At 64.6% G+C, this 55,451-nt stretch carries 56 protein-coding genes (2 of these 56 cut by a window edge); 34 read left to right on the top strand and 22 right to left on the bottom strand.

Annotation, left to right across the window (positions count from 1 at the left end):
* The 6 genes from AB3G31_RS00495 to AB3G31_RS00520 all read right to left on the bottom strand — a co-directional run.
* A protein-coding gene (locus AB3G31_RS00495) for a GntR family transcriptional regulator (RefSeq protein WP_367848289.1) crosses the window boundary here: on the bottom strand, positions 1-277 show its 5' portion. 431 nt of this gene lie to the left of the window's left edge; the window shows 277 of its 708 coding nt (coding positions 1-277); its start codon is at positions 275-277; the stop codon falls past the left edge of the window.
* The gene (locus AB3G31_RS00500) at positions 277-1,149 is read right to left on the bottom strand and encodes an ABC transporter permease (RefSeq protein WP_367848290.1); all 873 of its coding nucleotides are present in this window, start codon (positions 1,147-1,149) and stop codon (positions 277-279) included. Before AB3G31_RS00500 ends, AB3G31_RS00495 begins: the two co-directional genes overlap by 1 nt.
* Position 1,150: 1 nt before the next feature.
* Positions 1,151-2,062, bottom strand: a complete 912-nt coding sequence (locus AB3G31_RS00505) for an ABC transporter permease (protein WP_367848292.1) — start codon at positions 2,060-2,062, stop codon at positions 1,151-1,153.
* Between the two features lie 212 nt (positions 2,063-2,274).
* Entirely contained in the window at positions 2,275-3,558 is a 1,284-nt protein-coding gene (locus tag AB3G31_RS00510) for a PotD/PotF family extracellular solute-binding protein (protein WP_367848293.1), read from the bottom strand.
* Between the two features lie 32 nt (positions 3,559-3,590).
* Positions 3,591-4,667, bottom strand: coding sequence for an ABC transporter ATP-binding protein (locus tag AB3G31_RS00515; protein WP_367848294.1), 1,077 nt, complete (start codon positions 4,665-4,667; stop codon positions 3,591-3,593).
* A 129-nt stretch (positions 4,668-4,796) separates the two neighbouring features.
* On the bottom strand, positions 4,797-5,447 hold the full coding sequence (locus AB3G31_RS00520) for a DsbA family oxidoreductase (RefSeq protein WP_367848295.1): 651 nt from the start codon (positions 5,445-5,447) through the stop codon (positions 4,797-4,799).
* 750 nt (positions 5,448-6,197) lie between these two features.
* On the opposite strand from AB3G31_RS00520, the gene AB3G31_RS00525 reads away from it, so the two are divergent.
* The gene (locus tag AB3G31_RS00525; protein WP_367848296.1) at positions 6,198-7,466 is read left to right on the top strand and encodes a carbohydrate porin; all 1,269 of its coding nucleotides are present in this window, start codon (positions 6,198-6,200) and stop codon (positions 7,464-7,466) included.
* A gap of 95 nt (positions 7,467-7,561) precedes the next feature.
* A complete protein-coding gene (locus AB3G31_RS00530) occupies positions 7,562-8,386 on the top strand; it encodes an SHOCT domain-containing protein (RefSeq protein WP_367848297.1) in 825 nt (274 codons plus the stop codon).
* Here the strand turns inward: AB3G31_RS00530 and AB3G31_RS00535 are convergent.
* The 4 genes from AB3G31_RS00535 to AB3G31_RS00550 all read right to left on the bottom strand — a co-directional run bounded on the left by AB3G31_RS00535 (position 8,334) and on the right by AB3G31_RS00550 (position 11,618).
* Positions 8,334-8,660, bottom strand: coding sequence for a YkgJ family cysteine cluster protein (locus tag AB3G31_RS00535; RefSeq protein ID WP_367848298.1), 327 nt, complete (start codon positions 8,658-8,660; stop codon positions 8,334-8,336). The genes AB3G31_RS00530 and AB3G31_RS00535 overlap by 53 nt on opposite strands.
* Before the next feature lie 57 nt (positions 8,661-8,717).
* Positions 8,718-9,296, bottom strand: coding sequence for an NADPH-dependent FMN reductase (locus tag AB3G31_RS00540; RefSeq protein ID WP_367848299.1), 579 nt, complete (start codon positions 9,294-9,296; stop codon positions 8,718-8,720).
* Entirely contained in the window at positions 9,293-10,597 is a 1,305-nt protein-coding gene (locus tag AB3G31_RS00545) for a HipA domain-containing protein (protein ID WP_367848300.1), read from the bottom strand. The genes AB3G31_RS00540 and AB3G31_RS00545 overlap by 4 nt, the downstream gene beginning before the upstream one ends.
* A gap of 85 nt (positions 10,598-10,682) precedes the next feature.
* On the bottom strand, positions 10,683-11,618 hold the full coding sequence (locus AB3G31_RS00550) for a helix-turn-helix domain-containing protein (RefSeq protein ID WP_367848301.1): 936 nt from the start codon (positions 11,616-11,618) through the stop codon (positions 10,683-10,685).
* A 95-nt stretch (positions 11,619-11,713) separates the two neighbouring features.
* Here AB3G31_RS00550 and AB3G31_RS00555 point away from each other — a divergent pair, with 95 nt between their 5' ends.
* The 3 genes from AB3G31_RS00555 to AB3G31_RS00565 all read left to right on the top strand — a co-directional run bounded on the left by AB3G31_RS00555 (position 11,714) and on the right by AB3G31_RS00565 (position 14,685).
* Positions 11,714-12,517, top strand: a complete 804-nt coding sequence (locus tag AB3G31_RS00555) for a ThuA domain-containing protein (protein WP_367848302.1) — start codon at positions 11,714-11,716, stop codon at positions 12,515-12,517.
* Complete coding sequence (locus AB3G31_RS00560; RefSeq protein ID WP_367848303.1) at positions 12,514-13,569, top strand: Gfo/Idh/MocA family protein; 1,056 nt, start codon at positions 12,514-12,516, stop codon at positions 13,567-13,569. Before AB3G31_RS00555 ends, AB3G31_RS00560 begins: the two co-directional genes overlap by 4 nt.
* 66 nt (positions 13,570-13,635) lie before the next feature.
* On the top strand, positions 13,636-14,685 hold the full coding sequence (locus AB3G31_RS00565; RefSeq protein WP_367848304.1) for an NAD(P)-dependent alcohol dehydrogenase: 1,050 nt from the start codon (positions 13,636-13,638) through the stop codon (positions 14,683-14,685).
* 77 nt (positions 14,686-14,762) lie between these two features.
* On the opposite strand, the gene AB3G31_RS00570 is transcribed toward AB3G31_RS00565, so the two are convergent.
* The 3 genes from AB3G31_RS00570 to AB3G31_RS00580 form a co-directional block, all read right to left on the bottom strand.
* Entirely contained in the window at positions 14,763-15,764 is a 1,002-nt protein-coding gene (locus AB3G31_RS00570; protein ID WP_367848305.1) for a transporter, read from the bottom strand.
* A gap of 207 nt (positions 15,765-15,971) precedes the next feature.
* Entirely contained in the window at positions 15,972-16,904 is a 933-nt protein-coding gene (locus AB3G31_RS00575) for a DUF808 domain-containing protein (protein WP_367848306.1), read from the bottom strand.
* Between the two features lie 140 nt (positions 16,905-17,044).
* Complete coding sequence (locus tag AB3G31_RS00580; RefSeq protein ID WP_367848307.1) at positions 17,045-17,374, bottom strand: hypothetical protein; 330 nt, start codon at positions 17,372-17,374, stop codon at positions 17,045-17,047.
* A 160-nt stretch (positions 17,375-17,534) separates the two neighbouring features.
* Between AB3G31_RS00580 and mnmG the strand changes: the two genes are divergently transcribed.
* The 8 genes from mnmG to AB3G31_RS00620 all read left to right on the top strand — a co-directional run bounded on the left by mnmG (position 17,535) and on the right by AB3G31_RS00620 (position 24,830).
* Positions 17,535-19,508, top strand: coding sequence for a tRNA uridine-5-carboxymethylaminomethyl(34) synthesis enzyme MnmG (gene mnmG, locus AB3G31_RS00585; protein WP_367848308.1), 1,974 nt, complete (start codon positions 17,535-17,537; stop codon positions 19,506-19,508).
* Positions 19,505-20,158: a 16S rRNA (guanine(527)-N(7))-methyltransferase RsmG gene (rsmG, locus tag AB3G31_RS00590; RefSeq protein WP_367848309.1), complete on the top strand. Its 654-nt coding sequence runs from the start codon at positions 19,505-19,507 to the stop codon at positions 20,156-20,158. The genes mnmG and rsmG overlap by 4 nt, the downstream gene beginning before the upstream one ends.
* A 30-nt stretch (positions 20,159-20,188) precedes the next feature.
* Complete coding sequence (locus AB3G31_RS00595) at positions 20,189-20,803, top strand: LysE family transporter (protein WP_367848310.1); 615 nt, start codon at positions 20,189-20,191, stop codon at positions 20,801-20,803.
* A 14-nt stretch (positions 20,804-20,817) separates the two neighbouring features.
* Entirely contained in the window at positions 20,818-21,585 is a 768-nt protein-coding gene (locus AB3G31_RS00600) for a ParA family protein (RefSeq protein WP_367848311.1), read from the top strand.
* Positions 21,586-21,664: 79 nt separating this feature from the next.
* The gene (locus AB3G31_RS00605) at positions 21,665-22,183 is read left to right on the top strand and encodes an RBBP9/YdeN family alpha/beta hydrolase (protein WP_367848312.1); all 519 of its coding nucleotides are present in this window, start codon (positions 21,665-21,667) and stop codon (positions 22,181-22,183) included.
* A gap of 13 nt (positions 22,184-22,196) precedes the next feature.
* Positions 22,197-23,117: a ParB/RepB/Spo0J family partition protein gene (locus tag AB3G31_RS00610; RefSeq protein WP_367848313.1), complete on the top strand. Its 921-nt coding sequence runs from the start codon at positions 22,197-22,199 to the stop codon at positions 23,115-23,117.
* A gap of 4 nt (positions 23,118-23,121) precedes the next feature.
* Positions 23,122-23,835 (top strand): trans-aconitate 2-methyltransferase, encoded by a 714-nt coding sequence (locus AB3G31_RS00615; RefSeq protein ID WP_367848314.1) that lies wholly within the window; start codon positions 23,122-23,124, stop codon positions 23,833-23,835.
* Positions 23,836-23,930: 95 nt separating this feature from the next.
* A complete protein-coding gene (locus tag AB3G31_RS00620) occupies positions 23,931-24,830 on the top strand; it encodes a CsgG/HfaB family protein (RefSeq protein ID WP_367848315.1) in 900 nt (299 codons plus the stop codon).
* Here the strand turns inward: AB3G31_RS00620 and AB3G31_RS00625 are convergent, their stop codons facing one another.
* The 3 genes from AB3G31_RS00625 to AB3G31_RS00635 all read right to left on the bottom strand — a co-directional run bounded on the left by AB3G31_RS00625 (position 24,831) and on the right by AB3G31_RS00635 (position 27,884).
* Entirely contained in the window at positions 24,831-25,004 is a 174-nt protein-coding gene (locus AB3G31_RS00625; protein WP_367848316.1) for a hypothetical protein, read from the bottom strand.
* A gap of 21 nt (positions 25,005-25,025) precedes the next feature.
* Positions 25,026-26,324 (bottom strand): hypothetical protein, encoded by a 1,299-nt coding sequence (locus tag AB3G31_RS00630; RefSeq protein WP_367848317.1) that lies wholly within the window; start codon positions 26,322-26,324, stop codon positions 25,026-25,028.
* A 153-nt stretch (positions 26,325-26,477) separates the two neighbouring features.
* The gene (locus tag AB3G31_RS00635; protein ID WP_367848318.1) at positions 26,478-27,884 is read right to left on the bottom strand and encodes an FAD-binding oxidoreductase; all 1,407 of its coding nucleotides are present in this window, start codon (positions 27,882-27,884) and stop codon (positions 26,478-26,480) included.
* Between the two features lie 65 nt (positions 27,885-27,949).
* Here AB3G31_RS00635 and AB3G31_RS00640 point away from each other — a divergent pair, with 65 nt between their 5' ends.
* From AB3G31_RS00640 to AB3G31_RS00650, 3 genes are all read left to right on the top strand, one after another.
* A complete protein-coding gene (locus AB3G31_RS00640) occupies positions 27,950-28,510 on the top strand; it encodes a cob(I)yrinic acid a,c-diamide adenosyltransferase (RefSeq protein WP_367848319.1) in 561 nt (186 codons plus the stop codon).
* Between the two features lie 109 nt (positions 28,511-28,619).
* On the top strand, positions 28,620-28,787 hold the full coding sequence (locus AB3G31_RS00645) for a hypothetical protein (RefSeq protein WP_367848320.1): 168 nt from the start codon (positions 28,620-28,622) through the stop codon (positions 28,785-28,787).
* Positions 28,788-28,826: 39 nt separating this feature from the next.
* On the top strand, positions 28,827-29,195 hold the full coding sequence (locus tag AB3G31_RS00650) for a Uma2 family endonuclease (protein WP_367850270.1): 369 nt from the start codon (positions 28,827-28,829) through the stop codon (positions 29,193-29,195).
* Here the strand turns inward: AB3G31_RS00650 and AB3G31_RS00655 are convergent.
* The gene (locus tag AB3G31_RS00655; protein WP_367848321.1) at positions 29,192-30,115 is read right to left on the bottom strand and encodes a LysR family transcriptional regulator; all 924 of its coding nucleotides are present in this window, start codon (positions 30,113-30,115) and stop codon (positions 29,192-29,194) included. The genes AB3G31_RS00650 and AB3G31_RS00655 overlap by 4 nt on opposite strands.
* 91 nt (positions 30,116-30,206) lie before the next feature.
* On the opposite strand from AB3G31_RS00655, the gene AB3G31_RS00660 reads away from it, so the two are divergent.
* Complete coding sequence (locus tag AB3G31_RS00660) at positions 30,207-31,556, top strand: aspartate aminotransferase family protein (RefSeq protein WP_367848322.1); 1,350 nt, start codon at positions 30,207-30,209, stop codon at positions 31,554-31,556.
* Between the two features lie 70 nt (positions 31,557-31,626).
* On the opposite strand, the gene AB3G31_RS00665 is transcribed toward AB3G31_RS00660, so the two are convergent.
* Positions 31,627-32,691: a LacI family DNA-binding transcriptional regulator gene (locus tag AB3G31_RS00665; protein ID WP_367848323.1), complete on the bottom strand. Its 1,065-nt coding sequence runs from the start codon at positions 32,689-32,691 to the stop codon at positions 31,627-31,629.
* Between the two features lie 147 nt (positions 32,692-32,838).
* Here AB3G31_RS00665 and AB3G31_RS00670 point away from each other — a divergent pair, with 147 nt between their 5' ends.
* From AB3G31_RS00670 to AB3G31_RS00700, 7 genes are all read left to right on the top strand, one after another.
* A complete protein-coding gene (locus AB3G31_RS00670; RefSeq protein ID WP_367848324.1) occupies positions 32,839-34,353 on the top strand; it encodes a sugar ABC transporter ATP-binding protein in 1,515 nt (504 codons plus the stop codon).
* On the top strand, positions 34,350-35,357 hold the full coding sequence (locus AB3G31_RS00675) for an ABC transporter permease (protein WP_367848325.1): 1,008 nt from the start codon (positions 34,350-34,352) through the stop codon (positions 35,355-35,357). Before AB3G31_RS00670 ends, AB3G31_RS00675 begins: the two co-directional genes overlap by 4 nt.
* 142 nt (positions 35,358-35,499) lie before the next feature.
* On the top strand, positions 35,500-36,420 hold the full coding sequence (locus AB3G31_RS00680) for a sugar ABC transporter substrate-binding protein (RefSeq protein WP_367848326.1): 921 nt from the start codon (positions 35,500-35,502) through the stop codon (positions 36,418-36,420).
* Positions 36,421-36,475: 55 nt separating this feature from the next.
* Positions 36,476-37,489, top strand: coding sequence for a Gfo/Idh/MocA family protein (locus AB3G31_RS00685; RefSeq protein WP_367848327.1), 1,014 nt, complete (start codon positions 36,476-36,478; stop codon positions 37,487-37,489).
* Between the two features lie 18 nt (positions 37,490-37,507).
* The gene (locus AB3G31_RS00690; RefSeq protein ID WP_367848328.1) at positions 37,508-38,449 is read left to right on the top strand and encodes a sugar phosphate isomerase/epimerase family protein; all 942 of its coding nucleotides are present in this window, start codon (positions 37,508-37,510) and stop codon (positions 38,447-38,449) included.
* A gap of 24 nt (positions 38,450-38,473) precedes the next feature.
* The gene (locus tag AB3G31_RS00695) at positions 38,474-39,364 is read left to right on the top strand and encodes a sugar phosphate isomerase/epimerase family protein (protein ID WP_367848329.1); all 891 of its coding nucleotides are present in this window, start codon (positions 38,474-38,476) and stop codon (positions 39,362-39,364) included.
* Complete coding sequence (locus AB3G31_RS00700; protein WP_367848330.1) at positions 39,361-39,615, top strand: MurR/RpiR family transcriptional regulator; 255 nt, start codon at positions 39,361-39,363, stop codon at positions 39,613-39,615. The genes AB3G31_RS00695 and AB3G31_RS00700 overlap by 4 nt, the downstream gene beginning before the upstream one ends.
* A gap of 46 nt (positions 39,616-39,661) precedes the next feature.
* Here AB3G31_RS00700 and AB3G31_RS00705 read toward each other — a convergent pair whose 3' ends face one another.
* A complete protein-coding gene (locus tag AB3G31_RS00705; protein WP_367848331.1) occupies positions 39,662-40,411 on the bottom strand; it encodes a TetR/AcrR family transcriptional regulator in 750 nt (249 codons plus the stop codon).
* Between the two features lie 152 nt (positions 40,412-40,563).
* Between AB3G31_RS00705 and AB3G31_RS00710 the strand changes: the two genes are divergently transcribed.
* The 6 genes from AB3G31_RS00710 (at position 40,564) to AB3G31_RS00735 (ending at position 49,830) form a co-directional block, all read left to right on the top strand.
* On the top strand, positions 40,564-41,400 hold the full coding sequence (locus AB3G31_RS00710; protein WP_367848332.1) for a fumarylacetoacetate hydrolase family protein: 837 nt from the start codon (positions 40,564-40,566) through the stop codon (positions 41,398-41,400).
* A gap of 80 nt (positions 41,401-41,480) precedes the next feature.
* Entirely contained in the window at positions 41,481-42,398 is a 918-nt protein-coding gene (locus tag AB3G31_RS00715; RefSeq protein ID WP_367848333.1) for a VOC family protein, read from the top strand.
* A 17-nt stretch (positions 42,399-42,415) separates the two neighbouring features.
* Complete coding sequence (locus AB3G31_RS00720; RefSeq protein WP_367848334.1) at positions 42,416-43,996, top strand: bifunctional 3-(3-hydroxy-phenyl)propionate/3-hydroxycinnamic acid hydroxylase; 1,581 nt, start codon at positions 42,416-42,418, stop codon at positions 43,994-43,996.
* Positions 43,997-44,008: 12 nt separating this feature from the next.
* Entirely contained in the window at positions 44,009-45,256 is a 1,248-nt protein-coding gene (locus AB3G31_RS00725; protein WP_367848335.1) for an MFS transporter, read from the top strand.
* 12 nt (positions 45,257-45,268) lie between these two features.
* A complete protein-coding gene (locus AB3G31_RS00730; protein ID WP_367848336.1) occupies positions 45,269-46,339 on the top strand; it encodes an amidohydrolase family protein in 1,071 nt (356 codons plus the stop codon).
* Positions 46,340-46,524: 185 nt separating this feature from the next.
* Complete coding sequence (locus AB3G31_RS00735; protein ID WP_367848337.1) at positions 46,525-49,830, top strand: ATP-binding protein; 3,306 nt, start codon at positions 46,525-46,527, stop codon at positions 49,828-49,830.
* A 216-nt stretch (positions 49,831-50,046) separates the two neighbouring features.
* Here AB3G31_RS00735 and AB3G31_RS00740 read toward each other — a convergent pair whose 3' ends face one another.
* On the bottom strand, positions 50,047-50,949 hold the full coding sequence (locus AB3G31_RS00740) for a DMT family transporter (RefSeq protein WP_367848338.1): 903 nt from the start codon (positions 50,947-50,949) through the stop codon (positions 50,047-50,049).
* A gap of 74 nt (positions 50,950-51,023) precedes the next feature.
* Between AB3G31_RS00740 and AB3G31_RS00745 the strand changes: the two genes are divergently transcribed.
* Together AB3G31_RS00745 and AB3G31_RS00750 are read left to right on the top strand one after the other, a co-directional pair.
* Positions 51,024-51,449 carry a hotdog fold thioesterase gene (locus AB3G31_RS00745; RefSeq protein WP_367848339.1) on the top strand — a complete coding sequence of 142 codons (426 nt, stop codon included), beginning with the start codon at positions 51,024-51,026 and terminating at the stop codon, positions 51,447-51,449.
* Positions 51,450-51,651: 202 nt separating this feature from the next.
* Positions 51,652-51,999 (top strand): HPF/RaiA family ribosome-associated protein, encoded by a 348-nt coding sequence (locus AB3G31_RS00750; protein ID WP_367848340.1) that lies wholly within the window; start codon positions 51,652-51,654, stop codon positions 51,997-51,999.
* 4 nt (positions 52,000-52,003) lie between these two features.
* On the opposite strand, the gene AB3G31_RS00755 is transcribed toward AB3G31_RS00750, so the two are convergent.
* Together AB3G31_RS00755 and AB3G31_RS00760 are read right to left on the bottom strand one after the other, a co-directional pair.
* Entirely contained in the window at positions 52,004-52,795 is a 792-nt protein-coding gene (locus AB3G31_RS00755) for a transglutaminase domain-containing protein (RefSeq protein WP_367848341.1), read from the bottom strand.
* A 74-nt stretch (positions 52,796-52,869) separates the two neighbouring features.
* Positions 52,870-53,790 (bottom strand): LysR family transcriptional regulator, encoded by a 921-nt coding sequence (locus AB3G31_RS00760; RefSeq protein WP_367848342.1) that lies wholly within the window; start codon positions 53,788-53,790, stop codon positions 52,870-52,872.
* A gap of 96 nt (positions 53,791-53,886) precedes the next feature.
* Between AB3G31_RS00760 and AB3G31_RS00765 the strand changes: the two genes are divergently transcribed.
* Positions 53,887-55,089, top strand: coding sequence for an MFS transporter (locus AB3G31_RS00765; RefSeq protein ID WP_367848343.1), 1,203 nt, complete (start codon positions 53,887-53,889; stop codon positions 55,087-55,089).
* A 67-nt stretch (positions 55,090-55,156) separates the two neighbouring features.
* A protein-coding gene (locus AB3G31_RS00770; RefSeq protein ID WP_367848344.1) for an MFS transporter crosses the window boundary here: on the top strand, positions 55,157-55,451 show its 5' end (the start). It continues 881 nt past the right edge of the window; the window shows 295 of its 1,176 coding nt (coding positions 1-295); it begins with the start codon at positions 55,157-55,159; the stop codon falls past the right edge of the window.

A 55,451-nucleotide genomic window follows, 5' to 3' on the forward strand; every position in this document is an offset into this window, starting at 1 on the left:
GCGGCTCCACCAGGCGACGGGCCTCGAAGACCTCACGCGCCTCTTGCTCGGTGGGCTGGGCCACGCAGGCACCGCGATTGGGCACCATGGTGACGATCTGTTCGTTGGCCAGGCGCACCAGCACCGGGCGGATGCGGGTGCGCGACACGCCAAAAGCGGTGCCAAGTTTGTCTTCCACCAGCTTGGTGCCAGGCTGGAGCCGGTGGTCCAGGATGGCGGAGACGATGCGCTCGTAAATGTCGCTGTCGCTGAGCGCGGGAACGGGGGCGGTGGACACTATGGGCGGCCTTTTGATTTCTGACCCAAGAGCTTAACCAACAAAAGCGTGATACCCATCACGATAAACGACACCACAGTGGTCACCGTGCCGATGGCGTAGATCGACGGTGTGGTGACGGTGGTGGTCAGGCCCTGCAGCTCCAGCGGCAGGGTGTTGACGTCGCCAATCGCCTGCGAGGTGCGGGCAATTTCGTCCCAGCTCAGGGTGAAACCGAACATGCCGATGCCCACCACCGAGGGCGCAATCAGCGGGAGCACCACGTGCTTGAAGCTCTGCCAGGGCGTGGCGCCCAGGTCGCGGGCGGCTTCCTCGTAGGCCGGGTTGAAGCGGTTGAAGATGGCAAACATGATCAGCAGGCCAAACGGCAGCGTCCAGGTGAGGTGCGCGCCCAGGGCCGAGGTGAACAGGCCCAGGGCGGTGCCGTATTCGTCCAGGATGTCCTGCATGCCCAAAACCTCCAGCGCCCATTTGATGCCACCGTCGAGCAGGCGAAACTCCAGGCCTATGCCCAGCGACACGATGATGGACGGCATGATCAGGCTGGCAATCACGATGAAAAACAGCGCATTGCCCCCCGCCAGCTTCTTGCGAAACGCCAGGCCGGCCAGCACCGAAAACACCACCGTACAGGCCATCACCGCCAGGCCCAGGGCCAGCGAGCGGCGCAGGGCCGCGCCAATGTCCACCACGCCCAGGCCTTCGGCCAGCTTGGCAAACCAGTGCAGCGACAGGCCGCGCAGCGGAAAGGTCAAACCGCCCTCAGGGCCCTGGAAGCTGAGGATGAAGATGACGAACATCGGGCCGTACATGAACAGCACGAACAGGGCGAAAACAATCGCCAAAGGCACAAAACCGGGTGCGCGTTTCATCTCACAACTCCTTACGGATATCGACCAGCCGGGTCAGCGCCCAGATGATCATCAGCACGATGGCCAGGAGGATCACCGCGTTGGCGGCGGCCAGGGGGAATTGCAGGTACGAGGTTTGCACCTGGATGATCTTGCCAATAGACGCGATCTGTTGGCCGCCCATCACGCCCACGGTGACGAAGTCGCCCATGACGATGGTGATGACGAAGATGGAACCGATGATGATGCCGGTGCGCGACAGCGGCACGATCACGTTCCACAGGGTTTGCCAGCCGCTGGCGCCGCTGTCGTTGGCGGCCTCCAGCAGGCTGCGGTCGATGCGCATCATGCTGTTGAAGATGGGCACGATCATGAACATGGTGTAGAGGTGCACAAAGGCCAGCGTGACCGAAAAGTCGGAGAACAACAGCCACTCGATCGGCTTGTCCACCAGCCCGGCCCCCACCAGCCCCTGGTTGACCAGCCCGTTGCGCCCCAGCAGCGGCACCCACGAGATCATGCGGATCACATTAGAAGTCCAGAACGGGATGGTGCACAGCACAAACAGCAGCGTCTGCGTGCCTTGGGACTGGATGTGGAAGGCCAGAAAGTACGACACCGCAAAGCCGATCACCAGCGTGATCAGCCAGACCATGAAGCAGAATTTGAAGGTGGACAGGTACGTCTTGAGGGTGACGCACATCTCCGTGGTGTTGCCGCAACCGTCAAAAATCGAGATGTAGTTTTTGAAGGTGAAACCGGGCAGCAGCTCGTACTCGTTGAAGTCCCAAAAGCTGACCATGAGGATCAGCGCCAGTGGTACCAAAAAGAACACCGCAAACACCGCTGTCAACGGCGTGGCCTGCCACCAGGCGGACAGGCTGCGGCCCGGCGCGGGGGTGGGCGAGGGGAGGGAGGCGGTGGGTGTGCTCATGGATGTTCTGTCTGGTTCCCTCCCCAGCCGGGGGAGGGCTAGGGTGGGGGCTTGCCGGTTAAAGGTTTACTATCAAATGGGTAGCTACTCACGCTTATGGAATGGGCGGTAAGGGCCTATTTCTTATAAATTGGGCCTGTGCCACTGTGCCCCCACCCCGGCCCTCCCCCGGAGGGGGAGGGAGGAATCACCGCCCGTCGCGAGCGAGACCTTTACGCAGCTACAAACTCATTCCACTTCTGGACCATGTAGTTGTTTTCGTCCATCAGTGCGTTCCAGCAGGCGATGCCGCCCATGCGGGCTTCGTAGCTGCCGCCGTCGCGGGTCGCGCCGGTCTTGGCCAGCAGGTCGCCGTTCGGGCCCTTGATGTCCTGGGTGGCGGGCTTGCCTTCCATCCAGTAGGCCCACTCGTAAGCTTCCATCTTGGACTTGGCGGTTTCCAGCACGGCGCTGTAGTAGCCCTGGCGGTTGAGGTAGGCACCGGCCCAGCCGTCGAGGAACCAGTTGATGAACTCGTAAGCACCGTCCAGGGTCTTGCCCTTCAAGGTAGCTGGCAGGCCGAAACCGGCAGCCCAGGCGCGGTACCCTTCCTTCAGCGGCTGGAAGGTGCAGGCGATGCCCTTGGTGCGCACGGCGGTGACGGCAGGCGACCACATCGACTGGATCACCACTTCGCCGGACGACATCAGGTTGACCGACTCATTGAAGTCTTTCCACAGTGCGCGGAACTGGCCTTGCTTCTTGGCTTCGATCAGGGTCTTGATGGTCAGGTCGATTTCCTTCTTGGTCATGTTGCCTTTGTCAGGGTATTTGTAGATACCCATGGCTTCGACCACCATCGCCGCGTCCATGATGCCGATGGAGGGGATGTTCAGAATTGCGGCCTTGCCTTTGAACTCGGGGTTCAGCAGCTCGGCCCAGGAGGTGATGGGGCGCTTGATCAGGTCGGGACGGATGCCCAGCGTGTCGGCGTTGTACACGGTGGGGATCAGCGACATGAACTGGGTGGGCGTCTTGGAGAACACCTTGGATTTCTCGCCTTCCAGGAAGATCACCTTCTTGGGCGCCGTGCCCTGGTCGCCCACGGCCTTGCCGTTGACCATGCCGGTGGTGAACAGGGTGGTGATCTTGTCGGCGTTCTTGATGCGCTTGACGTCAATGCCCTTGAGGTTGCCGGTGGGCACGATCTTCTTCAGCGAAAAGTATTCGGTGTCGATCAGGTCGAAGCTGTTGGGCGCGGTGACGGCGCGCTTGGTCACGTCGTCGGTGGTCACGGCCACGTACTGGATGGTGATGCCGGTGTCGGCCTTGAACTTTTCGGCAATCGCTTTGTCCTGGTTCACCGCGGTGCCCAGGTAGCGCAGCACGATGGGTTCAGCAGAGTGCACCGCCGGGAAGATGCCGGTGGCCAAAATGCCAGCCGTGCCCTTGAGCAGCGAGCGGCGCTGCATGGTGGCCTTCAAGGCATTGGTGGGTTCAGGAAGTACGTCGGACATGGTCAAAACTCCTAGGGTTGCGGGTAGAAAAATTAAGCGGCGACAGGAACAGATACGGGGCCGAGCGGGTGGGCGGCCTCGGGGGCCCAGGCCAGTTGCACAGCTTCGGCCACGCGGTAGGGGCGGGCGGCAAAGCGGGCTTCGGACACCATCACCGAGAACTCGGCGGTGGAACTGGCGGTCTGGGCCACGCCGGGTTTTTGCAGGCCCAGCAGCACATAGGTGCCCTGGTACTCCACATCGCTGACCACGGCGCGGATGTTGTCGGGGCCGTCGGCCACGGCGGCCTCTGGCGGGATGATTTGCATGTGGTCGGTGCGCACACCGATCTTGCCGCGTGGCGTGTCCAGCACGTTGTGGCCGCCCATGAAGCGCGCCACAAATTCGCTGGCCGGGCGGTTGTAGACCTCGTGCGGGCTACCCACCTGCTCGATCAACCCATGGTTCATCACCACCATGGTGTCGGCCAGGGCCATGGCTTCTTCTTGCGAGTGGGTGACGTGGATGAAGGTCAGGCCCAGCTCTTTCTGCCAGCGGCGCAGCTCGGCGCGCATCTGGATGCGCAAAAACGGGTCGAGGGCCGACAGGGGCTCATCGAGCAGCAGCACCTTGGGCTGGGTGATCAGCGCACGGGCCAGGGCCACGCGCTGCTGCTGGCCGCCCGACAGCTCGCTGGGCGTGCGGTCTGCCAGGTGGCCCATGGCCACCCGCTCCAGCAAATCCTTGGCCTTGGCATGCCGCTCGGCCTTGTCCATGCCCTTCATCTTCAGGCTGAAGGCCACGTTGTCGAGTGCGCTGAGGTGTGGAAACAGCGCAAAGCTCTGGAACATCATGGCCGTGCCGCGCTCGGCAGCAGGCAGGTCGGTGATGTTGCGGTTTTCCAGCAGGATGTCGCCGCTGGTAACCGACTCGTGTCCGGCCACCATGCGCAGCGTGGTGCTTTTGCCGCAGCCCGAGGGCCCCAGCAAACAACAGTAACTGCCGCTGGCGATGCGCAGGTTGATGGTGTCAACGGCCGGCTTGGACGACCCATAGCGCTTGGTCAGCGCAATGATTTCGATGGCCGAAGGTGCGGTAGTAGAAGTGGAAGGGGGGGTAGGAGCGGGCATACCCGTCCCCTATGCATAGGCCGTGCCAGCTCTGCGTACCGTGCGATTGTGAAATTGCGTACAAAACTGCACCGGGAATGTGCGCAATCTACCCCTGCACCGACAGAACGCGCAGGCTTGGTGCGCTAGCTACCGGCTATTTGCCGCAATCTGCCGCAAAGCCTGCTCAAACACCTCGGGCGGCTGGCCTCCAGAGATCAGATGCCGGTCGTTGATGATGATGGCGGGCACGGAATGGATGCCTTGGCTGGTATAAAACTCTTCGCGTTGGCGCACTTCCTCGGCAAATGCGCCGGATTCCAGAATCTCCCGCGCCCGCACCGGGTCCAGCCCCACCTGTTCGGCCACCTGCACCAGCAAGGCGTGGTCGCTGGGGTTTTGCCCCAGGGTGAAGTAGGCATCGAACAAGGCTTGTTTCAGGGCGTGCTGGTGGCCTTCGAGCTCGGCCCAGTGCAGCAGGCGGTGCGCGTCGAAGGTGTTGTAGATGCGGTTGCGCTGGCCCAGGTTGAAGGTAAAGCCCAGTTCCGCCCCGCGGGCGCGGATGTTTTCCTTGTTGGCCGCCGCCTGGGCCGGGGTGGAGCCGTATTTGCGCGCCAGGTGCTCGGTGGTGTCTTCGCCTTCCGGGGCCATGTGCGGATTCAGCTCGAATGGCTGGAAGTGCAGCGTGGTGGTGATGCTGTCTGCCACGCGCTCCAAAGCCTGTTCCAGCGACTTCAAACCCACCACACACCAGGGGCAGGACACGTCCGAGACGAAATCAATTTTGAGTTGGGTTGCCATATTTTTCCTGGTCTTGAAAAGCTGTGGATAGTTCCGGCATAACCGGACAGTTATCCACAGGGAACGCGGTGATTGAAAAGTTGTTCATTTTGGCGTGACACCAGAAAAGCAAGGTCACGCACACCTGGCAACATGGGATAAGCTGTTGATTTAAAAGAACAAAACAGGCTTACCCACAGAAGAGCCGCATGCTTACTACTACTACTATGTATTAATAGAACCATTAGAAGAATAGCCAAACACAAAGTCCGTTGGAAACGGGTGGATTTTGGGTCCGGCCGGTGCGTTCTTTGGCCCCTTTTCTCGGCTAACAGTTTTGCTCCAGAGAAAAGCCGCGGCATGTGTTCTGTATCCCCGAAGTCCGAGCTGGTGCACAGGGCACCCACGAAGGGGTGCTTATGTAAATTTTTTGTATAAAAGCAACAAATTAGTACAAACACTTAGTTTGGCTAAGTAACTAAATTTCTAAAGTTGCGGTGTCCGAAAGTGCTCCACAAACCGCATACAAAGCGAATTTTGTGAGTGAAAGAGGCAGGTGTTGCTACGTCCCTGTGTTTGCCTGCATGTCTGGAATGCAGGTTAAATATGTGTAAATTTGTAAATATCATGTAACTTACTTACATAAGCTACAAAGAAATTTACGGTGCGTTTACAAATGCCTTCCGGGGGCTGGCGTGCGGGCCGGCATTTTCAGGATCTCGTGGCTGGAAGATTTCTTCTGGCCAACCCCAAAACCAATGGAGTCCCAAGATGAAGTTCTTTAAATTGCGAGCCACCGTCGCCGCCGCATCGTTGTTGGCCGCTGGTGGCCATGCTTTTGCCCAGGCGGCAAACGACGTGCCTGTGGATCCCACGTTGGAGAAGCAGATCACCCAGGTGGTCAAGAAGGTCACCGATGCCACCGGCCTGGAGTTCACCGGCTACCTGCGCACCGGTTTCTATTCGGCAGCGAACGGCCAGGCCAAAGGTGGCTACTCGCTCGGTGGTGACCTGCAAAAGTACCGTCTGGGCAATGAAGGCGACAACTATTTCGAAGTCCTGATCGGCAAGAACTGGGACCTGGGTGGCGGCCTGAAGTGGGGCGTGCACTGGATGCCCAACTACTACAACGGCGATACTGGCACCCCCCAAATCTATTCCGATATCAAGGGGCTGGACTTTGCGCCCAACGTCAGCTTCTGGGCGGGTCAGCGCTTCCACCGCGTGCAAGACATCCATATCGTGGACAACTGGCTCATGCAAGACGGCGACAACTACGGTGCCGGTGCCGATGGCATCGACGTAGGCTTTGGCAAGTTGAACCTGGCGGTGTACAGCGACGGCAGCTCGGGCAACAGCAACAAAAGTACCAATAATGCGCGCCGCGCCAACTTCCAGTTGCGCGACATGCCGGTCAACCCTGGCGGCAAGCTGACCCTGACCGGCGGCGTGGTGAATGGCACCTTTGCCCAGGGCTCGAATGGTGGCGCATTGGGCCTGCTGCACAACCAAAGCGATTTCATAGTGCCGGGCATGAACAACTCCTTGTTCCTCCAGGGATCGACGGGCCACGCCAGCCTGAGCGGCCAGTTCTACAACCTGGACGACTCGGCGGGCGTAGCGGCCGCAGGTGCCAAGCAAAGCCGCGTCGTGGACGTGATCAACTGGCAAAACGGCCCGTTCGGTGGCCAGGCTTTGCTGGGTTACCAAACCCTCAAATTGGACAATTCGCCGACCCAGAAAGATCTGTCGTTTGGTGGACGTGTCTCTTACGGTGTGGCCAAGAACGTCAAGCTGCTGGGTGAACTGGGCCTAACCCAGCGCAAGATTGACGGCCAAGACAAGCAGCACCTGACCAAGGGCACGTTTGCCGTGGCTTTCTCGCCCAACACCGACTTCTGGACCCGTCCTGAGTTCCGCGTGTACGCGACCCGTGCCAACTGGAACGATGCAGCTGCGGCGGCCAACAGCTCCTCGTTTGGTGCCAATGGCCGCACCAAAGCCACCACGGTGGGTGTGCAAGTCGAAGCCTGGTGGTAAGCCCTTAGTTTTTGCGAGGAACTGAGTTTTGCCCGTGCCGGTGCCGTTATCTCCAACGGTACCGGCACGGGCTTTTTGTTTTTGAAATGGAAGCTATGAGAAATCCCCACCCATGGATCACCACGGCGGTTTGCGCTGCCAGCCTGCTGCTTGTACCCACGGCCCACGCAGGCCTGTTCGATGGACTGTTTGGCACCAGCAAGGCGGGCGATGCCAGCCAGCGGACCAGCTGGGAGATCCACGACTTTTCCAGCGTCCAGCTGGCACCGCGCGAGGCCGGGACAGCCGACAACCGGCATCCGGCGTTGATTGCGGCCCGCACGCTGGAACAGCTGCTGTCCTCGGTGCGCACCACCGTCGGCAAGGTATCCCAGCCGCTCATGACGCCCTACGAGGCCGAGCAGGTGTCTGAACCCTTGGCGCAGGCCCTGGCCAGCGCTACACCGGGCCAGGATGTGCTGCTGCTGAGCAGCGAGCGGCGCGTCAAGAACTCCATCGAACCGCCCATGGCCGTGACCGCCCGCGTGTTCGTCAATGCCGATGGCCTGCAACTGGTGGTGCGCGATGCGCGTTTTGATTTTTACGACAAGTGGCGTGGCACGGGTATCACGCCCAGTTTTGGCTACGGCTCGCGCAGTACGGCGGGCTCGGCGCAATTGCAGAGTAATCTGGGCACCAACCCCCGGGCCGACTGGCTGGCGTTTCCGCTGACGGCCGCCATGGCCCCTGCGCTGGTGCCTGCCCCTGTGCCGACACCCGCCCGCGCCAGTGTGGCTGCTCCGCTACCTGTGCAGCGTGATGCCGCCTTCTATGACGCCCAGGAACTGCGCCTGCAAAAACTGAAAAGCCTGCGTGAAAAAGACCTGATCACCGACCAGGAGTACCAGCAGAAGCGCCAGGAGATCCTGAAAGATATGTGACTGGTTCGCCCGGCCGGGTGGCAATTTCCAGCTGCGTGAGGTAGCGCATGGCGTGCCCGTTGCTGCTGCCGCACATGTCCCGTGCGGGCTGTAGCTGGCCGCACACCGCCGGGCGCTCGGGCTGGCCAAAAATGCGGCACAGGTTGGCCGCGTCAAGCTGCACGCAGCGCACCCCGGCGGGCTTGCTGATGCCGTCCACCACCGGCATGCCGGGGATGGGCGAGCTGATGCTGGGGGCAATGCAGCAGGCGCCGCAGCCTAGTCTGCATTCCATGGGTTTACTATGGTTTTAGTAGCTGCTCATGCTGATGGAATGAGCATGAGAGGCCGATTAGGCTTGAAACTTGCGGGCAGCCCACAGGACTTGTTCCACCACCGCCTGCACACTGGCGCGGTGGGCGTCCTGCTTCAGGTTGCCGTCTTCGGCAAACGCGTCGAACGCCCGGCCCAGTGCGAATTGCTTCGGCGCCACCCAGCATTGCATATTGGCCATCAGTGGCGACAGGTGCGTCAACGAGCGCAAACCCCCCAGCCCGCCGGGCGAGGCACTCAGCAGGCCCACTACCTTGCCGGTGAAGGAGCGGAAACCGTCTTTCCACACCGGGTCGGTCTTGATGGGGCTGGAAGCCCAGTCGATGGTGTTTTTCAGCAGCGCGGGGTAGCTGCCGTTGTACTCGGGCGCGCAGATCAGCCAGGCCGGGTGCGCAAACATGATTTCCTTCAGGCGCAGCACGTCGGCGGGCGTGCCCTCGGCCTCCAGGTCGGCGTTGTACATGGGGATGTCAAAGTCGGCCAGCTCGATGTGCGTCACCTCGGCTCCGGCCGCCGTGGCGATGCGGGCGGTGGCGTGGGCCAGTTGGCGGTTGTACGACTGTTTGCGGGTGCTGCCCGCGAAGAGGAGTGTTTTCATACCGCAGATTGCACCATAGTTCGGGCCAAACCTTGTAACGCCGGGCTGACCTGCGGGTGCTCGGCCAGCAGCGACCAGAACTGCCGGGCCGCAGCCATGGCGTTAGCGTTGGCCCAAAAGCCATCGGTGGCAAACGCGGCGTAGTCCAGGGCGCCGGTCTGGGCATCGGGCTGGTAGCGCATCGGCAGCATGTCGTAGACCGGGGCCAGGGTGAAACGGCCCTTGGCCATGTCTTTCAGGCTGTCGCCCTGGGCAAACAGGCCCAGGTTGTCCGCCTGCATGTCGGTATTGCCCACCAGACGGCCAAATTGCAGCCGGAACAGTGCCTGCAGCGCATCGTCTGCCGATAGCCGCCCTTGCCGCGCCAGGGCATCGCAGGTGGCCGCCCAGTGCTGGTAGCCACCGGGTACAAAAGCCGCATGCGCTGCCCCCACCGGCACCACATGCTGGCGGCCCGCGCTGCCGATGCGGTCAAACCGCTGGCTGACCAAATAGGTGCGGGTGTGGCTGTGCACCACCTCGCACACCGCCACCTGCTGGCCGTAGCTTTGCAGTACCTGCAGGCACAGGGCTTCGGCGTGCAGCAGGTTGTGCCAGCGCTCGCCAAACGGCGTGCCGTGCGGGGGCGAGAACTTCACCACTACCGGCGTGCCCAGGTGGTTGGTGGCCAAAAATTTGGGTTGATCGCCCCCGATCGACGAGCCCGCAGGCAGGGTGTGGGCAATGTTCTGGGCCAGCGTGTCCAGCGCCGGGCCCAGTTCGGGTCCGGGTGGGGGCAGGGCAGGCAAAGCGGTGGCTGCGTGCAGGTGCCCCAGCACCAGGGCTCCTGGCGCGTCGTGCAGGTGCAAGGCGGCGGTCAGCGTGGCCTGCAGGTCCCACTGGTCGGGGTTGCCGGGCACGCCATGGCCCGCCAGGCTCTGCGCCAGCAGGCGACCTAAAAAGCCCTGTGCCTGCAGTGGCGACAAGTACCACGGCAAGCCGGTGGTGGACAGCACATCCAGCCCGGGTGCTTCGATGTGGATGTGGTCCCGGGCCAGCAGGCTCACATGCCCCAAGGGTTGGGCCCGGCCTGCGCTGTCCACCCGCCACAGCGGTTGTTGTGCGGCACCGCCTGCAATCGGCTGGGGCAGGGCATAACGGGCGCTTTTGCCTTGGCCCAGGGTGAGCACCTGGCCCGGCAGCTGGGCCAGCAGGCGCGACACCGTGGACTGGCTTTTGCCCAGGGCCTGTTGGAGTTCCGCAGAGCGCGCCGCGCCGTGGCTTTGCAAATGCGATAGAAGTGCGTCGGTATCAGCTGACATGGTGCATAGAAAAAATACTGTTAATTTTGTATTAAATCAATAAGTTATATGCATTTTAGCTGATAAGTGAATAGTATTTGATTGGTTAAATGGGTTGGTCGCGCCCTGCACGATACCCCTTGGGTGTTTGCCCGTACTGGGCCCGAAAACTGTGGATGAAGTAGCTGGGGTTGGCGTAGCCACAGGCCCAGGCCACCTCCTTGATGGCCAACGCGCTCTCGGCCAGCAGGCGGGCGGCGCGGGCCATGCGCATGCGGTTGATGTAGGCCACCAGGGCTTCCTGCGTCTGCTGGCGGAACAGGTGCGACAGGTAGTCTGCGGTGCAGCCGCACTGCTGGGCCAGGCCGCGCACGCTCAAATCGGCATCGCCCAGCTGGTTTTGCACCAGCACCCGCACCTTGGTGACCCAGGCGGATTCGGGGGCGGTGTGCGGATCGATATCGGCCAGCGCGCGCAGCACACCGGCGGTGGCGGCGGCCACCAGGGCGCGTACCTGTAGCGTGGCCCATTCGGCCTGGTGGCTTTGGCCCAGCCGGGCCGCGTCGGCCAGCCAGTCGTGGATGTGGCGGGCCTGCGGGTGCTGGCGCATCTCCAGGTGGCGGATGCCGGGGCGACCGGCCTGGGTTTCGTGCGCCAGATGGCAGGTGAGGGCGTGCGCCTCGGCGTAGACCACCAGGTTGGCAAACGGCTGGCCCGGCGCGGCGCGCACCTGCTCGGCATGCAGCAGCTGCGGCGGCATCAGCAGGGCCTCGCCGGGGCCCAGGGTCAGCGTGCCGTGGGGCAGGCGAAAGTCGGTCCAGCCGCCGGTTTGCAAAAACAGCTCGGGGCCGACATGGAAGTGGCCTTCGCCGCGTTCCACCCGGGCGCCGCCGGGCAGGTGCACCACCAGGCTGCCCGCCATGGCGCGCCCTAGGAAATCGCCCAGGTGCTGGCGCATGGCCACCGCATCCTGGCGGGCGGATGGGGCCTGGGGGGCGCTGCAGAAAGTGGATGCGAGCGATCCAGGATTTTTGCTATTCATTGCGGATTATTGACAGCAATCGGGCTGGTCGGTGGGGGATGGCAGGCTTAGAGTCTAGGCCACACAACCCCCAACCCCTGTTCAGGAGCCTCCTAGTGAAAACCCGTATTTCTGTTATTGTCTGGAACGAATTCCGCCACGAACGTGAAAATGCCGCCGTGGGTGCCATCTATCCCGAAGGCCTGCACGCCACCATTGCCAACGCCCTGGCCGCCACCCCCGGCCTGAACCCCGGCGCCTTGCCGCTGGACATCAGCCTCGCCGCGCTGGACGACCCCGAGCACGGCCTGAGCGAAGCCCGCCTGGCCAGCTGCGACGTGCTGATCTGGTGGGGCCACAAGGTGCACAACCTGGTGGAGGACGCGGTGGTCGACCGGGTGCAAAAGCGGGTGCTCGAGGGCATGGGCCTGATCGTGCTGCACTCCGGCCATTTCAGCAAAATCTTCCGCCGCATGATGGGCACCAACTGCTCGCTGAAATGGCGCGAGGCGCACGAAAAAGAGCGCCTGTGGGTGGTCGAGCCTTCGCACCCCATCGCCGCCGGTCTGGGCGAGTATTTCGAGCTGCCCAACGAAGAGATGTACGGCGAGCGCTTCGACATTCCACAGCCCGACAGCACGGTGTTCATCTCGTGGTTCGAGGGCGGCGAGGTGTTCCGCTCCGGCTGCTGCTGGGAGCGCGGCCATGGCCGTATCTTCTACTTCCGCCCGGGCCACGAGGCCTATCCCACCTACTTTGATAAAAACGTGCAGCGCGTGATTGCCAACGCCGTGCAGTGGGCGGCACCCCGCGTCAACATTGTGGACGTGTGCCCGAACGCCGCGCCGCTGGAGCCCATCAGCCCCAAGCTTGGTTTCACCAACGTCGGCATTACCCAGACCAAGGCGGATCTGGTATGAGCGAAGCTGCCAAAAAACTGCGCGTTGGCGTGATCGGCCTGGGCATGGGCCGGGCCCACATCAAGGGCTGGCAAGAGCATCCGCTGGTGGACGTGGTGGCGATTGCCGACCCCGATGCCGCCCGCCTGGACCGGGTGGGCGATGAGTTCGAGGTGGCAGGCCGTTACCTGTCGGCGCAAGCCATGCTGGAGGCAGAAGATCTGGACGTGGTCAGCGTCTGCACACCGAACAAGTTTCACGTGGAACTGACCCTGGCCGCGCTGGCCGCAGGCTGCCACGTGCTATGCGAAAAGCCCATGGCCATGAACGCCCAGGAAGGCCGCCAGATGCTGGAAGCCGCCAAGGACGCGGGCAAGCGCCTGATGATCAACTTCTCGTACCGCTTCAGCGCCGCCTCCCGCGCCCTCAAGGCCCAGGTGGATGCAGGCCTGTTTGGCGACTTCTACTTTGGCCGCAGTGTGTGGCACCGCCGCCGCGGCATGCCCGGCTTTGGCGGCTGGTTTGGCACCCAGGCGCTGGCCGGGGGCGGCCCGCTGATCGACCTGGGCGTGCACCGCCTGGACCTGGCCCTGTGGCTGATGGGCTACCCGCAACCCACCTGGGTGATGGGCAGCACCTACAGCCCCATCGCCAGCGACCTGGCCCAGAAGGCTGGCAAGACCTTTGACGTGGAAGACCTGGCTGCCGGGTTCATCCGCTTCGACAACGGCGCCACGCTGGCCCTGGAGGCCTCCTGGGCCGCCAACATCCAGGAGGCCGAGCTGATGGAAACCCGGCTGCTGGGCACCAAAGCCGGTTTGTTGCAAAAGAACCTGGACGGTGGTTACACCTTCGACGCGCACGTCTTCACCGAAATCAACGGCGCGCCGGTGGATATGCACCTGTGCCCGCCCACCGCGGCGGCCCAATCGGCCATGTTCGACTACGCCGAAGCCATCCTCACCGGCACGCCGCACCCGGCGGGCGGCGATGAGGGGCTGGTGGTGATGCAGATCTTGGACGCGCTGTACGAGAGTGCGCGCACGGCCAAGCCGGTGCAAATCCAGCAATAGCCCTGGTACACGTTGGTCATGGGATGGGCTTACCATCCGCCCTCTACCTTTATCGGAGCACCACCCATGACCACTGCCCACGGCTACGCCGCCACTTCCCCAACTTCCCCCTTGGCCCCCTTCAGCTTCGAGCGCCGCGCGCCCGGTGCGCAGGACGTGGCGCTGGACGTGCTGTATTGCGGCGTCTGCCATTCCGACCTGCACACCGCGCGCAACGAGTGGCATAACACCATCTACCCCTCGGTGCCCGGCCACGAGATCGTGGGCCGCGTCACGGCCGTGGGCGATCTGGTGTCCAAGTTCAAGGTCGGTGACCTGGTCGGCGTGGGCTGCATGGTCGACAGCTGCCAGCATTGCGTACCCTGTGCCGATGGCCTGGAGCAGTACTGCGACAACGGCTTTACCGGCACCTACAACGGCCCGATGTTCCCCAATGGCACCAACACCTATGGCGGCTACTCCAACCACATGGTGGTGCGCGAATCCTTTGTGCTGCGCGTCAGCCACGGGCTGGACGACCTGGCTGCCGTGGCCCCGCTGCTGTGCGCGGGCATCACCACCTATTCGCCGCTGCGCCAGTGGAAGGTCGGCCCCGGCCACAAGGTCGGCATCGTCGGCCTGGGCGGGCTGGGCCACATGGGCGTGAAGATCGCCGCTGCCATGGGTGCGCACGTGGTGCTGTTCACCACCTCCGAGAGCAAGCGCGAAGACGCGCTGCGCCTGGGTGCCAAAGAGGTGGTGGTGTCCAAGAACGCCGACGAGATGGCCGCCCACGCCAACAGCTTTGACTTCATCCTCAACACCGTGGCTGCCGCGCACAACCTGGATGTGTTCCTGGGCCTGCTCAAGCTGGACGGCACCATGACCCTGGTCGGCGCGCCCGAAACTCCGCACCCCTCGCCCAATGTGTTCGGTTTGATCATGAAGCGCCGCCGCCTGGCGGGTTCGCTGATCGGCGGCATCAAAGAGACCCAGGAGATGCTGGACTTCTGCGCCGAGCATGGCATCGTGTCGGACATCGAAACCATCCCCATGGACCAGATCGAAACCGCCTACACCCGCATGCTGAAGAGCGATGTGAAGTACCGCTTTGTGATCGATATGGCTACGCTATAGTTTTTAGGCTGTTTTTCAGGTAGAAAAATAGCTGCCCATGCTGATAGATCAAGCGTGGGCAGCTATTGAATTGATACCTATTTTTGCCGGTACAAGTACCAGCCCGCAAACGCGGTAAACACGCCGATCAGCCCGGCAATCACCATGAACCCGTGCGGGTGGTCGGACAGCGGGATGCCACCCACGTTCATGCCCAGCAGGCCGGCCACGATGTTGATCGGCAGGGCCAGCACGGTGACCATGGTCAGGGTGAAGACGCTGCGGTTGGTTTGCTCGCTCACCTGGGCGGCAATTTCTTCCTGCAGCAGCTTGATGCGCTCTTTCAGCTCCGACATGTCGCGGATGGTCAGCGAAAATTCTTCGGTGGCCTGGCGCAGCGCTTCCAGGTCGTGCTCGCTGATCCAGGGCGGTGGCAGGCGCAGCAGCCGGAACAGGGCGCCCGGCTCGGGGGCCAACAGGCGCTGCAAGCGCACCAGCACCCGGCGCAGTTGGCCCAGATCGGCACGCCGGTGGTGCAGGCGGCCCACCAGAAACTTGTCTTCGATCGCGTCCACCTGCAGCGTGGTGTCGCGCACGATGCGCACCAGCACATCGCCTTGCTCCATCAGCAGCTGGTTCAAAAACGCCACCGAACTGGCCAGCGGCTTGCCGTTCTTCACCGCGTCGCGCATGCGGTCGATGGAGCGCAGCGGGTGCGAGCGGGCACTGAGCGCCATGTGCGGGGCCACGTTGAGCCATAGGCTGGCGATTTCGGCGGGGTCGAAGGCAAACTCGAACGCCACGTCGTTGACCACCGCAATCAGCGTGTCGTGCGCGTCCTCGATGCGGGTCGAGCGCGAGCCCGCGTGCAGCGCCTCGAAGAACTCGGGCACGGCATCCAGCTGCTTGCGGATGCAGGTCTCGGCCGCCGCGTCACTCAGGTTGAAGTGCAGCCAGACAAAATCGGCCGGGCCCTTGGGCGCATCGCTGCGCAGCCAGGCCGCCGCTTCGGCCAGGTCCACCGGCACGCCGGGCGCACCGTTTTCAAACCGGTAGCCGCAGAGCAGGCCGGTTTTGTCGGCACCATAGGTGATCTGCACGGCTAGGCTGCCCGGGCCGATGTTCCACGTGGAACAGGGCGTGCCGGGGTGGGGGTTGGAGTCATGGAAAACCGCCGTGGGTAAATCACCCAGTGTCTTACCGCTGCGTGACAAAGGCGTGACAACCGTGTTGCAGACCACACATAAGAAATAGGCTGCCTGTGCCCATGCGGCCAGCACAAGCAGCTACTTTTTACATAGCAAATCTCAGTGCGCGCTTGTCCCCCGCAGGCGCTGCACCAGGGTCACGCCGGCCAGCACCACGGCCCCGGCCACCACACCGGCAATGCCGTCCAGCAGCGTGGGCGCCACGGCTTGCAGCAAGCCGCCCACGCCGGGCAGCGCCGTCGCCCACTGCGTGACGGCCTCGATACCGTGGTGCAGGGCAGGCCAGCCGTGCGTCAAAATGCCGCCGCCCACCAGGAACATGGCGGCGGTGCCCACCACCGACAGCGTCTTCATCATCCAGGGCGCAAACGCCAGAATGCCCCGGCCCAGGCTGCGCTGCCAGGCGCTGGCTTGCTGGGTGAGGTACAGGCCACCATCGTCGAGCTTGACGATGCCCGCCACCAGGCCGTACACGCCCACCGTCATCACCAACGCAATGGTGGAGAGCACTGTGAGCTGGGTGCTGAAGCCGCTGCCCTGCACGGTGCCGAGGGTGATGGCGATGATCTCGGCCGACAGGATGAAGTCGGTGCGCACCGCGCCTTTAATCTTCTCCTGCTCCAGCGCGACCAGGTCGATGGCCGGGTTGGCCACCGCCGCCACCAGCGCGCTGTGCTCGGCGGTCATTTCGTCGGCGCTGTGCAGAAACGGGTGGGCCAGCTTCTCGAAGCCTTCAAAGCACAGGTAGGCGCCGCCCACCATCAGCAGCGGCGTGACCGCCCAGGGGGCCACGGCGCTGATGGCAAGTGCGGCGGGCACCAGGATCAGCTTGTTGCGGAATGAACCTTTGCACACCGCCCACACCACCGGCAGCTCGCGCTCGGCCTTGACGCCGCTGACCTGCTGCGCGTTCAGCGCCAGGTCGTCGCCCAGCACCCCTGTGGTCTTCTTGGCCGCCACCTTGGTCAGCAGGGTCACGTCGTCCAGGATGGAGGCAATGTCGTCAATCAGCGCAAGCAGGCTAGAGGCCATGGGGGAGTTTTCCAAACAGATGCGCCGCACCGTGCGGACGCTGTGCGGTGATTGTCGCCGGGCTTAAAACCACCTACCAAAAAGGCCGCCCACGCTGATCCAATCAGCGCAAGCAGCTATGAAAACAGGAGTATCAGGGGCTATTTGCGACTTGCCAGGTATTCTTGCGCCTTGCGGCCCACAAACTGCCGCCCCGGGTTGCTGCCGCTGCACCATTCTTCGGGGCTGAACAGGGCAAACAGGCCGATCTTGGCCAGGGTGGGGATGGCCAGCTCCAACTCGCGTTCGATCTCGCCACGGGCGTCCGCGCTGGCGGCGTTGTACAGCGCCACGTTGTGCAGCATGGCGGCCACCGTGCCGGTCTGTACCTGGCTGCCATCGTGCAGGGTGACGCGGGGCAGGGTTTCGCCCGCGGCCAGGATCTTCTGGTTGACGCGGGCCAGGATGATGGCTTCGGTGGAAGAGGGCATAGGAGTCTCCTTGTCGGGTGGTGGTAGAGGAATGATAAGAGCCAGCATATCGCAGGGAATGAGGGGGCTTATTAAAATGGTGGATTCCCCCTCTGTTTGTGTCTTGCCGCCGTGGCGGGGCCGGATGGCCAGGGGGCTGGCACTGACACAGGACGCGCGTATGTTGTACCCCCAAGAATTTGATGTGATCGTGGTTGGCGGTGGCCATGCCGGCACCGAGGCCGCGCTGGCCGCTGCGCGCATGGGTTGCAAAACCCTGCTGCTGACGCACAACATCGAGACCCTGGGCCAGATGAGCTGCAACCCGTCCATCGGCGGTATCGGCAAGGGGCATCTGGTCAAAGAGGTGGACGCGCTGGGCGGGGCCATGGCCCTGGCCACGGACGAGGGCGGCATCCAGTTCCGCATCCTCAACTCCAGCAAAGGCCCTGCCGTGCGCGCCACCCGCGCCCAGGCCGACCGGGTGCTGTACAAGGCCGCCATCCGCCGCATGCTGGAGAACCAGCCCAACCTGTGGCTGTTCCAGCAGGCCGTGGACGACCTGATGGTGGAGGGCGACCGGGTGGTGGGTGCCGTGACGCAGGTGGGTGTGCAGTTCCGCAGCCGCACCGTGGTGCTGACGGCGGGCACCTTCCTGGACGGCAAGATCCACGTCGGCCTGAACAACTACGCCGCAGGCCGCGCGGGCGACCCCCCGGCGGTGTCGCTGAGTGCGCGGCTGAAAGAACTCAAGCTGCCCCAGGCCCGCCTGAAAACTGGCACGCCGCCGCGCATCGACGGCCGCAGCATCGACTACAGCCAACTCGAAGAGCAGCCCGGCGACGGCATGCCCGGTGGCATGGGCGCGCAGATTCCGGTGTTCAGTTTCATGGGCAACCGGGCGATGCACCCACGGCAAATGCCCTGCTGGATCACCCACACCAATGCGCGCACGCACGAGATCATCCGTTCCGGCTTTGACCGCAGCCCCATGTTCACCGGCAAGATCGAGGGCGTAGGCCCGCGCTACTGCCCCAGCGTGGAAGACAAGGTAAACCGCTTTGCCGACAAAGACAGCCACCAGATCTTTCTGGAGCCCGAGGGCCTGAACACCCACGAGATCTACCCCAACGGCATCTCCACCAGCCTGCCGTTTGACGTGCAGTACGACCTGGTGCGCTCCATGAAGGGCATGGAAAACGCCCACATCCTGCGCCCCGGCTACGCCATCGAATACGACTACTTCGACCCCCGCGCCCTGAAAACCAGCTTCGAGACCCGGGCCATCGGCGGCCTGTTTTTCGCGGGCCAGATCAACGGCACCACCGGCTACGAAGAGGCCGCAGCCCAGGGCCTGTTCGCCGGGATCAACGCCGCACTGCAATGCCGCGGTGAGGCCTCCTGGCTGCCGGGCCGCGACCAGGCTTACCTGGGTGTACTGGTAGACGACCTGATCACCAAGGGCGTGACCGAGCCCTACCGCATGTTCACCAGCCGCGCCGAGTTCCGCCTGCAGCTGCGTGAAGACAACGCCGACATGCGCCTCACCGAAATGGGCCGCACCATGGGCCTGGTGGACGATGCGCGTTGGGCGTCGTTCAACCGCAAGCGCGATGCTGTGTCAGTCGAGACAGAGCGCCTGCGCAGCCTGTGGATCAGCCCCAAGAACCTGGCAGCGGCTGAGGCCGAGCGGGTGCTGGGCAAGGCCATCGAGCACGAATACAGCCTGGCCGAACTGCTGCGCCGCCCGGATGTGCACTACGACGGCTTGATGTCTTTGGCCGGGGGCAAGTTCGCCGTGCCCGAGTTCGCGCCTGGTGTTCCACGTGAAACAGCCGAAGCCGACTTTGTGGCCGCCGTGCTGGAGCAGGTGGACATCAACGCCAAGTACTCGGGCTACATCGAACGGCAAAAGTCCGAAATCGACCGCGCCGCCTACTACGAACACCTGAAGATCCCCGCCGACCTGGATTACCTGCAGGTCAGCGCCCTGAGCTACGAGGTGCGCCACACCTTGAACAAACACCGGCCCGAAACCCTGGGCTTGGCCTCGCGCATGTCGGGCGTGACCCCGGCGGCCATCTCGCTGCTGCTGGTGCATTTGAAGAAACTGGGCTGGAAGGACCGGCCCACCGTAGAGGAGACCGCTGCATGAGCGATCGGCTGGAGATCCTGACCCGCAGCACCGCCCAGCTCGGCCTGGCTTTGTCGGATGCGCAGCACGACACCCTGCTGCGCTACCTGGACATGATCCTGAAGTGGAACAAGGTCTACAACCTGACCTCGCTGCGCGACCCGGCCGAGGCGTTGACCCACCACCTGATCGATAGCCTGGCCGCCGTGCCACCGCTGCTGCGCCATCTGGATGGGCGGCAGGATGCCAAGCTGCTGGATGTCGGCTCTGGCGCGGGCCTGCCCGGCGTGGTGTTCGCCATCTGCTGCCCACAGCTGCAGGTGCGCTGCGTGGACACCGTGGGTAAGAAGGCCGCGTTTGTGCAGCAGGCGGCGCTGGAGCTCAAGCTGCCCAACCTGCGCGGCGTACATGCCCGGGTGGAAAGCCTCACCGAAAAGTTCGACGTGGTCAGCGCCCGGGCGTTTGCCTCGCTGGTGGATTTCACCACCTGGTCGGTCGGCGCGCTGGCCGGGCAGGGCGTGTGGCTGGCCATGAAAGCCAAGCACCCCGACGCAGAAATCGCCGCTTTGCCCGCCTCGGTAGAGGTGTTTCACGTGGAACAACTCAGCGTGCCGGGGCTGGACGCAGAGCGTTGCATTATCTGGATGCGCACCAAAAACACCGTCGCGTAAACTCGCCTCCTCATACCCGAGGAGAATTCCATGTTTGGCATCGCAAATTACGGCGCGTTCGTCGCGGCCATCATCGTTTTTTTGATGATCCCCGGCCCGGGTAATTTGGCGTTGATCACCTCCACCAGCAAGGGCGGTATCCGCGGCGGCCTGGCCGCCACGCTGGGGGTGATCCTGGGCGACCAGGTGCTGATGTGGACGGCGGTGGCCGGTGTGGCGGCCTTGCTGGCCAGCTACCCGGTGGCGTTTGCGGCGGTGCAGTGGTTGGGCGCCGCCTACCTGGCCTACCTGGGCGGCAAGATGCTGCTGGCCAAGGCGGGCGATGCGCCCATTTTGAACATCAAGCCATCGCACTTCCTGCGCCAGGCCCTGGTCATCACCCTGCTGAACCCCAAGGCCATCGTGTTCTACATGGCGTTTTTCCCGCTCTTCGTGGACCCGGCCCACCACCAGGGCCTGCTGACCTTTGCAGTGATGGCGCTGACCATCGCCGCGCTGACCTTTGTCTACGGCCTCATCGCCACCTTGCTGACCCATTTTCTGGCCGAGCGCATGCGTGCGAACCCGGTCGTGTCTCGCGCGCTGAACAAGCTGGCGGGCGTATTTCTCATTGGCTTTGGCGTGAAGCTGGCGCTGTCTAAGTAATTTCGAAAGTTTCCATGGCCCAAGTATTCTGTGTTGCCAACCAAAAGGGCGGCGTTGGCAAAACCACCACCACCGTGAACCTGGCCGCCGGTCTGGCCAAGGTGGGGCAGCGCGTGCTGATGATCGACCTGGACCCGCAGGGCAACGCCACCATGGGCTCGGGCGTAGACAAGCGCACGCTGGAGCTCACCGTGTACGACGTGCTGCTCGAATCCAGCAGCATCGCCGAAGCCCGCGTGCAGGCCGACAAATGCGGCTACGACGTGCTCGGCTCCAGCCGCGAACTCAGCGGTGCCGAGGTGGAGCTGGTGACCATGGAGCGCCGTGAAAAGCGCCTGCAGGCCGCCATCGCCAAGGTCTCGGCCGAGTACGACTTTGTGCTGATCGATTGCCCACCCAGTTTGTCGATGCTGACGCTCAACGGCCTGTGCGCCGCCAATGGCGTGATCGTGCCCATGCAGTGCGAGTACTTTGCGCTGGAGGGCCTGACCGACCTGGTCAACACCATCAAGCAGGTGCACGCCAACCTGAACAAAGACCTGCAAATCATCGGCCTGCTGCGCGTGATGTTCGACCCCCGCATCACCCTGCAGCAGCAGGTGAGCGAGCAGCTCAAGGCCCACTTTGCCGACAAGGTGTTCAACACCGTGATCCCGCGCAACGTGCGCCTGGCCGAAGCGCCCAGCTACGGCCTGCCCGGCATGGTGTTTGACCCCAACGCCAAGGGCAGCCTGGCTTACATCGAATTCGCCCAGGAAATGGTGGACCGAATCAAGGCCTGAATTTATAAGAAATAGGCCTCTACCGCCCATTCCATCAGCGTAAGCAGCTACTAATTCAATAGCAATGACAACTCCTCGCGTGCTCCTCCTTCCTGGCTGGCAAGATTCCGGCCCCGGCCACTGGCAAACCCTGTGGGAAACCCAGTTTGGCGACCTGCGCGTGACCCAGCACGACTGGATGCAGCCGCTGCGGGGCGACTGGATCACCCGCCTGGAAGAGGTGGTGCAAGAGCAGGATGGCCCTGTGTGGCTGGCCGCGCACAGCCTGGGCTGCCATTTGGTGGCGGCGTGGGCGGCGGTGTCGCGCAGCACCGGCAAGGTGCAGGGGGCCTTGCTGGCCGCTCCGCCCGATGTGGCGCAGGCGGATTTTCCGCCGCAGCTGCACCGCTGGGCCACGCCGGTGCTGGACGCCTTGCCGTTTGCATCGGCTCTGGTGGCCTCCACCGACGACCCGTATTGCAGCCTGGCCGCTGCCGAACAGTACGCCCGGCACTGGGGCGCGGCACTGCACAACATTGGCCCGCGCGGCCACATCAATTCCGAATCCGGCCTGGGCGACTGGCCGCAGGGCAGGGCCCTTTTACTGAGTCAAAAATAGAAAGTAGCAGACTATGGCAACCCCCAAACGCAAAGGCCTCGGCATGGGCCTGGATGCCCTGCTCGGCCCCAAGGTCGTCGATCCCACGCCGCTGGAAACCGGTTTGCCCACGGTCTTGCTGCTGAGTGACCTGGTGCCCGGCCAGTACCAGCCGCGCACCCGCATGGACGAGGGCGCGCTGTACGAGCTGGCCGAGAGCATCAAGGCCCAGGGCATCATGCAGCCCATCCTGGTGCGCCAGCTGGCCGCCGGGGACAACGCAGGCCAGTACGAAATCATCGCTGGCGAGCGCCGTTTCCGCGCCGCCCGCATAGCAGGGCTGGACCGCGTGCCGGTGCTGGTGCGCGACGTGCCGGACGAATCCGCAGCGGCCATGGCCCTGATCGAAAACATCCAGCGCGAAGACCTGAACCCGCTGGAAGAAGCGCAAGGCCTGCAGCGCCTGGTGAAAGAATTTGGCCTGACGCACGAGCAGGCCGCGCAGGCCGTGGGCCGCTCGCGCAGCGCTGCCAGCAACCTGCTGCGCCTGCTGAACCTGGCCGATCCGGTGCAGACCATGCTGATGGCGGGCGACCTGGACATGGGCCACGCCCGCGCCCTGCTGGCGCTCGACCGGGCCACCCAGATCAGCGCGGGCAGCCAGATCGCCGCCAAGAAAATGTCGGTGCGCGAGGCCGAGGGCCTGGTCAAAAAGCTCAGCGCCGAGTTCTCGCTCACGCCCTCGCCCAAGGCCGCCAAAGAGAAGTCGCGCGACCTGAAGCGGGTGGAAGAAGAGCTGTCCGACCTGCTCATGGCCGACGTGGACATCCGCGTCAAAAAGCGCGTCAAACGCCACGGCAAGTTTGAGGAAATGGGCGAAGTAATCGTGCAGTTCGGCTCGCTGGACGAGTTGAACGGCCTGGTCGAAAAGCTCACGCGCAGCGCGGCCCATTAACTACATGCTGCGCTGGCCCCTGCCCGCGTTGCTTGCCTGGGGCGGTGCCTGGGCGCTGTTCACCACGCTGCTGCAGCTCGGCCTGCCCGGCATCGCTGCGCTGCTGCTGGCCACGGGCGCCGGGGCAGCCTGCAGCCTGCTGGGGGCGACCTGGTGGCGGCGCGGGTTGATCGCGGCGGGCTTTCCGCTGTCGCTGGCCTTGTCCGGTACGGTGGCGCTGCCCGCCTGGGCCTGGCTGCTACCGCTGGCCTTGCTGCTGCTGGTCTACCCGCTGAACGCCTGGCGCGATGCCCCGCTATTCCCCACGCCCACCCGCGCACTACAAGGCCTGGCGGCGGCCATTCCTTTGGCCGAGGGTGCGCTGGTGCTGGATGCCGGCTGCGGCCTGGGCCACGGCCTGCAGGCGCTGCGCCGGGCCTACCCGCAGGCCCGCCTGCACGGCCTGGAGTGGAGCTGGCCGCTGCGGGCGGTGTGCGCCCTGCGCTGCCCCTGGGCGCGCGTGCGCCAGGGCGACATCTGGCGTGCCGACTGGGCCCCTTACGCGCTGGTCTACCTGTTCCAGCGCCCCGAAAGCATGGCCCGGGCCCTGGCCAAGGCCCGGGCGCAGATGGCACCGGGCGCGTGGCTGGTGAGTCTGGAATTTGAAGTGGAGGGCGTGCTGCCCACCGGGCGGCTGCAGGCACCGGACGGGCGGGCGGTGTGGTTGTACCGGATGTAGCGTCCTCCATTTGGACTACGTTTTTCGCTTTTCGGGTGGCTTTTTACGGTATATTTTTGTAAATTAATACAACTATATTTACTCTCGAAACCACCATGCCAATCCTCAAAATTTCACTCGTTGCCGCATGCTCCCTGGCTTTATTGGCGGGTTGTGAAACCACCGATATGAAAATGGGGGCGCCTGAAGCCAAGACGGTTGCCACCGGCGGCGCGGGCGGTGCCACCGCCACCAATGAAAACACGCAGCTGGAAAAATGCCCCTCCGCCCTGGGCACGGTGTCGCTGATCGAGAACGAGCAGGCCGGCTGGTACACCATTTTGCGCAACGAATACCGCCTGCCGCCCACCGCCAACCTGCTGCGCCTGATGATCCAGCAGTCCAACTGCTTCATCGTGGTGGAGCGCAGCGCCGCAGGCATGAACGCCATGAGCCGCGAACGGGCGCTGATGGGTTCGGGCGAGATGCGCCAGGGCAGCAACTTCGGCAAGGGCCAGGTGGTGTCGTCCGACTACGGCCTGTCGCCTGAAGTCATCTTCAACCAGAACACCGGCGGTGCGGCTGCCAGCATCGGCGGGCTGTTCGGCAATGCCGGGCGGGTGCTGGGCGCAGTGGCCGGGTCGACCGCCACCCGCGAAGCCAGCGTCATGCTGACCATGATCGACAACCGCTCCAGCGTGCAGGTGGCGGCATCGGAAGGCAGCGCTTCTAAAACCGACTGGGGCGGCATGGGTGCCTTGTTTGGCGCCTCGGGCGGCGGTGCGGCGGGTGCCTACAACAGCACCCCGCAGGGCAAGGTGATTGCGGCGGCCTTCATGGACGCCTACAACAACATGGTCCGCTCGGTACGCAACTACAAAGCCCAGACCGTGCAAGGCCAGGGCCTGGGCGGCGGCGGCAAGCTGGGGGTCGACGGCGGCGCGGCCCCGTCGCAAACCTCGGCACCGGGGGCGGCCAAACCGCCTATCCGCAAAAAGGTCGTTCCGGCGAATTGATCAACCCGGGCAGGCGGGCAACGCGGTCGGCGCCAGCGCGGCGAACTGCGTCAGCGGCTTGTCTTTGCTGGGCAGGTCGGCGGGCGCTGCGGGCTTCTTGTCACCGCTGTCGCGCAGGGCTTTCACTTCCAGCTTGCCCAGGGCGACGCCGATCTTCTGCGACCAGCCCGCCATGGTGACGGCCTGGGTCTGGCCCTATTCACTGAGTTTGGCACCCAGCGCGATGCGGTAGGTGTCGAGCTGGGTTTGTGCGTCGGGCCGGTTTGCGGGCAGGGCGGAGCTGACCCGGAATTGCACGCTGTTCAAACAGGCATCGGCCACCGCGCCCGTGGCCAGACTGGTGTCGGCGGCTTTGGTCAGGGTGGCCAGTACGCCGTCGAGCGCGGTGTGGGTGGTGGCCAGCGCCCCCGAGGCGCTCTCCAGAATGGCTTTCTCGGGCACCGGCGTGGTGGCCGCTTTTTCTTTGTCCAGCCCGGCCTGGATGTCGCTGGCCCGGGTTTTCAGTGCCAGCACCTGCTGCAGGGCCTGGTGGGCGGTGTTGCGCGCGACGGCAACCGCACTGTCCACCGGCGGCACCGGGGCCGCCAGCGCGCTGCCCGAGGACACCGTGTGCGGGGTGCTTTGGAGGCTGACACCGTCTACCGTGAACGAGGGGATGCGCAGGTCTTCCTCGCTCAGCGGTGTACCGCTGCCGACCTTTTGCACCGCCTGCGCCATCAGCCGGGCCTGCATCACCGAGTTCAGGGTTTGCCGCAGCATGGCCATGCCGGGGTTGGAGACGGTCTGGATGGCGTTTTTCGCTTCCTCCATGCCGGTCTCCAGCGTGCAGGCCCCGTGGTAGCGGGCCACGTCGCTGATGGCGGCTTGCACGGTGTAGCCGGGGTCGGCACGGCGGGCCTGGATTTCGGCCAGCAGCTCTTTGCGCCGCTGGTCCAGGCCGGGCACGATGATGAAGCTGGCCAGGTTGCCAAACAGCCCCTGGCGCAGCTCGGCGCGGCTGCCGCTGGCGATCCCGGCCAGACCGCCCAGGATACGGGCATCGCCCAGGCCGCCCACGATGGCGGCGGCCCCGCCCAGCACGGTGGTGGCTAGGCCGAAGCTGGTGTCCTGGTAGGCCTCGAACCGGCGCAGGTAGATTTTGTAGGCCTCGCAGCGCTGGTTGGAGGCGGCAATCAGCCGGTCTTGCAGCCGGGTTCGGCGCTCCACCAGGCTGCCGCCCAGGTTGTAGTACGGGTCGTAGAAGGCGACAAAAGCGCGCTCCAGATCCTGTTGCGCTTCGGGGTGGCCGCGCAGGCGCAGGCCGTCGGGGTCGAGCAGGGTGAACAAGTCCACCACTTCAAATTTCTCGTTGTTGAACTGGGGGTTGGCACCGTAGACGGTGAGCCGGTCCTCGGTGCTCAAGGAAGCGCTGGGACCCATGGTGCCCAGGGTGCTGCAACCCCCGAGCGCCAGACTGGCGGCCAGTGCCGACCACCGCAATAGCGTGCTGCGCATGACCATCTCCTTGTAAGCAAATGCCTGCAAAGCGTAGGCCGTCACACGGTGTTGCACATCCCCAAAATGGAGGATAGCCGCGAAACCGAAGATGTCAGTTGCTCCTGAAATAGGAGCATGTCACGCTTATAAAATAAGCGCTAGCGGCCTATTTCATGCATGAATTTTGAAGATCTTGCCGGGGTTCATGATGTTTAGCGGGTCCAGCGCCTGCTTGATGGCGCGCATCATGGCCACGGCACCTTCCCCGGCCTCGGCCACCAGGAACTCCATCTTGTGCAGGCCGATGCCGTGTTCGCCGCTGCAGGTGCCGTCCAGGCGCAGGGCGCGGGCCACCAGGGCGTCGTTGAGGGCCTCGGCGCGGGTACGCTCGTCGGCGCTGTCGGGGTCGATCAAATAGCCAAAGTGGAAGTTGCCGTCGCCCACGTGGCCGACCAGAAAGTAGGGGATGCCGGACGCATCTGCCTCGGCCACCGAGTCCAGCAGGCAGTCGGCCAGGCGCGAGATGGGCACGCAGGTGTCGGTGGAAATGGCTTTGCAGCCGGGGCGCGACTGCACGGCGGCAAAGTAGGCGTTGTGCCGCGCGGTCCACAGGCGGGTGCGCTCCTCGGGCGTGCTGGCCCACGCGAATGCCTGGCCGCCATGGTCAGAGGCAATTTCTTGCACCAGCTCGGCCTGTTCTTTGACACCGGTGGGCGAGCCGTGGAACTCCATCAACAGCATGGGTTCCTCGCGCAGGCCCAGTTTGGCGTAGGCGTTGACCATGCGCACGGTGTTGGCGTCGATCAGCTCCACCCGGGCGATGGGTACGCCCAGCTGGATCACCTGGATGGTGGTGCGCACGGCGGCTTCGATGCTGGGGAAGGAGCAGATGGCCGCCGAGATGGCCTCGGGCAGGGGGTAGATCTTGAGGGTGATTTCGGTGATCACGCCCAGCGTGCCCTCGCTGCCCACCATCAGCCGCGTCAGGTCGTAGCCCGCGCTGGACTTTTTGGCGCGGGTGCCGGTGCGGATGGTTTCGCCGCTGGCGGTGACCACCTCCAGCGCCAGCACGTTTTCGCGCATGGTGCCGTAGCGCACGGCGTTGGTGCCGCTGGCGCGGGTGGCGCACATGCCGCCGATGGTGGCGTCTGCGCCAGGGTCGATGGGGAAGAACAGGCCCGTGTGTTTGATGGCCTCGTTGAGCTGCTTGCGCGTCACGCCGGGCTGCACGGTGACGGTGAGGTCGTCGGCATCGATGCTGAGGATGGCGTTCATGCGGCCCACGTCCAGGCTGATGCCGCCTTGCACGGCCAGCAAATGCCCCTCCAGCGACGAGCCCACGCCGAAGGGGATCACCGGCACCGCGTGGACGGCGGCCAGCCTTACCGTATCGGCCACGTCGGCGGTGCTTTCGGCAAACACCACGGCGGCGGGCGGCGGCACCGAGAACGCCGACTCGTCGCGCCCATGGTGTTCGCGCACCGCCATGGCGACCGAGAACTGCGCGCCGAAGCGGGACTGCAGGGCATCCGCCAATACGGCGGGGATGGGGCGGATGGCGAGGGTTGGAGCGAGCATGAAGGGTATTCCGGTTAAAAGGATTTCACGCACAATTCTCCCCCTATTCAACCGAAGGAACCGCCATGGCCAACCGCCTGACACAGATCGCCACCCGTACCGGCGACAACGGCACCACCGGCCTGGGCGACAACACCCGGGTCTCCAAAAACAGCCTGCGTGTGCACGCCATGGGCGATGTGGACGAGCTCAACAGCCACATCGGCCTGCTGCTGTGCGAGCCCCTGCCCGAGGGCGTGCGCGACCTGCTGGTGGAGGTGCAGCACCAGCTGTTTAACCTGGGCGGCGAGCTGTCCATCCCAGGCTTCGAGCTGCTCAAGCCCGAGGCTGTGCTGGCCCTGGACCAGGCTCTGGCCGAGCACAACGCCACGCTGCCGCGGCTGGCCGAATTCATCCTGCCCGCAGGCACCCGCGCCGCGTCGCAGGCCCACATCTGCCGCACCGTGGCCCGCCGCGCCGAACGCACCGTGGTGGCGCTGGAGCAGCAAGACGCGCTGAAAGACACGCCCCGGCACTACCTGAACCGGCTGAGCGATTTGCTGTTTGTGCTGGCCCGGGTGCTGAACCGCGTGGATGGCGGCGACGACGTGTACTGGAAGAGCGAGCGCATGGCGCGCAACGCCTGATTGCTATGGTTTAAGGAGCTGCTTGTGCTCGTGGAATAAGCACGGGCGGCACTTTTAGTTTAAATTTATCGCCGCCGCATAATCAGGCATCACGCATCCGAAAGCTGCCATGGGACACGCCGCACCACTTCCTGTTTTCACTGCTGCCGATTACCTCACCTGGGAACACGCGCAGACCGAACGCCACGAGTTTGTGGATGGCGAAGTGTTTGCCCTGGCGGGGGCGGAAGACCGGCATGTGAAGACCGCACTGAACATGGCCATCGCCCTGCACTAGCACCTGGGCGATACCCCGTGCGAAACCTATGTGAGCGACATGCGCGTGCATGTGGAGGCTGCCAACGCCTACTTTTACCCCGACGTGATGGTGACCTGCAGCCCGCACGATCTGGAAAGCCCCACCTTCAAAGCCGAGCCCAAGCTGATTGTCGAAGTGCTATCGCCCAGCACCGCCGGGTTCGACCGGGGGTTGAAGTTCACCCATTACCGCAGTCTGGCCAGCTTGCAGGAATACGTGCTGATCGACCTGGATACGCGCTTTACCGACCGCCACCGGAAAAGCCCCAACGGCTTGTGGGTGCTGCACCCGTTCGCCAAAGGCGAAACCATCGTGCTGGCCAGTGTGGGGCTGGAACTGACCGCCGCGCAATTGTTTGCCAAAGTGCCCGAGGCCTCTGCCGCTTAGGCGGCATGCGCCTCCCGCAAACACGCCTGCAGCGCCTTCGTCGCCCGTGACGGCTCGGGGCTGCGGCGCACGATGCCCAGAAACCGGCAGTCGTAGCGAAACAGGTCCGGCTGCACCGCCTGCATCTGCCCCTTGTGCACAAACCGTTCCGCGTAGTGGTCGGGCAGAAAACCCAGGTAGTGGCCCGACAGGATCAGCGTGGCGATCGACTCCTGGTCGAAGCCGGTGGCGGTGCGGGGCAGGCGCACGCGCTGGGTGATCTCCATGTTGGGCGAGTGGTAGCCCAGCCCGGCAAACGGGTAGCGGCGCAGGCCGTCCCAGTCCAGCGGCGCGGCACTGTGTGCGGCGTGCTGGGCACCGCCGTAGAGCAGCATGGTTTCGCCAAACAGGTCGTCGTAGACCAGGCTGTCGGAGCTGCGGTGGCCGGGAATCACGCCTACCTGGAACTGCCCGTCGATGACGCCGCGCTCGATGGTCTGGATGGGGGCCACGTGCAGGCACAGGCGCACATCCGGGGCCTGCGCGGCAAACTGGGCGATGGCGGCGCTGATGCGGGCCTGCGGGTTGCTGGCGGTCTGGTCGAACACCGCCAGGTGGATCTCGCCGCCCATGCGCTGGTGCAGCGCGTCCACGCTGGCGCGAAACGCCTCGGCCCCGGCCAGCAGGCGCAGCGTCTCGGTGTAGATCTGCTGGCCCTCTGGCGTGAGGGCAAAGCCGCTGCGGCCCCGGCGGCACAGGGTCAGGCCCAGGCGGGTTTCCAGGTCCTTGACGTGGCGGCTCACGGTGGAGGTGCCGATGTTCAGCTCCAGCTCGGCCGCCGCCATGCCCCCGCACTCGACCACGCTCTTGAACACCCGCAGCAGGCGGATGTCCATGTCGGTGAGTTGCCCCAGCACCGCCCGGTTCTTGGTTACTTGCATAAGTTGCTAACTACAGAGTGGTATTTAACTCTTTATGAGAGTAACAGGGGCGGCCAGAATCCGCCTGTTCTTTTTACATCCGGAGCGCGCCATGGACATGACCGATACACAGCAACTCAGCCCCCGTCCCCGTACCGATGCCGCCTGGCTCAACGCGCACTGGATGCCCTACACCGGCAACCGCAACTTCAAGGCCGACCCGCGCATCATCACCAGCGCCAAGGGCTGCTACTACACCGACATCGATGGCCGCCAGATCTTCGACGGCCTGTCCGGCCTGTGGTGTTCCGGCCTGGGCCATGGCCGCACCGAGTTGACTGCCGCCGCCACCCGCCAGATGGCTACGCTGGACTACGCGCCCGCGTTCCAGTTCGGCCACCCGCTGTCGTTCGAGCTGGCCAACAAGCTGGTCGAGCTGACCCCCGATGGCCTGGACCACGTGTTCTTTACCGGCTCGGGCTCCGAAGCCGCCGACACCTCGCTGAAGATGGCGCGCGCTTACTGGCGCACCAAGGGCCAGGCCAGCAAAACCCGCTTCATCGGCCGCGAAAAGGGCTACCACGGCGTGGGCTTTGGCGGCATTTCGGTGGGCGGCATCGGCGCCAACCGCAAGATGTTTGGCGAAGCCTTGCAGGCCGACCACCTGCCCCACACCCAGCTCAAAAGCAACGCCTTTTCGCGCGGCATGCCCAAGACTGGCGTGGAACTGGCCGACGAACTGCTGGACCTGATCACGCTGCACGACGCCAGCAACATCGCCGCGGTGATCGTCGAGCCCATGTCCGGCTCGGCCGGGGTCGTGGTGCCGCCGGTGGGCTACCTGCAGCGCCTGCGCGAGATCTGCACCGCGCACAACATCCTGCTGATTTTTGACGAAGTGATCACCGGCTTTGGCCGCATGGGCGCGATGAGCGGTGCCGAGGCCTTTGGCGTCACGCCCGACATCATGAACGTGGCCAAGCAGATCACCAACGGCTCCCAGCCCATGGGCGCGGTGCTGGTCGGCAAGGAAATCTACGACACCTTCATGCACGCCGGTGCGCCCGACTACATGCTGGAATTTGCCCACGGCTACACCTACTCCGCCCACCCCGTGGCCTGCGCCGTGGCCCTGGCCACGCTGGACATTCTGGTGGCCGAGGACATGCCCCAGCGCGTGCGCGCCATCGCCCCGCATTTCGAAAACGCCGTGCACAGCCTGCAAGGTGCCAAGCACGTCACCGACATCCGCAACTACGGCCTGGCCAGCGGCATCACCCTGGCCGCCTACCCCGGCGAGCCCGCCCGCCGCCCGTACGAGGTGGCGATGGCGATGTGGAAGAAAGGCTTTTACGTGCGCTACGGTGCAGACACCATCCAGATGGCCCCGCCGTTCGTGGTCACGCCCGCCGAGATCGACAGCATGGTGAATGCGCTGGGCGAGGTTTTGAACGCGAATTGATGTTCAGATGGGGCATGGAATAGGCCTCTACTGCCCATTCTATCGGCGTAAGAAGCTATCTAAATAATAGCTAAAAGCTCTCCGGCGTTTGCGTGTCCAGCGGCACGATGGTCTGCTGCAAACCCACCAAGGGGTTGTTCAGCCGCTCCACCATCATGCCGACCAGCCCCTGGGCCAGTTGCGGCAAGGGGTGCGATAGGGCCGCATGCAGGTCGCCGCTGCGCAGCCCTTCGCGTGCGTGCGGTGTCAGCTCGCGCACCACGCAAATCGGCCGGGTGCCAGGAGTTTCGCTGTAGTGCTCGCGCAGCGCCCGCACCACGCCGTCGATACCGCTGCCCGCGACCAACACCCCCACAATGTCTGGGTGCCGATGCAGCAGGTCGCGCGTGCCTTCTTCGGCCAGCTGGTCGCTCTCCAGCGTAAACAGCGGCTCCATCAGCTCGAAGCTCGGCGCGTGCTCGCGCACGTACGATCGAAAACTCATCTCGCACACTTCCTGGCATTGGAAACGGTGGCTGCCCACAAAGGTGACCAGCTTGCCCGGCATGTGCGCCATCCGCGTAATCAGCCAGGCGGCGGTGCGGCCTACGCTGCGATTGTCCAGCCCGGCGTAGCCTGCCCGGGCGGGCGTGCTCAGGTCGGAGATCAGCGCAAACACCGGCACGGCCTTGGCCTTGAGCCGCTCGATCTCGGCCCAGATCAGCGGGTGGTCCACAGCGACCAGGGCCACTGCATCGACGCGCTCGCCCATGTCCCGTAGCCGCAGCGATACCGCCTCGGGCGATAAATCGTCCATATAGGCGATCTGCGGCGTGGTGCAGAACTCGCTATGCGACTCGGTCGCCACGGCCAGCGACTCACCTATCTCCTGGTAGAAGGCCGCATCGGAGCGCTGCAGCAGAAAGCCCAGCGTGTGGCGCACCCGTTTACCGCGCACGCGCTCGCGGATCACGCTCGCCGCGTGGAAACCGATGGATTCGGCCACCGCGTGGATGCGTTCGGCCGTATCGCGCCGCACGGGAGCCCGGCCATTGAGCACGCGGTCCACGGTAGAGAGGCTGACTCCGGCGGCTTTGGCTACGTCGGCAATGGTTACGCGGCCAGGGTGGAGTTCGGTTGGAAGGTTGTTTGACATATTACTTTCAATACTAACCCTAATCAAATGACAGTCTATGACAGTTTTCATTTCATTTAGACATTTTTTTCTAATCCCGCTCCCATAATTCGCACCAGAGCGCCATGGGACCCCCCCACCAGCGCCAACTAGGAGACACAGGTGCTGATGAAAACCCAACCCGACGGTCTGGTGCTGGAGATGCGCAAGATCACCAAGTCCTTCCCCGGCGTGAAGGCGCTGGATGGCGTGAACCTGCAGGTGCGTGCGGGCTCGGTACACGTGCTGGTGGGCGAAAACGGCGCAGGCAAGTCCACGCTGATGAAGGTGTTGAGCGGCGAGCACGCGGTGGATGCAGGCGAGATATTCTTCAAGGGCGTGCAGCTCACGCACCAGAACACCCGCGCCGCGCTGGAGCTGGGCATCGCCATGATCCACCAGGAGCTCAGCCCGGTGCTGGACATGACGATTGCCGAAAACATCTTCCTGGGCCGCGAACCGGTGCACAGCCGGTGGCTGGGCCTGTTTGTGGACTTTGCCCGCATGGAGGCCGAAACCCAGGCCCTGCTGGACCGCCTGGGCCTGCCCTACCGGGCCGACCAGAAGATGCGTGAACTCAGCATTGCGGGCATGCAGTTGGTGGAGATTGCCAAGGCCATCTCGCGCAACGCCGCGCTGGTGATCATGGACGAGCCCACCTCGGCCATCAGCGACACCGAGGTGGCGATGCTGTTCAGCCAGATCGCCGACCTGAAAGCGCGCGGTGTGGCCATCATCTACATCACCCACAAGATGGACGAGATTTTCCAGATTGCGGACGACATCACCATCATCCGCGACGGCCAGTACGTCGGCTCGGGCCCAGCCGCCGACTACGACCAGAACCGCCTGATCGGCCTGATGGTGGGCCGCACCATCAGCAGCATCTTCCCCAAAGAAGCCGTGCCCATCGGCGAGGTGGCCCTGTCGGTGCGCGGTGCTACCCGCCACGGCGTGTTCAAAGACATCAGCTTCGAGGTGCGCAAGGGCGAGATCGTCGGCCTGGCCGGGCTGATTGGTGCGGGCCGCACCGAGGTGGTCCGGGCGATTTTTGGCCTGGACCGGCTGGACGCGGGCGAGGTCTGGCTGGGCGGCCAGAAGCTGGAATTGACCAAACCGACGGATGCCATCCGCCACGGCATTGCCATGGTGTCCGAAGACCGAAAGGCCGAAGGCTTGGTGCTGTGCCGCTCGGTGCAGGAAAACATTTCTATGGCTAATCTGGAAAAGTTTGCCCCTGGATTATTTTTGGATTTGAAAGCCGAAACCGCATCCGGCGAGCATATGCGCAAACTGCTGCAAATAAAAACCGCTGGTCTAAATACCACCGTCGGCACATTAAGCGGTGGTAATCAACAAAAAATCGCCATTGCCAAATGGCTGCTGCGCGATTTAAGCGTATTGATATTGGACGAACCCACACGCGGAATCGACGTGGGCTCCAAATCCGAAATACACAAACTCATGACCCATTTTGCAAAACAAGGCCTGGCCATCATCATGATTTCTTCCGAACTGCCCGAGGTATTGGGCATGAGCGACCGCATTGTGGTCATGCAGGAAGGAAGAATGCGCGGCGAATTATCCCGCGATATGGCCAACCAGGAAAACATCATGGCCCTGGCCACCGGAGCACAGGCATGAACACCGCGATTTCCACCCCACCCCGTGAGACACCCACTATGCTTTCCAAAATAAAAAATATGGGCTTTTCCGAGATCTACCGCAAGTACGGCACTATTTTGATATTTATCGGTATTTTTGTTTTGTCCTCATTTTTGAACGAAACATTTTTGACCACCGGTAACTTGACCAATGTATTACGCCAGGTAGTGGTGGTTAGCTTGTTGGCCTGTGGCGTGACATTTATTATTATTTTGGGCCACATCGATGTGTCGCTGGGTTCGGTGCTGGCACTGACCGGCACCCTCGCCGCCAGCGTGATGTCACTGACAGGAAATATTTACCTCGCAATTTCGGCGGGAATTGGTTCCGGCATAGTCGTGGGGCTGGTTAACGGGTATGTCATCACTTACTTCAAGATCCCGTCCTTCATCATGACCCTAGCCATGACCACCGTGGCGCGGGGGGCGATTTTGTTGTACACGGCGGGCGTGCCGGTCAGCGGTCTGGGCGATTTCCAGGTGATTGGCCAGGGCAATATTGGGCCGGTGCCTATTTCGGTATTGATATTGATATTCGTGGTGATGGTGTCCTGGGTATTGCTGAACCGTACCAAGTTTGGCCGCCACGTATACGCTGTGGGCGGCAATGCCAAGGCTGCATTGGCATCGGGTATCAATACCGATGGTGTATTGCGCCGGGCCTTTGTATTCAACGGAATATTGGTATCTATTGCCGGTATTGTGCTGATGTCGCGGATTAACTCCGGCCAGCCAGCCGGGGGTGTGGCCTATGAATTTGATGCGATTACTGCCGTGGTGGTGGGCGGAACCAGTTTGATGGGAGGCACCGGCACGATTACCGGCACAGTCATTGGGGCCATGATTATCGGCGTGATAAACAATATTTTGAACTTGATGAATGTCAGCTCGTACTGGCAGCAAATAGTCAAGGGCGTGATTATTGCCGTGGCGGTGATCCTAGATGTTAAAACTAAATCCGGCAGTGCCCGTAAAAAATCTTGATTTACCGCACCACTATTTTGAAGGGGTACCTATCGAACGATGCACACCACGCTGTTTTCGGTTACACGGTTTTGAGACAGCCGTAACCCTGTGCGGATGAACTTCGCACTAAACCACAAGTAATACATACCAGGAAATCACCATGAAAAAATTTATCGTCACCGCCGCCGCTTGCGCCGTTTTGATCGCCGTCGGCTCGGGTGCCGCCTTCGCCCAGTCCAAGAAATTCGTTGTTGGTTACGCCAATCTGGCCGACACCGATGTGTTCACCATGAGCCGCAAGAACGCCTTCATCGAAGCCGCCAAGGCCGATGCCAATGTCAGCGTGTCGTTTGCCGACGCGGGCGGCGATGCCAGCAAGCAGCTCGACCAGATCGACAATTTCATCGCCCAGAAGGTCAACGCCATCGTCATCGTGCCGGTGGACTACCAGGGCATCGTGCCGGGCGTGGAAAAAGCCAACAAGGCCGGCATTCCGGTGATCGCGCTGGGGATTGAGTCCGCCGGTGGCAAGTTCACCTTTGTCGGCTCCAAGAACCTGGACGCAGGCCGCATGCAAGGCGAGTTCATGGCCAAGCAGTTGCCCAAGAACGCCCAGATCGTCTACCTGCAAGGCCAGCCCGGCCTATATCACTCCAAGGAGCGCCTGGAAGGCTTCACCAAAGCCTTGGCCAGCCGCACCGACGTGAAGGTGCTGGCCAACCTGCCCGCCAACTACGACCGCGCCGAAGGAATGAAGATCACCGAAGACTGGGTGCAGAAGTTCCCCAAGTTCGACGCGCTCATCGCCGCCAACGACCAAATGGCCCTGGGTGCCTTGCAAGCGCTCAAGACCGCGGGTCGCAAGGGGGTGATGATTTCCGGCATCGACGGTGTCAAGGACGCGCTGGATGCCATCAAGGCGGGCGACATGTCGCAGTCCATCTTCCAGAACGCCAAGGGCCAGGCCCAGGGCGCGTTTGATGTGGTCGAGATGATCAAGAAGGGCGAGCCCGCCCCGAAAGAAAAGCTGATTCCGTTCGAATCCATCGTCAAAGACAACGTTGCCAACTACAGCAAATAAAGCCCCGGCCCGGTGGCCACACCGCCGGGCATTCCATTCCTTTGAAAGACACCCCATGGAACTCAGAATTGGCGTGATTGGCTGCGGTGCCATCGGCCAGGACCACGCACTGCGCATTCACCGCAAACTCGGCGGCGCACGCATCGTGGCCCTCAACGACATTAACCTGGCGGCGACGCACGCCTTTAACGATGCCTCCGGCCTGGGTGCCAAGGTGTTTGAGAACTACGAGGACCTCATCAACGCGCCGGATGTCGATGCGCTGCTGGTCGCGTCCTGGGGCCCGGCCCACGCCGACCAGTTGCTGGCCTGCATTGCCGCGGGCAAGCCTGTGTTCTGCGAAAAACCCATGACCACCTCCGCCGAAAGCGGTCTGCGCGTGGTGGAGGCCGAGGTGCAGGCCGGCAAGAAGCTGGTGCAGGTGGGCTTCATGCGCCGGTTTGACGCGGGCTACCGCGCCCTGAAAAAGACCCTGGATGCAGGCACGATTGGCGATGCGCTGATGGTGCACTGCGCCCACCGCAACCCTAGCGTGCCCGAGATGTACGTCGGCGACATGTGCATCACCGATACCTTCGTACACGAGATCGATGTGCTGCGATGGCTGCTGGACGACGACTACGTCAGCGCCCAGGTGGTAGAGGGCCGCAAGAGCCGCAATTCCCACGTCGGCCTGCACGACCCGGTGATGGTGCTGCTGGAAACCAGCAAGGGCATCCGCATCGACACCGAAATTTTCGTCGGCTGCCGCTTTGGCTACGACATCCAGTGCCAGGTAGTGGGCGAAATGGGCGCTGCCAATCTGCCCGAACCCGCCAGCGTGGCCTTGCGCCTGGAAGGCCGTGCGTCTACCGCTATCCAGACCGACTGGAAGCAGCGCTTCATCGATGCCTACGACGTGGAACTGCAGGAGTGGATCAATGCCACCCAGCGCGGCCAGGTCAACGGCCCCACCGCCTGGGACGGCTATTTCGCCTCCGCCACCGCCGAAGCCTGCGTGGAAGCGCGGCACAGCAAGGCCATCGTGCCGATTTCCTTGGCCCAACGGCCAGCCTTTTACGCCAAATAAATCTTTCTGGAAACCATCGTGAAACTGTCTATCTGCACCGACGTCTACAACAACCTCTCCTACCCCGACATGCTGGACAAGGTGAAATTCCTGGGTCTCAACGCTGTCGAAATGACCGCAGGCGGCTGGGCCAGTTGCCCCCATGTGCCTACCGCCGAACTACTGGCCAGTGAAAGCAAACTGATCGCCTTCCAGGCCGAGCTGGAAAAGCGCGGCATGTACATCGCGGCCCTCAACTGCTCCGGCAACCCGCTCAGCCCCGGCGAAATGGGCGAGAAGCACACCCAATCGAGCTATGACACCATCGTCCTGGCGGGCAAGCTCGGGGTCAAGAAAGTAGTGATGATGTCCGGCTGCCCCGCAGGTGCACCCGGCGATAAGACCCCCAACTGGATCACCTCCACCGTGTCCTGGCCCGACTACATGGCCCCCGCGCTGGACTACCAGTGGAACGAGGTGGCGATTCCGTGGTGGACCAAGTTCGTCGCACACTGCCAGGCCCACGGTGTGGAGCAGATCGCCATCGAAGAATTCCCCTGCATGCTGGTCTACAACCCGGCCACGCTGTGGCGGCTGCGCAATGCGGTTGGCCCCACGGTCGGCATCAACCTGGACCCATCGCACCTGATCGCCATGGGTGCCGACCCCATCGCCGCGGCCCGTAACCTCAAGGGCGCGCTGTTCCACATCCACGGGAAAGATGCGCGCATCGAGCGCGGCCTGGCCGACATCAACGGCCTGCTGGAAACCCAGCCCGTCACCGCGCCCGAGAGCCGCAGCTGGAACTACGTGGCCGTGGGCTGCGGCAAAGACCTGCAGTGGTGGAAAGAGTTCTTCTCGGTCTGCCGCATGGGCGGCTACGACGGCTATGTCTCGCTGGAAATGGAAGACCTGACCATGTCGATCGAAGCCGGAGTTTTAACCTCCATCAACGCGTTGCAGCAAACCATCAGCCAATAAACCCAGAAAGCCATTGGACACCCCATGCGCATCGCCCTCGACCCCTACATGCACCGTCACCTCTCGCTGCCCGAGCTCTGCCGCAAGACGGCCGAGCTGGGCTACGAGCACATCGAACTCTCGCCGCGTGCCGACTTTCTGGAATGGTGGGCCCAGCCGCGCGTCTATCCCGAGCGCATCCAGGGCTTCAAAAAAGCCCTGAAAGACCATGGCGTGAAGCTGGCCACGCTGCAGCCCATGTACCGCTGGTCCAGCCCGCTGGAAGACGAGCGTCTGGCGGCGATGCGCTATTGGAAAAAGGCCATCCAGGTCGCGGTGGAGATGGACTGCGACACCATGATTTCCGAGTTTGGCCGGGGTGCCTCGCCCGAGCGCTCGGCCCTGCAAAATTTCAATACGGCTGAGACCTGCGAGGCGGCGTTCTGGCGCTCCATGGATGAGCTGATCCCCATCTTCGAGCGCGAAGGCGTGGTGTTGTCGATCGAGCCGCACCCCGAAGACTGGATCGAAACCATGGCCCCGGCCATCGACATCGTGCGCTCCATCGGCTCGTCCGGCGTCAAGCTGTCGTACATCGCGCCACACACCTTCTACTACGGAGACGACATGGCCGCCATGCTGCGCGCTGCCGCCCCGGTGCTGGCCCATGTGCGCGTGGCCGACACCTTCAACCACCGCGACTCCTCCGGCCTGCGCTACGTGGTCAACCCGCCGGGTGCCAAGGTGCGGGTGCACCAGCACCTGGACATGGGCAAAGGCGAGATCGACTGGGATGTGTTCTTTGGTACCCTGGCCGAGATCGGTTTTGACGGCGTGCTGTCGAGCTGCGTGTTTGGCTGGGACGAACGGGCCGACGACTCGTCGCACTTCATGCGCAGCGAAATTCAGCGCTATCTGGATAAGCACAAAAAGTGACCACGCCGCCCACCCAGATCGAGCCGCTGCTGGCTCACATCGGTAGCGAGTTCGGGGCTTTGAGCAAGCAGCTCAAAACCATCGCCCACTACGTAGCCCAGCACCCCGACACGCTGGGCGGCGAGAAGATCGAGAACCTGGCGCGCAGCTGCAACGTCCAGCCCTCGGCCGTGGTGCGCTTTGCCAAGCACTTCGGCTTCCACGGATACCGTGACTTCAAGGCGGTGTTCCGGAGCAGTGTCCAAAGTTAAAGCTTTTTAGGCTGCCTGCGCTTATAGAGTAAGCACAAGCAGCTATCTATTTCGTAGCTTTCGTGCTGGCAGGCTTGCGCGCCCGTTTGGCCGCGGCGGGGCCAGCGGACACCGGCGTCAGGCGCGAGAAGATCGGCCCTTGCACGTCGCCCAGCAGCGGCAGCGGGGCGAAGGCAATGGCTTCGGCCTCGGCTTCGGGCAGGCCGAAGCCGGTCAGCACGCAGCGCATCATCTGCTCGGGGTGGTGGTCGTGCGTGGGTTCTGTCAGCATGGTCTCGATGCCGAAAAAGATGGTGCCCAGCACCACGTCGCGGGCCACCCGCACGTTGTCGATCTTCAGGCGCTGCTGGGCGATGGCCTCCAGCAAATCGCGGTTCAGGTACACGTCGATCAGCTGCCCGCGCGCCGCCACCCGGGTGCCCACGCGGGTGATGAAAGCCCCCCACAGCGGATAGCGCATGGCGGTTTGCATGTACAGCCGCGAACCCGCCGAAAAGCGCGCCACCGGGTCGCTGAACTGCCGCACCGCCGGGTCCACCACCTGCAGGATTTCGTCGCTCATGCCACCGGCCACGGCCAGCAGCAGCTCCGAGGTGGTGCGAAAGTAGTTGTAGAAGGTGCCGCGCGACACCTGGGCGGCGGCAATGAAATCTTCAATCGCCGCGGTGTCTGGCCCCTTTTCGGCCAGCACCGTCAGCGCGCTCTCGATGAGGCGCAACCGCGTGGCCTCGCGCCGCTGCGCCCCCACCCGCACACGGTGGTCTTCCACCCCTGGTTTCTCTTCCGCTTTGTTCATGGGCCAAGGTTACACGACCCGCCGCCGCCGCTGCAGCATGCCACGGAGTGGGTGAAAACCCCTATCAAATTGTGCAAGTCGTCATATTGACGATGTGTGCAATTTAAATAAAAATCCAGCCATCACCAACCCCCCACGATCTGGAGACTCCCATGAAACTATTCCGCCACGGCCCCGCAGGCCAAGAGAAGCCCGGCGCTGTCGATGCCCAGGGCCAACTGCGCGACCTGTCGCTGCTGGTGCCCGACCTCAGCCCCGAATGGCTGGCCCCGGAGCGCCTGCACGCCCTGGCCGCCATCGACCTGCAACGCATGCCCCTGGTGGCCGCAGACACGCGCATCGGCTGCCCGGTGAACGGTGTGCGCCAGTTCGTGGCCATCGGCCTGAACTACCGCAAGCACGCGCTCGAATCCGGCCACGACATCCCCAAGGAACCGGTGGTGTTCACCAAGGCATTGACCTCGCTGGCCGGCCCGAACGACGACGTGACCCTGCCCGAGGGCTCGGTGGCGGGCGACTGGGAGATTGAGCTGGGCATCGTCATCGGCAGCGTGGCGCGCCAGGTGCCGGTGGACCAGGCCCTGGCCCACGTGGCAGGCTACGTGCTGGCCAACGACGTGTCCGAGCGCGGCTGGCAGATCAAGCGCAATGGCCAATGGGGCAAGGGCAAGAGCTTTGACGGCTTTGGCCCCATCGGCCCCTGGCTGGTCACTGCCGACGAGCTGCCCGACCCGCAAACCATCCCGCTGGAGCTGCGCGTCAACGGCGAAGTGCGCCAGCGCAGCAACACCGCCGACATGATCTTCAATGTGGCCGAAGTGGTGTCCTACCTCAGCCAGTTCATGACCCTGCTGCCCGGCGACGTGGTGATCACCGGCACCCCCGAAGGCGTAGGCCTGGGCATGAAGCCGCCGCAGTTTCTGGCGCGCGGCGACGTGATGACCCTGTCGGCCGGCGTGCTTGGCACCCAGCGCCAACAGGTGCGCTAAACCGTCCAAACCCTGTGTGAAAGATGCCGCCCGCAGAGGCGGCGGGGACAGCCACGTCCGCAAAAAAGTGGGAGACAAAGATGGCAGACTTTCTCGCCGTGCACTCGGTGCACGAATTCGTATTCAGCGTGCCCGACCTGGCGCAGGCGCGGCATTTCTACACCAGCTTCGGCCTGGAGGTGCGCGAGGAGGGCCCAGGCCTGGCGCTGTACACCCAGGGCCACCCGCACCGCTGGGCGCGCATTCTGCCCGGTACGGCCAAGCGTCTGCTGTGGGTGAGCTACGGCATCCATGCGGCAGACCAGGCCCGCTTCGCGCAGCATCTGGCGGCGCTGGAGATCCCCCGCATTGCGCCGTGCGAAGGGGCGGGCGGTGTGTGGATCGCTGGCCCGGACCGGTTGCCGCTGCAGCTTGTGGTGGCCGAGAAATCTTCGCCCTCGGCCCCCGTGCCCCGCGTGATGCCTCCGCAAACCGGCTCCGCAGGCCGGGCCCTCAACCGCAGCGCGATCCAACCGATTGCGCCGCTGCACCTGTCGCACATCCTGATGTTCAGCGCCAACGTGGTGGAGGCCGTGCAGTTCTACACCACCGTGCTGGGCCTGCGCCTGTCCGACAGCTCGGGGCCGGTCATTGGCTTCATGCACAGCCCGCACGGCAGCGACCACCACCTGATCGCGCTGGCCCTGTCGGGCGGCGGCGGGCTGCACCACAGCAGCTGGACGGTGCCGTCGCTGGATGCCGTGGGCCTGGGCGCGCAGCAGATGGCGCAGGCCGGTTACGCGCAGGGCTGGGGCCTGGGCCGCCACGTGCTGGGCTCCAACTACTTCCGCTACGTGCGCGACCCCTGGGGCAGCTATGCCGAGTACTCGTTCGACATCGACTACATCCCCGCGGGCATGGAATGGCCCAGCGCCGACCACCCCATCGAGGACTCGCTCTACACCTGGGGCCCGCCGCCGCCCGACGACTTTGTGACCAATTTTGAGCTAACCGTTTGATCCCCCGGAGACCCACCATGCAAACAGAAATTCCGATGTACGACGTAGTGCAGATCGGCTACGGCCCGGTCAGCGAAATCATGGCCCTGGCGCTGGCCCGCCAGGGCCGCAGCGTGGCCGTGTTCGAGCGCTGGCGCGAACGCTTCAGCCTGCCGCGCGCGGTGTGCATAGACCACGAGCTGTACCGTGTGCTGTCGGCCTTGGGCATGGGCGAGGATTTGCCCGCCGTGAGCCACGCCGGGCCGATGTACCGCTGGTTCAACGCCGAATGGAAGGAGCTGCTGGCCATCGACTGGGAATCCGAGTCCATCTCCGGCGGGCCCGAGGTCAACTTCATCCACCAGCCCACGCTGGAAAAAATGTTCGAAGACGTGGTGGCCGCCTGCCCGAATGTAGAGGTGAACCTGGGCTGGGAGGCCGTGGCCGCCACCCAGACCGCCGACTACGTGGAACTCACGGTGCGCGACTTTGCCACCGACGCGCGCCGCACCGTGCGGGCCCAATACCTCATCGGGGCCGACGGTGCCAACAGCCTGGTGCGCCAGGCCATAGGCTCCACCCAGGAGGACCGCGGTTTCGAGGCCGACTGGCTGGTGATCGACGTGCTGCCGTTTGATGGCGTAGTGCTGGACATCCCGCCCGCCGCCCAGTACTGCAACCCGCTGCGCCCCACCACCATCGTGCCCGCAGGCGTAAAGGATGGCCGCTACTTCCGCCGCTGGGAATTCATGCGCCTGCCGGGTGAACAGCGCGAAGACCTGGAGCTGGAAAGCCGCGCCTGGGAACTGCTGGCCCCCTGGGTGCAGCCCCACCAGGCCAGCATCGTGCGGCACAAGGTCTACACCTTCCGCTCGCTGCTGGCCAACACCTGGCGCAAGGGCCGCATGCTGATTGCGGGCGACGCCGCCCACGTGATGCCACCCTTCATGGGGCAGGGCATGTGCGCCGGGCTGCGCGACGACTGGAACCTGGCCTGGAAGCTCAACCTGGTGCTGGACGGCAAGGCCAGCGATGCGCTGCTCGACACCTACCAGCCCGAGCGCCGCCCGCACGTCAGCGATGTGATCGATTTGTCGATGTACCTGGGCAAGGTGATCTGCATCCCCGATCCGGCCCAAGCCGCCGAGCGGGATGCCGCCTTCTTCAGCGGCCAGGCCGCCCCGCCGCCGCCGTTTCCCAGCCTCACGGCGGGCATTCTGCGCCATGGCGCGGACGGCAGGCTGCAGGCACCCGCAGGCCTGCTCAGCCCGCACGGCACCGTGCGCCGGGGCACGCAGCAGGGCCGGTTTGACGCGATGGTGGGCCTGGGCTTTGTGCTCGTCTCCACCGTGGACATCACTTTGGGCGCGGCCCAACACCAGTTTCTGGATGCCCTGGGAACCCGGCGCGTGGTGATCACCGCCGACGGCGCGGCACCCGGCAGCTGGGCCGATGTGGACCATAAGTTCCTGCCCTACATGGCGCAGCACGGCATCACCGCGATGCTGGTGCGGCCCGACTTCTACCTGTACGGCGCAGTCGCGCAGGCCGAAGACACCCCCGATTTAGTAGACGACCTGGCCGCTGATCTGCAGCGCCACGGTGTCCATGTGATTTAACCAGGAGCCACCATGCACGCTGCTACGCTTACCCCCTCTACGACCACACCGTCCCGCTGGGACATCAGTTACGAATGGAAAGCCGTCACCCTGCTGTGCCTGGGCTTTGGCCTGGTCGGCATCGACCGCTTCATGATCCTGCCGCTGTTCCCGGTGATCTCGCAGGAGCTGCACCTCAACTACCAGGACCTGGGGCAGATCACCGGTGTGCTGTCCATCGCCTGGGGCCTGGCCTCCATCTTCATGGGCAACCTGTCGGACCGGCTGGGCCACCGCAAGGTGCTGATTCCGGCGGTCATCGTGTTCTCGCTGTTGGCGGGCTTTAGCGGCCTGGCCACGGGCGTGGTCAGCATGATGGCCATCCGCGCGCTGATGGGGCTGGCCGAAGGCGCCTTCACCCCCGTGAGCATCGTGGCCACGCTGGACGCGTCCAAGCCCTCGCGCCAGGGTATGAATATCGGCATCCAGCAAATGGCACTGCCCTTGTTTGGTTTGGGCATCGCCCCGGTGCTGGTGACGCAGCTGCTCAAGGTGGTGGAATGGCACTGGATTTTTGCCCTGGTGTCGATTCCCGGCCTGGCCATCGCCTACCTGCTGTACCGCGTGCTGCGCAACACCCCGCCTGCCGTGGCCGCGCTGCACACCGCGACTGCCGACGTGGCCGCGCACCGCTGGAGCGATGTGTTCAAGTACCGCAACATCCCCCTGAACATGCTGGGCATGTTGTGCTGGCTGACCTGCCTGGTGGTGCTGAGCGCCTTGCTGCCCAGCTACCTGGTCGACTACCTGCACCTGAGCCTGGAGCAAATGGGCCTGGTGCTGTCGGCCATCGGCTTTGGCGGCACGCTGGGTACGCTGGTGATGCCTGCGCTGTCAGACCGGCTGGGCCGCAAGCCGGTGATGGTGATGTCTGTCATCGGCGCAGGTATCGGTTTGTACTTTTTGATGCACACCGGGGCCGAGCCCTACCGCCTGTTTGGCAGCCTGTTTGCCACGCTGTTCTTTGTGTTCAGCATGATCTGCCTGACCGTTGGCCCGATCAGCGCCGAGTCGGTGCCCGCCAAGCTGATGACCACCGCGTCCGGCATCGTGGTGGGCACGGGTGAGATCTTTGGCGGCGGCATCGCCCCGGTGATTGCAGGCTACGTGGCCCAGCACTACGGTATCCAGTACATCCTGCACCTGGCGGCGGTGGCCCTGGTGCTGGGCTTTGTGGTGGTGCTGTTCCTGCAAGAAACCGCCCCTTCCCAACGCCGTTGAACGGAGCCCGCCATGCACAAGCCCTCCCGCCGCGCCGCACTTGGCCAATTTTCTGCTGCCCTGGCCCTGGGCATCACCGGTTCTGCACAGGCAGCAGACACCGCCACCAGCCCTTGCACCTGCGGCCTGGTCGACGCGCATTCGCACTACCTGCCGCCGTTCTATGCGCAGGCCCTGGCCGACGCGGGCCTGGTCACGCTGGACGGCGGCTTTCCGGTGCCGCCGTGGTCCGAAGAAAAAGCCCTGGCCCACATGGACCGGCACAGCATCGACACCTCGATGCTGTCGGTGTCCTCCCCCACCGTGGGCTTTCTGAAAGACAGCCTGGCGCGCCAGCGGCTGGCCCGCGCGCTGAATGTGTTTGCCGCCGAGCTGGTGCAGCGCACGCCCAGCCGCTTTGGCGCGTTTGCCACCCTGCCGCTGCCCGATGTGGCCGCTTCGCTGGACGAGATGGGCTACGCGCTGGATGTGCTGAAGCTGGACGGCGTGGTGATGGAAACCAATGTGCACGGCATCTACCTGGGTGATACCCGGCTGGACCCGCTGTTTGCCGAACTGCACCGCCGCCGTGCCACGCTGTTTTTGCACCCCACCTCGCCGCCGTGCTTCGAGGCCGTGGGGCTGGGCCGGCCCGCGCCGATCTTCGAGTTTCCACTGGACACGGCGCGCACCGTGACCGACCTGGTGTTTGCGGGCACGCTCACCAAGTACCCCGACATCCGCATCATCGTCCCGCACGCGGGCGGCGCGCTGTCGGCGGTGGCCGAGCGCATCGCCATGTTCTCCACCCTGCCGTTTTTGCCGCAGCGCCCGGCCGGGGGCCCGGACGAGGTGCGCCGGGTGCTGGCCGCGCTGTACTACGACCTGGCCGGGTCGGCCAGCGACGCGGCCATCGAGCGGCTGCGGCGGCTGGGCTCGCTGAGCCACGTGCTGTTTGGCAGCGATTTTCCGTTTACCCCGGCGGCGGGCATTGCGGCCAATGTGGCGGCTTTTCGTGCCCTGGGCGGCCTGACGGCAGCCGAACACGAGGGGATGGCGCGGGGCAATGCACTGCGGCTGTTTCCCCGGTTGGGGTCGTTGTAGCCGGGCTAAAACTTCAAGCGTTTTAGGCCGCCTGTGCTGATGGCATGGGCGTAAGCAGCTACTTATTTTGTAGTGTTCATGCAGAAGGGCATGCCCAGGCGTGGGTGTACATAAAGTTACATCCGCAGTATGGTGGAGCCCCGTGCGCTGATTTCTGGCCGCGCCATTCCAGTCCCGCCCACTGCATGCCCATCGACCTCCCGCCTCCTGCGGATCTCCGTCCCCGTCCGGTGGCCACGCCCACTCTGACACAGGCCTTCGCGGCCCAACTGCGGCAGCTCAACCGTTGGACCGGCATCGGTGCCTGCCTGTGGCTGGTGCTGGTGGGGGCCCTGGCGCTGTGGCTGTCGGGCCGCATCGTGGACGCACACATTGCCGACAGCGTGGCGGTGGCCCAGACCGATGCCGTCAGCACCGCCCGCATCATCGACCGCAAGTTTTCCGAGGTGGCCACGGTAGCCGCGCTGCTGGCCCAGCAGACCTCGGTGCAAGCGCTGCTGGCCGAGTCCAACCCCCAGGCTGCCGGCCTGTTGGCCATGGCGACTGCGGACCGGCGGGCCAAGCTGGTGGGCGACCCGTTTGTGCGCTTTCTGGGCGATAGCCTGGAGCAGACCCGCCAGCGGCAGGAGTACAGCCACGTGTTCGTGGTCAACGTGGCAGGCCTAGTGGTGGCCACCAGCGACGGGCGCAAGCCCGGCAGCCTGCTGGGCCAGACCTACTTGGCGCGCAGCGACTTCAACGACGCGATGGCGCACGGCGTGGGCCAGTTGTTCACCATTGGCCAAGGGCTGAACAGCTACGCCAACCAGCCGGGCTTTTTTTACGCGCAGCGGGCCGACCGAGACGATGTGCCCCAGGGCGTGGTGGTCATCCAGCACGATGCCAGCGCCCTGGCCCCGCTGCTGGCTGGGCACCAGATTGCGCTGGTGGTGGACCGCGACGGCATTGTGGTCAGCGCCTCGCGCAGCGACTTCATGCTGCGCCATGTGGGCGCGCTGGCACCGGTGCCGCCCGCCACGGCGCGGATGGCCACGATTCCGGTGCAGCGCCCGGCCTCCGTGCTGCACCCCCGCCATTGGGAGGTGGATGGCAACCCCTATCTGGTCCACCAGGTGCCGCTGGCCCAGCCCGGCTACCAGCTGCTGGCCCTGGACCCGCTGGATGCGCTGGGCCCGATGGTGCGCTGGCACTACTCCCTGGCGGCGCTGGTGGCCGCCCTGGGGCTGGGGCTGATTTTGCTGCTCAGCCGCATTGCCAGCCAGGTGATGCGCAACCGCCACACCGGCCTGCGCCTGGCGGCCGAGCACGCCGCCACCTTGCAGGCCATGCTCGACAGCATCCCGACCCCCGTGTTCTACAAAGATGCCGAAACCCGCTTTCTGGGCTGCAACCAGGCCTACGAACAGGCGTTCGGCCTGTCGGCCCGGGACCTGCTGGGCACCACGGTGATCGAGTTGGAATTTATTCCGCTGGCGCGGCGGCAGGTGATCCAGAGCGAACAGCTGTATATCCTGTCCACCAACACCGCGATCCGCCGGGAAGAGACCTTTGTGTTTGCCGACGGCAAGCCGCACACCACCCTGTACTCGATCAACCCCTTCCACCACGCCGATGGCCGGGTGGCCGGGCTGGTGGGCGTGCTGGTCGACATCAGCGAACTCACCCAGGCCCAGGCCGAGCTGCGCCAGGCCAAGGAGGTGGCCGAGGAAGCCACCCAGGCCAAGTCGATGTTCCTGGCCAACATGAGCCACGAGATCCGCACCCCGATGAATGCCGTCATCGGCCTGTCGCACCTGGCGCTGAAGACCCCCCTGGACAGCACCCAGCGCGACTACATCGGCAAGATCCACCGCGCGGGCGTGGCGCTGCTGGGCATCATCAACGACATCCTGGACTTCTCCAAGATCGAGGCCGACAAGCTCGATGTGGAGCAGGTGCCGTTCCGGCTGGACGAGGTGCTCAACCACAGCACCACCCTGCTGGCCGAGCGCATGGCCGAAAAGGGCCTGGCCCTGGTGTTCGACGTGGCTTCCGAGGTGGCCCCGGCCCTGGTGGGCGACCCGCTGCGCCTGGGCCAGATCCTCACCAACCTGCTCAGCAACGCCGCCAAGTTCACCGACAAGGGCCTGGTCACCGTGGCCGTGCACACCGTGGACAAGACCCCGGAGCGGGTGCGGCTGCGCTTTGAAGTGCGCGACACCGGCATCGGCATGACCGAAGCGCAGGCCGCCAAACTGTTCCAGGCCTTCACCCAGGCCGACGGCTCGGTGACCCGCAAATACGGTGGCACCGGCCTGGGCCTGGCCATCACCCGTGGCCTGGTGGAGCGCATGGGTGGCGAGATCCACGTGCAGAGCGAACCCGGCGTGGGCAGCTGCTTCAGCTTTGAACTCGGCTTCGGCCTGGCCGATCCGGCCACGCTGCCCGCCCCGGCGGACGCGGCCCCCGCCCGCCTGGACGGCCTGCGCCTGCTGCTGGCCGAAGACAACGACATCAACCAGCAGATCGCGGTGGAGCTGCTGCAGGCCGCCGGGGCCGAGGTGGTGGTGGCCGACAACGGCCGCATCGCCCTGGACCTGCTGGCCACCGCGCCCCCCGAGCACTTCCACGCCGTGCTGATGGACCTGCAAATGCCGGTGATGGGCGGGCTGGAGGCCACCCGGCAGATCCGCGCCAACCCCCGCTATGCCGCGCTGCCCGTCATCGCCATGACCGCCCACGCCCTGCGCGAAGAGCGTGAGCGCTGCCTGGCGGCGGGCATGGTGGACCACATCACCAAGCCGCTGGATCCGCCCAGCCTGCTGCACACGGTACTGCGCTGGGCCCGCCCCGCCAACCCAGGCACCCTTGCCCAGGCCGCAGCCACCGGCCCCGCTGCCCCGCAAGCCTGGCCCGCCGTGCCCGGCCTGGACACCGCCGCAGGGATGCGCCGTGTGGCTGGCAACGAAAAGCTCTACCTGCGGCTGCTGCAGCAGTTTGTGCAACACCACGCCAACGCCCCCCAGCGCGCCCAGGAGGCCCTGGCCCAGGGCGACCTGGCCACCCTGCAGCGCGTGGTCCACACCGCCAAGGGCGTGGCCGGCAACATCGGCCTGACCGACCTGGCCGCCGCCGCGCTGGCGCTGGAAGAGGCGCTGCACCAGGGTGGCAGCACGGGCGGTGAGGTGGCCCCCGCCATGGCCCGCCTGCAGGCCGAAAACACCCGTGCCCTGGCCGCCCTGCGCACCCTGTTGGCCGAGCGCGTGGCCGAGCCGAATGGCGAACCGGCCCCGGTAGCCGCCACCGCCGAAGTCCGCGCCCTGGGCCAGCAACTGCTGCACCTGCTGGAAGACAGCGACGGCGATGCGGTCGAACTGGTGCTGGAGCACGCGGCCAGCCTGCGCAGCCTATTCCCCGCGGGCAGCTACCCGGCCTTCCAGAGTGCCGTCAACGGCTTCGACTTCGAGCATGCCGCCGAGCAGCTGCAGGCGGCGCTGGAGCAAGAGGCATAAAACTATGGTTTTCGTAGCTGCTTACGCTTATTCAATAAGCGCTGGATACCAATTAGGCATAAAGATAAAAAATAGCGGCCCTGATGATCTCCAAGGCGACTGCAACAACGCCCCTTCCAGAACAGCGCGGAACTGGCTCCGCCAGGCCGCTGCTGTTGCCCCCTGCAAGGGTTGGCGGAAAGTGCGCAGCACTGTAGCCTGGGGGTGAGCCAAAGTTCACGGTGCCACTACCAGCTCTTTGGTGCGCTCCTGCCGCACCACCCAGAGCCCGCAGGCAATCACGATGGCCCCGCCCAGCAGCGTGCTCTGGTCGGGTGCGGACTGCCACAGCAGACCGTCCAGCGCCACACCCCAGGCCAGCGCGGTGTACTCGAATGGTGCCACCACGGCGGCCTGCCCGTAGCGAAACGCCTGCGTGATCGCCAACTGCCCGGCAAAGCCGCTCACCGCGATCACCGCCAGCACCGGCGCGTCTGCAGGCAGCACCGCCACCCAGTGCGGCCAGGCCAGCACCCCGGCCCCCACCGCCAGCCCGCCGGTGCCCCAGAACACCAGCGCGGCGCTGGAATCGGTGCGGCTCAGCACCCGGCTGGTCACCGACGACACCGCGTAGCACACGGCCGAGCCCAGCACCGCCAGCGCGCCCAGCGACAGGAACGCCCCCTGGTCGGGCCGCAGCGCCACCACCACGCCGCACAGCCCGCCCGCCAGCGCCCACCAGTGGCGCGGCCGCACGCGCTCCTGCAGCACCGGGATCGACAGCACCGTGATCAGCAGCGGGGCGATGAAAAAGATGGTGTAGGCCTCGGCCAGCCCCAGCGTGCGCAGCGCCGTCACAAACAGCGACAGCATCGCCACCCCAATCACCATCCTCAGCAAATGCAGCGGCCAGCGGATTTTCAGCAGGCTGGGCAGCTCCCGGCGCCACAGCACGTACAAGGCCACCAGCGGCAGCGCCACCAGCCCGCGCATCGAAGCCACCTGCAGGGGAGGGTAGTGGTGGCTCAGGGTTTTCAGGGCGGCGTCCATCACCGAGAAGGAGCCCACGGCAATCACCATGGCCAGGATGCCGCGCAGATTGGCGGCGGAGACAGAAGCAGAAGCAGGGGGGGTGGGCAAGCGGGAGACTCCGGACGCGCGGGGCGTGGTTTATAAGAACGGGTTCGTTTATATCTCTTACTGGAGTTTTCCCCATGCCCATCTGGAAGCAGCCTTTCTCCGTCGAAATCTGTACCGCCGGTGCCGTCGGCACCGCCATCGCCCACCTGGGCATCGAGTTTCTGGAGGTGGGCGACGACTTCGTGCGCGCCCGCGTGCCGGTGGACCACCGCACCTGCCAGCCCTACGGCCTGCTGCACGGCGGCGTCAGCGTGGTGCTGGCCGAAACCCTGGGCTCCATTGGCGCCATGTACGCCGCCCCCGAAGGCCACCGCGCCGTGGGCCTGGACATCAACGCCAACCACCTGCGCGGCGCCACCCACGGCTGGGTCACCGGCACCGCCCGCCCGGTCCACATCGGCCGCACCACCCAGGTCTGGGCCATCGAGCTGGTGGACGACGCAGGTAATTTGACCTGCGTCTCGCGCATCACCATGGCCATACTGGCGCCGAAGGTTTAAGGGCAAAAAGTGGCTCCAGCGCTTGTTCTATAGGCGTGAGCAGCTATCAAAAAAATAGCGAGCATAATGGACCTTGGGGCGCATCCAATGGATTGCATTTGGACTGGTTGGCCACCTTGGGGGAACTCACTGCCCCCCAAGGGCTCTACCTAACAGCAAGGGCATCCTCGGTGCGCTGCCATAACCCCTACCAGGAGACTCTATGCAGATCCAATTCAACACCGACCACAACATCGAAGGCCATGAAGGCTTGGCGGCCCACGTGACCGGGGTGGTGCAGCACGCGCTGGCGCGGCTCAGCGCACACATCACCCGCGTCGAGGTGCACCTGAGCGATGAAAACAGCGACAAGAACAGCCACCAGGACAAGCGCTGCATGCTCGAAGCCCGCCTGGAAGGCCGTCCGCCCGTGGCCGTGACGCACCATGCCGACACGTTGCACAAGGCGGTGGATGGCGCGGCAGACAAGCTCACCCGCAAGATCGACGACCTGCTGCACAAGCTGCACGACCAGAAGACCCGCGGCGACGCGCTGGTCCTGCCAGAGTAGAAAATTAACCAGGTGACAGGTCCACTGTCACCTGCATCTGCTGCACCTCCAGCGGCGTACTGCCGTAGTCGGAGATAAACGCCACATCCGCCGCGTCCCGCCCGTAGGCCATCACGATGCGCCCGCCGCGCGGCTGGGTCTGGGTGGCGTCGAAGGTGTACCAGCGCTCCCCCACAAACACCTCGAACCAGGCGTGCAGGTCCATCGGGGCCAGCCCGTACAGGTAGCCCACGACGATGCGCGCGGGCAGGCGCAGGCTGCGGCACAGGGCGATACCCACATGCGCGAAGTCGCGGCACACGCCCGCGCCCTGGGACAGCGTGTCCAGGGCATCGGTGGAGCCGCTGCTCACGCCGTACTGGTAGGTGAGGTTCGCGTGGATCCAGGCGCGGATGGCTTCCGCCTGGTCGTAGCCGGGCAGTGCATTGCCGACGATGCCCAGCGCCCGTTCGGCCATCTTGTCCGACGGGCAGTAGCGGCTTTGCAGCAGGTACAGCAGCACGTTGTCGGGCAGCCATTGCGTGGGAGTGGGGGCGGCGTGCGGGGCGACGGCAATGTCGGCATCCACTTCGGCGGTGACCGACAAGGCCATGTGGGCGGGGCCGGGCGGCAGCACCATGCGCTGGCACAGGTTGCCGTAGACATCGGTGTAGTCCACGCGCGGCACCCAGGGTTGCACCTCGAAGTTTTCCTGCAGGATGTGCTGGGCCTCGCCGTGGCTGGCCCGCAGCATGGCCACCAGCGGGCATTCGGCGGCGTTGTGGACCGACAGGGTGCAGGTGGCAGTGAGTTGCATGCGCGTGGTTCCCAAAAAGCTGCCAGCTTAGACCTGCCGGTGTGACAAGGATGTAGGAGGAGGGCCCTAAATTTTCAGCTTGCCCAGGCCGGCTCCAGGCCGTGGTGCAGGGCGGCGCGCAGCACTTCGGCAAAGCGCCGCAGCTTGGCCGGGTAAAACTGGGCGTAGGGGTAGAGCAGCACCATCGGCAAAGGGGCGGCATGCCATTCGGGCAGCAGGTGCACCAACGTGCCGTTGGCCACGTCGTCGGCCACCGCCCAGGCCGAGGCCACGCACACGCCCAGGCCCATCAGCGCGGCGTTGCGCATGGCAAACAGGCTGTCGGTGCTGATGCGCGGCTGCAGCGCCAGGCGGTGTTGCGTGCCGCTGCGGTGCTCCAGGCTGATTTCGTTGCGGTAGAAGGTGCGCAGCGCCAGCCAGGGCAGGGCGGCCAGGTCCTCGGCATGGGTGGGCCGGGGGCCGTCGCCCAGCAGGCTGGGGGCGGCCACCACGATGCGCGGAATCTCGGCCAGCTTGACCGACACCACGGTGGGGTCGTCCACCGCGCCGACGTGGATGGCGCAGTCGATGCCGTCGGCAATGAAGTTGGGTGTGCCGTCGTGCAGCAGCCATTCCACCGCCACCCGGGGGTAGCGGCGCAGGTACTCGGCCAGCGGGGTGATGAGCTGCTGCTGGCCAAAGGCGTGCGGGGCCATCACGCGCAGCGTGCCCTCGGGCACATCGTGGCTGCCGCGCAGGTCGGCCTCGAACGCGTCCCAGCGTCCCAGCAGCTCCTTGGCCCGGGCAAAGCAGCGGCTGCCGTCCTCGGTGAGCTGCATGGCATGGGTGGAGCGCTGCAGCAGCTTGATGCCCAGCGAGCGCTCCAGCGCCTGCAGGCGGCGGCTCACCGTGGGCTGGGTGGCGCCCATCTGCAGCGCCGCCGCCGACAGGCTGCCCGCCTCGACGATGCGCACAAAGGTTTGCATCAGCTCGATGCGGTCGGGGGTGGTCTTCATGCGCATAGCGTATAGGCATTGTGCCCAGTGTGGGCGTTCCCTGTGTGGCTGGATTCAAGGACACTCGCGGCATCCGACAATTTCAGGGTTTTCACCATGTCTTCTACCGTTATGACGCATAACCAAACCACGGCTCTGCCCGGTGCGCTGGTCCTGCTACTGGCCGCAGGCGCGGGCCTGGCCGCTGCCGCGCTGTACTACAGCCAGCCCATGCTGGGCGTGCTGGCGGGCGAGTTCCAGGCGTCGCCAGTGGCCATCGGCCTGGTGCCCACGCTGACGCAACTGGGCTACGCCCTGGGCCTGATCCTGCTGGCCCCGCTGGGCGACCGGTTTGACCGCCGCCGCATCATCCTGGGCAAGGCGGCGATTTTGTGCATTGCGCTGCTGACGGCGGCGGCGGCGCCGTCGATTGGCGTGCTGCTGGCGGCCAGCCTGGCGATTGGCATCTCGGCCACCCTGGCGCAGGACATCGTGCCCGCCGCCGCCACGCTGGCGCCGGAATCCAGCCGCGGCAAGACCGTGGGCACGGTGATGACCGGGCTGCTGCTGGGCATTTTGCTGTCGCGGGTGGTGTCGGGCTTTGTGGCCGAGCACGCGGGCTGGCGGGGCATGTTCGTGGTGGCGGCGCTCAGCATCGCCTTGCTGGGCGTGGCGGTGTGGCGCGGCCTGCCGCGCTTTGTGCCGACCACGCAAATGCCTTACCTGGCGCTGATGGCCAGCCTGTTCACGCTGCTGCAGCGCCATGCCGGTTTGCGCCGCGCCGCCCTGGCCCAGGGCCTGCTGAGTGTGGCCTTCAGCGCGTTCTGGTCCACGCTGGCGGTGATGCTGCACGCCGCGCCCTTCCACCTGGGCAGTGCCGCCGCCGGAGCGTTTGGCCTGGCGGGTGCAGCCGGTGCGCTGGCCGCGCCGCTGGCCGGCAAGGTGGCCGACCGCAAGGGCCCCGAGGTGGTGACGCGCATCGGTGCGGGCCTGGTGGTGGTGGCCTTTTTGGCCATGGCCCTCGGTGGCATGGACGCTGGCGGCCCGCTGTGGCTGATCGCCTTGGGCGCGGTGGTGTTCGACCTGGGCGTGCAGGCCAGCCTGATTGCCCACCAGACCATCGTCTACAGCCTGGAGCCCGCCGCCCGCAGCCGCCTGAATGCGGTGCTGATGGGCAGCATGTTCATCGGCATGGCCAGCGGTGCCTGGCTGGGCAGCCAGGCCCTGGCGCAGTGGGGCTGGCCGGGCGTGTGCGGCCTGGCGGCACTGGCCGGTGGGGTGGCGCTGGCGGTGCGGCTGTGGCCTAAAGCCCAGGCCTAAAATAGGCCGCTCACGCTTATTCCATCAGCATGAGCAGCTATATTTTTAAAAGCAAACCTCTTTGTCCATGGCCCCACTGACCACCACCCACTGGCCCCGCGTGCTCACCCTGTGGCTGTGCGGCGTGGCGGCGGCGATGCAGTTTTCCAAGGTGTCGTTTGCCTTCCAGACCCTGCAGGCCACCTACGCGGCCACGCCTGCGGCGATGGGCTGGATTTTGTCCACCGTGGGCATGGTGGGGCTGGTGTTTGGCGTGACCATGGGCTTGTGTGCCCCGGCCATCGGCTACCGGCGCCTGCTGTTGGTGGGCATGGGGCTGGGGGCCGTGCTGGCCGGGGTGCAGTCGCTGGAGCCGCCGTTTG

Origin of the sequence: Rhodoferax sp. WC2427 (assembly GCF_040822085.1) — a bacterium.
Taxonomy (GTDB): domain Bacteria; phylum Pseudomonadota; class Gammaproteobacteria; order Burkholderiales; family Burkholderiaceae_C; genus Rhodoferax_B.

What these genes read in the sequence shown, in the direction of transcription:
- AB3G31_RS00500 (WP_367848290.1), bottom strand. Translation starts at nt 1,149, where the DNA reads ATGAAACGCGCACCCGGTTTTGTGCCTTTGGCGATTGTTTTCGCCCTG.
- AB3G31_RS00505 (WP_367848292.1), bottom strand. Translation starts at nt 2,062, where the DNA reads ATGAGCACACCCACCGCCTCCCTCCCCTCGCCCACCCCCGCGCCGGGC.
- AB3G31_RS00510 (WP_367848293.1), bottom strand. Translation starts at nt 3,558, where the DNA reads ATGTCCGACGTACTTCCTGAACCCACCAATGCCTTGAAGGCCACCATG.
- AB3G31_RS00515 (WP_367848294.1), bottom strand. Translation starts at nt 4,667, where the DNA reads ATGCCCGCTCCTACCCCCCCTTCCACTTCTACTACCGCACCTTCGGCC.
- AB3G31_RS00520 (WP_367848295.1), bottom strand. Translation starts at nt 5,447, where the DNA reads ATGGCAACCCAACTCAAAATTGATTTCGTCTCGGACGTGTCCTGCCCC.
- AB3G31_RS00525 (WP_367848296.1), top strand. Translation starts at nt 6,198, where the DNA reads ATGAAGTTCTTTAAATTGCGAGCCACCGTCGCCGCCGCATCGTTGTTG.
- AB3G31_RS00530 (WP_367848297.1), top strand. Translation starts at nt 7,562, where the DNA reads ATGAGAAATCCCCACCCATGGATCACCACGGCGGTTTGCGCTGCCAGC.
- AB3G31_RS00535 (WP_367848298.1), bottom strand. Translation starts at nt 8,660, where the DNA reads ATGGAATGCAGACTAGGCTGCGGCGCCTGCTGCATTGCCCCCAGCATC.
- AB3G31_RS00540 (WP_367848299.1), bottom strand. Translation starts at nt 9,296, where the DNA reads ATGAAAACACTCCTCTTCGCGGGCAGCACCCGCAAACAGTCGTACAAC.
- AB3G31_RS00545 (WP_367848300.1), bottom strand. Translation starts at nt 10,597, where the DNA reads ATGTCAGCTGATACCGACGCACTTCTATCGCATTTGCAAAGCCACGGC.
- AB3G31_RS00550 (WP_367848301.1), bottom strand. Translation starts at nt 11,618, where the DNA reads ATGAATAGCAAAAATCCTGGATCGCTCGCATCCACTTTCTGCAGCGCC.
- AB3G31_RS00560 (WP_367848303.1), top strand. Translation starts at nt 12,514, where the DNA reads ATGAGCGAAGCTGCCAAAAAACTGCGCGTTGGCGTGATCGGCCTGGGC.
- AB3G31_RS00565 (WP_367848304.1), top strand. Translation starts at nt 13,636, where the DNA reads ATGACCACTGCCCACGGCTACGCCGCCACTTCCCCAACTTCCCCCTTG.
- AB3G31_RS00575 (WP_367848306.1), bottom strand. Translation starts at nt 16,904, where the DNA reads ATGGCCTCTAGCCTGCTTGCGCTGATTGACGACATTGCCTCCATCCTG.
- AB3G31_RS00580 (WP_367848307.1), bottom strand. Translation starts at nt 17,374, where the DNA reads ATGCCCTCTTCCACCGAAGCCATCATCCTGGCCCGCGTCAACCAGAAG.
- mnmG (WP_367848308.1), top strand. Translation starts at nt 17,535, where the DNA reads ATGTTGTACCCCCAAGAATTTGATGTGATCGTGGTTGGCGGTGGCCAT.
- rsmG (WP_367848309.1), top strand. Translation starts at nt 19,505, where the DNA reads ATGAGCGATCGGCTGGAGATCCTGACCCGCAGCACCGCCCAGCTCGGC.
- AB3G31_RS00595 (WP_367848310.1), top strand. Translation starts at nt 20,189, where the DNA reads ATGTTTGGCATCGCAAATTACGGCGCGTTCGTCGCGGCCATCATCGTT.
- AB3G31_RS00600 (WP_367848311.1), top strand. Translation starts at nt 20,818, where the DNA reads ATGGCCCAAGTATTCTGTGTTGCCAACCAAAAGGGCGGCGTTGGCAAA.
- AB3G31_RS00610 (WP_367848313.1), top strand. Translation starts at nt 22,197, where the DNA reads ATGGCAACCCCCAAACGCAAAGGCCTCGGCATGGGCCTGGATGCCCTG.
- AB3G31_RS00615 (WP_367848314.1), top strand. Translation starts at nt 23,122, where the DNA reads ATGCTGCGCTGGCCCCTGCCCGCGTTGCTTGCCTGGGGCGGTGCCTGG.
- AB3G31_RS00620 (WP_367848315.1), top strand. Translation starts at nt 23,931, where the DNA reads ATGCCAATCCTCAAAATTTCACTCGTTGCCGCATGCTCCCTGGCTTTA.
- AB3G31_RS00625 (WP_367848316.1), bottom strand. Translation starts at nt 25,004, where the DNA reads ATGGCGGGCTGGTCGCAGAAGATCGGCGTCGCCCTGGGCAAGCTGGAA.
- AB3G31_RS00630 (WP_367848317.1), bottom strand. Translation starts at nt 26,324, where the DNA reads ATGCGCAGCACGCTATTGCGGTGGTCGGCACTGGCCGCCAGTCTGGCG.
- AB3G31_RS00635 (WP_367848318.1), bottom strand. Translation starts at nt 27,884, where the DNA reads ATGCTCGCTCCAACCCTCGCCATCCGCCCCATCCCCGCCGTATTGGCG.
- AB3G31_RS00640 (WP_367848319.1), top strand. Translation starts at nt 27,950, where the DNA reads ATGGCCAACCGCCTGACACAGATCGCCACCCGTACCGGCGACAACGGC.
- AB3G31_RS00645 (WP_367848320.1), top strand. Translation starts at nt 28,620, where the DNA reads ATGGGACACGCCGCACCACTTCCTGTTTTCACTGCTGCCGATTACCTC.
- AB3G31_RS00650 (WP_367850270.1), top strand. Translation starts at nt 28,827, where the DNA reads ATGCGCGTGCATGTGGAGGCTGCCAACGCCTACTTTTACCCCGACGTG.
- AB3G31_RS00655 (WP_367848321.1), bottom strand. Translation starts at nt 30,115, where the DNA reads ATGCAAGTAACCAAGAACCGGGCGGTGCTGGGGCAACTCACCGACATG.
- AB3G31_RS00660 (WP_367848322.1), top strand. Translation starts at nt 30,207, where the DNA reads ATGGACATGACCGATACACAGCAACTCAGCCCCCGTCCCCGTACCGAT.
- AB3G31_RS00665 (WP_367848323.1), bottom strand. Translation starts at nt 32,691, where the DNA reads ATGTCAAACAACCTTCCAACCGAACTCCACCCTGGCCGCGTAACCATT.
- AB3G31_RS00670 (WP_367848324.1), top strand. Translation starts at nt 32,839, where the DNA reads ATGAAAACCCAACCCGACGGTCTGGTGCTGGAGATGCGCAAGATCACC.
- AB3G31_RS00675 (WP_367848325.1), top strand. Translation starts at nt 34,350, where the DNA reads ATGAACACCGCGATTTCCACCCCACCCCGTGAGACACCCACTATGCTT.
- AB3G31_RS00680 (WP_367848326.1), top strand. Translation starts at nt 35,500, where the DNA reads ATGAAAAAATTTATCGTCACCGCCGCCGCTTGCGCCGTTTTGATCGCC.
- AB3G31_RS00685 (WP_367848327.1), top strand. Translation starts at nt 36,476, where the DNA reads ATGGAACTCAGAATTGGCGTGATTGGCTGCGGTGCCATCGGCCAGGAC.
- AB3G31_RS00695 (WP_367848329.1), top strand. Translation starts at nt 38,474, where the DNA reads ATGCGCATCGCCCTCGACCCCTACATGCACCGTCACCTCTCGCTGCCC.
- AB3G31_RS00705 (WP_367848331.1), bottom strand. Translation starts at nt 40,411, where the DNA reads ATGAACAAAGCGGAAGAGAAACCAGGGGTGGAAGACCACCGTGTGCGG.
- AB3G31_RS00710 (WP_367848332.1), top strand. Translation starts at nt 40,564, where the DNA reads ATGAAACTATTCCGCCACGGCCCCGCAGGCCAAGAGAAGCCCGGCGCT.
- AB3G31_RS00715 (WP_367848333.1), top strand. Translation starts at nt 41,481, where the DNA reads ATGGCAGACTTTCTCGCCGTGCACTCGGTGCACGAATTCGTATTCAGC.
- AB3G31_RS00720 (WP_367848334.1), top strand. Translation starts at nt 42,416, where the DNA reads ATGCAAACAGAAATTCCGATGTACGACGTAGTGCAGATCGGCTACGGC.
- AB3G31_RS00725 (WP_367848335.1), top strand. Translation starts at nt 44,009, where the DNA reads ATGCACGCTGCTACGCTTACCCCCTCTACGACCACACCGTCCCGCTGG.
- AB3G31_RS00730 (WP_367848336.1), top strand. Translation starts at nt 45,269, where the DNA reads ATGCACAAGCCCTCCCGCCGCGCCGCACTTGGCCAATTTTCTGCTGCC.
- AB3G31_RS00735 (WP_367848337.1), top strand. Translation starts at nt 46,525, where the DNA reads ATGCCCATCGACCTCCCGCCTCCTGCGGATCTCCGTCCCCGTCCGGTG.
- AB3G31_RS00745 (WP_367848339.1), top strand. Translation starts at nt 51,024, where the DNA reads ATGCCCATCTGGAAGCAGCCTTTCTCCGTCGAAATCTGTACCGCCGGT.
- AB3G31_RS00750 (WP_367848340.1), top strand. Translation starts at nt 51,652, where the DNA reads ATGCAGATCCAATTCAACACCGACCACAACATCGAAGGCCATGAAGGC.
- AB3G31_RS00755 (WP_367848341.1), bottom strand. Translation starts at nt 52,795, where the DNA reads ATGCAACTCACTGCCACCTGCACCCTGTCGGTCCACAACGCCGCCGAA.
- AB3G31_RS00760 (WP_367848342.1), bottom strand. Translation starts at nt 53,790, where the DNA reads ATGAAGACCACCCCCGACCGCATCGAGCTGATGCAAACCTTTGTGCGC.
- AB3G31_RS00765 (WP_367848343.1), top strand. Translation starts at nt 53,887, where the DNA reads ATGTCTTCTACCGTTATGACGCATAACCAAACCACGGCTCTGCCCGGT.